At 73.4% G+C, this 57,671-nt stretch carries 46 protein-coding genes and 4 pseudogenes (2 of these 50 cut by a window edge); 26 read left to right on the forward strand and 24 right to left on the reverse strand.

Annotation, left to right across the window (positions count from 1 at the left end):
• The 4 genes from ABZ659_RS23700 to ABZ659_RS23715 form a co-directional block, all read left to right on the forward strand.
• On the forward strand, window positions 1-65 hold the final stretch of the coding sequence (locus ABZ659_RS23700) for a peptidase C39 family protein (protein WP_360223555.1). It extends 1,303 nt beyond the left edge of the window; only the last 65 of its 1,368 coding nucleotides appear in the window; its start codon lies beyond the left edge, outside the window; the stop codon is at window positions 63-65.
• Between the two features lie 64 nt (window positions 66-129).
• Entirely contained in the window at window positions 130-270 is a 141-nt protein-coding gene (locus ABZ659_RS23705; protein ID WP_360223557.1) for an SCO1431 family membrane protein, read from the forward strand.
• 75 nt (window positions 271-345) lie between these two features.
• A complete protein-coding gene (locus ABZ659_RS23710; RefSeq protein WP_360223559.1) occupies window positions 346-1,017 on the forward strand; it encodes a helix-turn-helix domain-containing protein in 672 nt (223 codons plus the stop codon).
• A 250-nt stretch (window positions 1,018-1,267) separates the two neighbouring features.
• The gene (locus tag ABZ659_RS23715; protein ID WP_360223561.1) at window positions 1,268-2,440 is read left to right on the forward strand and encodes an acyl-CoA dehydrogenase family protein; all 1,173 of its coding nucleotides are present in this window, start codon (window positions 1,268-1,270) and stop codon (window positions 2,438-2,440) included.
• Here ABZ659_RS23715 and ABZ659_RS23720 read toward each other — a convergent pair.
• Both ABZ659_RS23720 and ABZ659_RS23725 read right to left on the reverse strand, forming a co-directional pair.
• Complete coding sequence (locus tag ABZ659_RS23720; protein WP_360223563.1) at window positions 2,403-2,663, reverse strand: hypothetical protein; 261 nt, start codon at window positions 2,661-2,663, stop codon at window positions 2,403-2,405. The two genes, ABZ659_RS23715 and ABZ659_RS23720, sit on opposite strands and share 38 nt — an antisense overlap.
• A 229-nt stretch (window positions 2,664-2,892) precedes the next feature.
• Window positions 2,893-3,333 carry a hypothetical protein gene (locus ABZ659_RS23725; RefSeq protein ID WP_360223565.1) on the reverse strand — a complete coding sequence of 147 codons (441 nt, stop codon included), beginning with the start codon at window positions 3,331-3,333 and terminating at the stop codon, window positions 2,893-2,895.
• Between the two features lie 235 nt (window positions 3,334-3,568).
• On the opposite strand from ABZ659_RS23725, the gene ABZ659_RS23730 reads away from it, so the two are divergent.
• The 4 genes from ABZ659_RS23730 (at window position 3,569) to fxsA (ending at window position 7,692) form a co-directional block, all read left to right on the forward strand.
• Window positions 3,569-4,009, forward strand: coding sequence for an Lrp/AsnC family transcriptional regulator (locus ABZ659_RS23730; RefSeq protein ID WP_360223567.1), 441 nt, complete (start codon window positions 3,569-3,571; stop codon window positions 4,007-4,009).
• 67 nt (window positions 4,010-4,076) lie between these two features.
• Window positions 4,077-5,690, forward strand: a complete 1,614-nt coding sequence (locus tag ABZ659_RS23735) for an amidohydrolase (protein ID WP_360223569.1) — start codon at window positions 4,077-4,079, stop codon at window positions 5,688-5,690.
• A 557-nt stretch (window positions 5,691-6,247) separates the two neighbouring features.
• Window positions 6,248-7,033 (forward strand): polyprenol monophosphomannose synthase, encoded by a 786-nt coding sequence (locus ABZ659_RS23740; protein WP_360223571.1) that lies wholly within the window; start codon window positions 6,248-6,250, stop codon window positions 7,031-7,033.
• A gap of 86 nt (window positions 7,034-7,119) precedes the next feature.
• Window positions 7,120-7,692, forward strand: a complete 573-nt coding sequence (gene fxsA / locus ABZ659_RS23745; RefSeq protein ID WP_360223573.1) for an FxsA family membrane protein — start codon at window positions 7,120-7,122, stop codon at window positions 7,690-7,692.
• A gap of 145 nt (window positions 7,693-7,837) precedes the next feature.
• Here fxsA and ABZ659_RS23750 read toward each other — a convergent pair whose 3' ends face one another.
• The 4 genes from ABZ659_RS23750 to ABZ659_RS23765 all read right to left on the reverse strand — a co-directional run bounded on the left by ABZ659_RS23750 (window position 7,838) and on the right by ABZ659_RS23765 (window position 11,315).
• A complete protein-coding gene (locus tag ABZ659_RS23750) occupies window positions 7,838-8,212 on the reverse strand; it encodes an RNA polymerase-binding protein RbpA (RefSeq protein WP_003977404.1) in 375 nt (124 codons plus the stop codon).
• Between the two features lie 278 nt (window positions 8,213-8,490).
• Window positions 8,491-9,837 (reverse strand): MFS transporter, encoded by a 1,347-nt coding sequence (locus tag ABZ659_RS23755; protein WP_360223575.1) that lies wholly within the window; start codon window positions 9,835-9,837, stop codon window positions 8,491-8,493.
• A 51-nt stretch (window positions 9,838-9,888) separates the two neighbouring features.
• Window positions 9,889-10,656, reverse strand: a complete 768-nt coding sequence (locus ABZ659_RS23760) for a glycerophosphodiester phosphodiesterase (RefSeq protein WP_360223577.1) — start codon at window positions 10,654-10,656, stop codon at window positions 9,889-9,891.
• Window positions 10,653-11,315, reverse strand: coding sequence for a hypothetical protein (locus tag ABZ659_RS23765; protein WP_360223579.1), 663 nt, complete (start codon window positions 11,313-11,315; stop codon window positions 10,653-10,655). The genes ABZ659_RS23760 and ABZ659_RS23765 overlap by 4 nt, the downstream gene beginning before the upstream one ends.
• Window positions 11,316-11,414: 99 nt before the next feature.
• Here ABZ659_RS23765 and ABZ659_RS23770 point away from each other — a divergent pair, with 99 nt between their 5' ends.
• Entirely contained in the window at window positions 11,415-12,914 is a 1,500-nt protein-coding gene (locus ABZ659_RS23770) for a PLP-dependent aminotransferase family protein (RefSeq protein WP_360223581.1), read from the forward strand.
• An 18-nt stretch (window positions 12,915-12,932) separates the two neighbouring features.
• On the opposite strand, the gene ABZ659_RS23775 is transcribed toward ABZ659_RS23770, so the two are convergent.
• Entirely contained in the window at window positions 12,933-14,642 is a 1,710-nt protein-coding gene (locus ABZ659_RS23775; protein WP_360223583.1) for a hypothetical protein, read from the reverse strand.
• A gap of 62 nt (window positions 14,643-14,704) precedes the next feature.
• Complete coding sequence (locus tag ABZ659_RS23780; RefSeq protein WP_360223585.1) at window positions 14,705-14,899, reverse strand: hypothetical protein; 195 nt, start codon at window positions 14,897-14,899, stop codon at window positions 14,705-14,707.
• A gap of 328 nt (window positions 14,900-15,227) precedes the next feature.
• On the opposite strand from ABZ659_RS23780, the gene ABZ659_RS23785 reads away from it, so the two are divergent.
• The 4 genes from ABZ659_RS23785 (at window position 15,228) to ABZ659_RS23800 (ending at window position 19,832) form a co-directional block, all read left to right on the forward strand.
• On the forward strand, window positions 15,228-15,620 hold the full coding sequence (locus tag ABZ659_RS23785; RefSeq protein ID WP_360223587.1) for an ankyrin repeat domain-containing protein: 393 nt from the start codon (window positions 15,228-15,230) through the stop codon (window positions 15,618-15,620).
• Between the two features lie 324 nt (window positions 15,621-15,944).
• Window positions 15,945-17,363, forward strand: a complete 1,419-nt coding sequence (locus tag ABZ659_RS23790; RefSeq protein WP_360223589.1) for a HEAT repeat domain-containing protein — start codon at window positions 15,945-15,947, stop codon at window positions 17,361-17,363.
• A gap of 139 nt (window positions 17,364-17,502) precedes the next feature.
• Complete coding sequence (locus ABZ659_RS23795; protein WP_360223591.1) at window positions 17,503-18,633, forward strand: glycosyltransferase family 1 protein; 1,131 nt, start codon at window positions 17,503-17,505, stop codon at window positions 18,631-18,633.
• A gap of 17 nt (window positions 18,634-18,650) precedes the next feature.
• Complete coding sequence (locus ABZ659_RS23800) at window positions 18,651-19,832, forward strand: glycosyltransferase (protein WP_360223643.1); 1,182 nt, start codon at window positions 18,651-18,653, stop codon at window positions 19,830-19,832.
• Window positions 19,833-19,851: 19 nt separating this feature from the next.
• Here the strand turns inward: ABZ659_RS23800 and ABZ659_RS23805 are convergent, their stop codons facing one another.
• The 5 genes from ABZ659_RS23805 to ABZ659_RS23825 form a co-directional block, all read right to left on the reverse strand.
• The gene (locus tag ABZ659_RS23805) at window positions 19,852-20,721 is read right to left on the reverse strand and encodes a biotin-dependent carboxyltransferase family protein (protein ID WP_360223593.1); all 870 of its coding nucleotides are present in this window, start codon (window positions 20,719-20,721) and stop codon (window positions 19,852-19,854) included.
• Window positions 20,718-21,344 carry an allophanate hydrolase subunit 1 gene (locus tag ABZ659_RS23810; RefSeq protein WP_360223595.1) on the reverse strand — a complete coding sequence of 209 codons (627 nt, stop codon included), beginning with the start codon at window positions 21,342-21,344 and terminating at the stop codon, window positions 20,718-20,720. The genes ABZ659_RS23805 and ABZ659_RS23810 overlap by 4 nt, the downstream gene beginning before the upstream one ends.
• Window positions 21,341-22,099, reverse strand: coding sequence for a 5-oxoprolinase subunit PxpA (locus ABZ659_RS23815; RefSeq protein ID WP_360223597.1), 759 nt, complete (start codon window positions 22,097-22,099; stop codon window positions 21,341-21,343). Before ABZ659_RS23815 ends, ABZ659_RS23810 begins: the two co-directional genes overlap by 4 nt.
• A gap of 37 nt (window positions 22,100-22,136) precedes the next feature.
• On the reverse strand, window positions 22,137-22,961 hold the full coding sequence (locus tag ABZ659_RS23820; RefSeq protein ID WP_360223645.1) for a putative hydro-lyase: 825 nt from the start codon (window positions 22,959-22,961) through the stop codon (window positions 22,137-22,139).
• Between the two features lie 74 nt (window positions 22,962-23,035).
• Window positions 23,036-24,349 (reverse strand): MFS transporter, encoded by a 1,314-nt coding sequence (locus tag ABZ659_RS23825; protein WP_360223599.1) that lies wholly within the window; start codon window positions 24,347-24,349, stop codon window positions 23,036-23,038.
• Window positions 24,350-24,489: 140 nt separating this feature from the next.
• On the opposite strand from ABZ659_RS23825, the gene ABZ659_RS23830 reads away from it, so the two are divergent.
• The 4 genes from ABZ659_RS23830 (at window position 24,490) to ABZ659_RS23845 (ending at window position 32,602) form a co-directional block, all read left to right on the forward strand.
• Window positions 24,490-25,197, forward strand: a complete 708-nt coding sequence (locus ABZ659_RS23830) for a GntR family transcriptional regulator (RefSeq protein WP_360223601.1) — start codon at window positions 24,490-24,492, stop codon at window positions 25,195-25,197.
• 100 nt (window positions 25,198-25,297) lie between these two features.
• The gene (locus ABZ659_RS23835) at window positions 25,298-26,824 is read left to right on the forward strand and encodes a hypothetical protein (protein WP_360223602.1); all 1,527 of its coding nucleotides are present in this window, start codon (window positions 25,298-25,300) and stop codon (window positions 26,822-26,824) included.
• A gap of 196 nt (window positions 26,825-27,020) precedes the next feature.
• Window positions 27,021-27,899, forward strand: a complete 879-nt coding sequence (locus tag ABZ659_RS23840; protein WP_360223647.1) for a hypothetical protein — start codon at window positions 27,021-27,023, stop codon at window positions 27,897-27,899.
• A 47-nt stretch (window positions 27,900-27,946) separates the two neighbouring features.
• Window positions 27,947-32,602 carry a hypothetical protein gene (locus ABZ659_RS23845; RefSeq protein WP_360223604.1) on the forward strand — a complete coding sequence of 1,552 codons (4,656 nt, stop codon included), beginning with the start codon at window positions 27,947-27,949 and terminating at the stop codon, window positions 32,600-32,602.
• A gap of 2 nt (window positions 32,603-32,604) precedes the next feature.
• Here the strand turns inward: ABZ659_RS23845 and ABZ659_RS23850 are convergent, their stop codons facing one another.
• The 6 genes from ABZ659_RS23850 to ABZ659_RS23875 all read right to left on the reverse strand — a co-directional run bounded on the left by ABZ659_RS23850 (window position 32,605) and on the right by ABZ659_RS23875 (window position 40,721).
• On the reverse strand, window positions 32,605-34,065 hold the full coding sequence (locus ABZ659_RS23850; RefSeq protein WP_360223606.1) for an aldehyde dehydrogenase family protein: 1,461 nt from the start codon (window positions 34,063-34,065) through the stop codon (window positions 32,605-32,607).
• A gap of 43 nt (window positions 34,066-34,108) precedes the next feature.
• Window positions 34,109-35,059: an ABC transporter substrate-binding protein gene (locus ABZ659_RS23855; RefSeq protein ID WP_360223649.1), complete on the reverse strand. Its 951-nt coding sequence runs from the start codon at window positions 35,057-35,059 to the stop codon at window positions 34,109-34,111.
• A 55-nt stretch (window positions 35,060-35,114) separates the two neighbouring features.
• Window positions 35,115-37,151 (reverse strand): ABC transporter permease subunit, encoded by a 2,037-nt coding sequence (locus ABZ659_RS23860; RefSeq protein ID WP_360223608.1) that lies wholly within the window; start codon window positions 37,149-37,151, stop codon window positions 35,115-35,117.
• 2 nt (window positions 37,152-37,153) lie between these two features.
• Complete coding sequence (locus ABZ659_RS23865; protein ID WP_360223610.1) at window positions 37,154-38,248, reverse strand: glycine betaine/L-proline ABC transporter ATP-binding protein; 1,095 nt, start codon at window positions 38,246-38,248, stop codon at window positions 37,154-37,156.
• Window positions 38,248-39,951, reverse strand: a complete 1,704-nt coding sequence (locus ABZ659_RS23870; protein ID WP_360223612.1) for a GMC oxidoreductase — start codon at window positions 39,949-39,951, stop codon at window positions 38,248-38,250. Before ABZ659_RS23870 ends, ABZ659_RS23865 begins: the two co-directional genes overlap by 1 nt.
• Before the next feature lie 263 nt (window positions 39,952-40,214).
• Window positions 40,215-40,721 carry a hypothetical protein gene (locus tag ABZ659_RS23875; RefSeq protein WP_360223650.1) on the reverse strand — a complete coding sequence of 169 codons (507 nt, stop codon included), beginning with the start codon at window positions 40,719-40,721 and terminating at the stop codon, window positions 40,215-40,217.
• Between the two features lie 419 nt (window positions 40,722-41,140).
• Between ABZ659_RS23875 and ABZ659_RS23880 the strand changes: the two genes are divergently transcribed.
• Genes ABZ659_RS23880 through ABZ659_RS23900 form a run of 5 tightly spaced genes read left to right on the forward strand, consistent with a single transcriptional unit; the run spans window position 41,141 to window position 49,180 of the window.
• On the forward strand, window positions 41,141-44,074 hold the full coding sequence (locus ABZ659_RS23880; protein ID WP_360223614.1) for a nitrate- and nitrite sensing domain-containing protein: 2,934 nt from the start codon (window positions 41,141-41,143) through the stop codon (window positions 44,072-44,074).
• Window positions 44,071-44,508, forward strand: a complete 438-nt coding sequence (locus ABZ659_RS23885) for a roadblock/LC7 domain-containing protein (protein WP_360223616.1) — start codon at window positions 44,071-44,073, stop codon at window positions 44,506-44,508. The genes ABZ659_RS23880 and ABZ659_RS23885 overlap by 4 nt, the downstream gene beginning before the upstream one ends.
• A 9-nt stretch (window positions 44,509-44,517) precedes the next feature.
• Window positions 44,518-44,913, forward strand: a complete 396-nt coding sequence (locus ABZ659_RS23890; protein WP_360223618.1) for a DUF742 domain-containing protein — start codon at window positions 44,518-44,520, stop codon at window positions 44,911-44,913.
• A gap of 24 nt (window positions 44,914-44,937) precedes the next feature.
• Entirely contained in the window at window positions 44,938-48,594 is a 3,657-nt protein-coding gene (locus ABZ659_RS23895; RefSeq protein ID WP_360223620.1) for a hydantoinase B/oxoprolinase family protein, read from the forward strand.
• Window positions 48,575-49,180 (forward strand): ATP/GTP-binding protein, encoded by a 606-nt coding sequence (locus ABZ659_RS23900; protein WP_360223622.1) that lies wholly within the window; start codon window positions 48,575-48,577, stop codon window positions 49,178-49,180. Before ABZ659_RS23895 ends, ABZ659_RS23900 begins: the two co-directional genes overlap by 20 nt.
• Before the next feature lie 100 nt (window positions 49,181-49,280).
• On the opposite strand, the pseudogene ABZ659_RS23905 reads toward ABZ659_RS23900, so the two are convergent.
• From ABZ659_RS23905 to ABZ659_RS23920, 4 pseudogenes are all read right to left on the reverse strand, one after another.
• A pseudogene (locus tag ABZ659_RS23905) lies at window positions 49,281-49,448 on the reverse strand (glycerol kinase); the annotation flags it as partial.
• Window positions 49,442-49,606, reverse strand: a pseudogene (locus tag ABZ659_RS23910) (aquaporin family protein); the annotation flags it as partial. The pseudogenes ABZ659_RS23905 and ABZ659_RS23910, both read right to left, overlap by 7 nt.
• Window positions 49,607-49,979: 373 nt before the next feature.
• Window positions 49,980-50,431: pseudogene (locus tag ABZ659_RS23915) on the reverse strand (hypothetical protein).
• Window positions 50,421-50,851: pseudogene (locus tag ABZ659_RS23920) on the reverse strand (zinc ribbon domain-containing protein); the annotation flags it as partial. The pseudogenes ABZ659_RS23915 and ABZ659_RS23920, both read right to left, overlap by 11 nt.
• 141 nt (window positions 50,852-50,992) lie before the next feature.
• On the opposite strand from ABZ659_RS23920, the gene ABZ659_RS23925 reads away from it, so the two are divergent.
• Window positions 50,993-51,802, forward strand: coding sequence for a M15 family metallopeptidase (locus ABZ659_RS23925; protein ID WP_360223624.1), 810 nt, complete (start codon window positions 50,993-50,995; stop codon window positions 51,800-51,802).
• 47 nt (window positions 51,803-51,849) lie between these two features.
• Complete coding sequence (locus tag ABZ659_RS23930) at window positions 51,850-52,386, forward strand: NUDIX domain-containing protein (RefSeq protein ID WP_360223626.1); 537 nt, start codon at window positions 51,850-51,852, stop codon at window positions 52,384-52,386.
• 53 nt (window positions 52,387-52,439) lie between these two features.
• Here ABZ659_RS23930 and ABZ659_RS23935 read toward each other — a convergent pair whose 3' ends face one another.
• Entirely contained in the window at window positions 52,440-54,818 is a 2,379-nt protein-coding gene (locus ABZ659_RS23935; RefSeq protein ID WP_360223628.1) for a TIM-barrel domain-containing protein, read from the reverse strand.
• A gap of 213 nt (window positions 54,819-55,031) precedes the next feature.
• Between ABZ659_RS23935 and ABZ659_RS23940 the strand changes: the two genes are divergently transcribed.
• Window positions 55,032-56,999, forward strand: coding sequence for an acetoacetate--CoA ligase (locus tag ABZ659_RS23940; protein ID WP_360223629.1), 1,968 nt, complete (start codon window positions 55,032-55,034; stop codon window positions 56,997-56,999).
• 123 nt (window positions 57,000-57,122) lie between these two features.
• On the forward strand, window positions 57,123-57,671 hold the 5' portion of the coding sequence (locus ABZ659_RS23945; RefSeq protein ID WP_360223631.1) for a hypothetical protein. It continues 339 nt past the right edge of the window; only the first 549 of its 888 coding nucleotides appear in the window; it begins with the start codon at window positions 57,123-57,125; the stop codon falls past the right edge of the window.

Raw genomic sequence — 57,671 nt, forward strand, 5'->3', positions numbered from 1 at the left:
TCTACTTCCCGGCCCGGCCGACCCCGCGGCAGCGCGCCGCGCTGAGGGCGGTCGGCGTGTGCTGAGCCGCCGTCCCCTGTGACCAAGCTCTCCGCCGCACGGGCGTCCGGCGGTGGCAGGGTGGACGGCATGACCGCACACCCCGCCACCGCCGGACGCGTCCGCACCGGCGGACCCCGGGACCACGGCCCGAAGATCGTCGAGCACGCCCTCGGCTGGGTGCTGGTGATGGTCCTCGCCATGCTCGTGACCCAGCTCGGCCTGGTCTGACCCCGCCCTGCCCCCTCCGTCCGACCTGCCATACTGCGGTGGAGTCCCGCCCGCCCCCGCAGACCAGGGTCGAAAGTGAATACCAGTCGACAGAGCGCCACCGCCGACGACCGCCCCCGTCCGCGGGTGCGAGGCACCGAGCGCTCCCTGGCGCGGCGCGCCGAACTCCTCGCCATCGGGCGGCGGCTGTTCGCCGACAGGTCCTACGACGCCCTGTCCATGGACGACATCGCCCGCCAGGCCCAGGTCGCCAAGGGGCTGATCTACTACTACTTCCACTCCAAGCGCGGCTACTACCTCGCCATCGTCCAGGACTCCGTTGCCGACCTGGTCGACTTCGCGGCCCGCGAGGCCGCACTGCCCCAGCTGGACCGGGCGCACCGCACGGTCGAGAGCTACCTGCGCTACGCCGAGCGCCACCAGGCCGCCTACCGCACCATCGTCAGCGGCGGCGTCGGCTTCGACACCGAGGTGCAGGCCATCCGGGACGGGGTGCGCGAGGCGCTCGTCGGCACCATCGCCGAGGGCGCCTACGGCAGCCGGGAGGTGGCGCCGGTCGCGCGCATGGGGCTGCTCGGCTGGGTGTGCGGCGTGGAGGGCGCCACCCTCGACTGGATCGACCGGCCGGAGCTGTCCCGCGAGACCATGCGGGAACTGCTGGTACGGAGCCTCGGCGGCACCCTGCGGGCCATCGAGGAACTCGACCCCGCCTACCCCGCCCCCGCACCCGCGCGCCGGGACGTCTGAGCGGGCCGTCCGGGGGGCGGTGGAACGCGCGGCGTTCACCGCGGACAGCGGGTGGGTACGGGTAAGGAAGTGAGCGTTCGTTAACCGGTGACGGGAGGTCGTCGATCGGGCATACTCACAGCGCAGCCGCTGGTCAGCCGCTTCCGAGACCCGGGAGCGGGGCACCGGCGACCGCTGTGAGACCCGGCGGAGCCGCCACCACCCGAGACGTGCGTCCGCCGCTGTGCCCGAAAGGGAGGAGAGCGTTCCCATGCCCGACCGCGCCCCGCAACCGGTGGACCGTCAACTGCCCACGGACGAGGCCCGGGACCTGATCTCGCTCGTCCGCGACATCGCGCAGCGCGAGATCGCCCCGCAGGCGGCCGAGGAGGAGGACGCGGGCCGCTTCCCGCGCGAGGTCTTCTCCCTGCTCTCGCAGTCCGGCCTGCTCGGCCTGCCCTACGACTCCGAGTACGGTGGCGGTGACCAGCCGTACGAGGTCTATCTCCAGGTCCTGGAAGAACTCGCCGCGGCCCGGCTCACCGTCGGCCTCGGCGTCAGCGTGCACACCCTGGCCTCCTACGCGCTGGCCGCCTACGGCAGCAAGGAGCAGCAGGTCGAGCACCTGCCCGCGATGCTGGGCGGCGGTCTGCTCGGCGCCTACTGCCTGTCCGAGCCGTCCTCCGGCTCCGACGCGGCGTCGCTGCGCACCCGTGCCGTGCGGGACGGCGACGACTGGGTGATCAACGGCACCAAGGCGTGGATCACCCACGGCGGGGTCGCCGACTTCTACACCGTCATGGCGCGCACCGGCGATGAGGGCCCGCGCGGGATCACCGCGTTCCTGGTGCCCGGCGACGCCGCGGGGCTGGGCGCCGCCGCGCCGGAGAAGAAGATGGGCATGAAGGGCTCGCCCACCGCACAGGTCCACTTCGACGGCGTACGGGTCCCGGACAGCCGCCGGATCGGCGAGGAGGGCCAGGGCTTCGCGATCGCCCTCGCCGCGCTCGACTCCGGGCGGCTCGGCATCGCGGCCTGCGCGATCGGCGTGGCGCAGGCCGCGCTGGACGAGGCGGTGGCGTACGCGGCCGAGCGGCGCCAGTTCGGCAAGCCGATCGCGGACTTCCAGGGACTGCGCTTCATGCTGGCCGACATGGCGACCCAGATCGAGGCGGGCCGCGCGCTCTACCTGACGGCGGCGCGGCTGCGGGACGCCGGGCGGCCGTTCGCCCGGCAGGCGGCCATGGCGAAGCTGCACTGCACCGACACGGCGATGCGGGTCACCACCGACGCCGTGCAGGTCCTCGGCGGGTACGGCTACACCGCGGACTTCCCCGCCGAGCGCTATATGCGCGAGTCCAAGGTGCTCCAGATCGTCGAGGGCACCAACCAGATCCAGCGGATGGTCATCGCCCGCCATCTCGTGGGCCCGGAGACGCGCTGAACTGCCCCGGCCGCACCAGGGGCGCCGCCAGCCGCACCCACTCCGGGTCGTGGCGCCCCGGCAGGGTGCGGCCGTGGCCCGCCCAGGTCCGCAGCAGCTCCCGGTAGATGGGCGGGTCGGCCACCTGCGGCGCGGGCGTCTGCGGCGGCAGCGGAACCGATTCCGCAGGACGACGGAAGAACACCTGACGCCGCCGCCCGGTCACCGACTGAACACTGCTCATACCCACCCAACGCGCCCCCCGCCCCCAGGTCACCGGCGCACAGAATCGCCCGCGTGTTCCTGGGGCGCTCCGGCGCGTGGGTGACGGTCACGTTCCCGGTGTCGCGCCGGTGTGGCGTCGGGCGCGCCGGACCCGCGCCACGGCACGGTGCGGCCATGGCGCCGGGGTGACTGCGGGGAGGGAAGCGACGGCGCGGCCGGGGTGCGGCGGCGACCGGCTCGGAGGTGGGTCAGGCCGCGGTGTCGCGGCGCATGGCCGGGATGCGGAGGGGGCGTGAGCCCGGGCCGCCGACGTGGGAGAACGGTTGGGTGCGCCAGTCCAGTCCCTGCGGGAGCGTCAGCAGCAGGGCGGTGTCCTGCTCCTGGGGTGCCCCCGACTCGTCGGCGGGGCGGGCGTCGGAGGCCCGGCGGCCGGTGCCGGCGCAGACCGTGAGGCCGAACGGGTTCCACGGTGAGGCGCACAGCGCGTGCTCCGGCAGGACCTCCTCGTCCGCCAGCAGGGCGATGGGCTGCGCGCAGTCCGGGCAGATGACCCGGAACATCTCGAAGGTCTCGTACGCGTCGAGCTCGTCGGCGTCGAAGTCGTCGGGTTCGACGCCCTCCGGCGTGGGCTCGATGACGAGGTGCTGGCGCTTGGGCGCGGTACGACCAGGGCGCTTAAGACTCTGCATGGGATTCTCCCCCTCGGGCTGGGCCGTGAAGGCGCTGCGGCCTCGACCACAGCAAGCACTTCCCGTCCGGCATCCGGGGTAATCACGAGAACATTACGAGGCTCGTCAGAGCCATGTGGTCTTCGTCACATGCCGCGCGCAGGTGCCCGGCCCGGCGCATTTGTCCCCTGAGTGCGCCCCGGTCCGTTCTGCCGAGGTATCCGAGGAGATCAAGCGCACTGTAGGTTCTTGCGCCATGGAGGAGCTGGACCGTCAGATCGTGCAGCTGCTCGTCAAGGACGGGCGGATGAGCTACACAGACCTGGGCAAGGCCACGGGCCTGTCCACGTCGGCCGTGCACCAGCGGGTGCGTCGGCTGGAACAGCGTGGCGTCATCCGCGGCTACGCCGCGGTGGTCGACCCGGAAGCGGTCGGGTTGCCCATGACCGCGTTCATCTCGGTGAAACCGTTCGACCCCAGCGCCCCGGACGACATCGCGGAGCGGCTGGCGGGCGTGCCCGAGATCGAGGCCTGCCACAGCGTCGCGGGCGACGAGAACTACATCCTCAAGGTGCGGGTCGGCACACCGCACGAGCTGGAGGAACTGCTCGCGCGCCTGCGGTCGTTGGCGGGGGTGTCCACGCGGACGACGGTGGTGCTGTCCACGCCGTACGAGGCCCGGCCGCCGCGGATCTGACCGGCCGACGGCCGCGGGGGGCGCCCCCCGTGCCAGGCGCTTGCCGCCCGGGGTGAGACTGGTGCCCATGAGTGAGCGCACCGAGCCGGTCAAGACCGTCCTGCTTCGCCGTGGCGAGGTCCACAGCCCCGCCGCCCCCTTCGCCACCGCCATGGTCGTCGAGCGCGGGCAGGTCGCCTGGGTCGGCTCCGAGGGGGCCGCCGACGCGTTCGTGGACGGCGTCGCCGAGGTCGTCGACCTCGACGGCGCGCTCGTCACCCCCGCCTTCACCGACGCCCATGTGCACACCACCGCCACCGGCCTCGCGCTCACCGGCCTCGACCTGTCCGACGCGCCCACCCTGGAGGCCGCCCTCGCGCGGGTACGGGAGTTCGCCGCCGCCCGGCCCCACGACCGCGTCCTGCTCGGGCACGGCTGGGACGCCGCCCGCTGGCCCGGCGGCCGTCCGCCGACCCGCGCCGAACTCGACACGGCCTCCGGCGGACGCCCCCTCTACCTCAGCCGCATCGACGTCCACTCCGCGGTCGTCACCACCGCCCTGCTCGACCTCGTTCCCGGCGTATCCGGCGACGTCACCCGCGAGGACCGGCCGCTGACCGCCGACGACCACCACGCCGTACGCGCCGCCGCGCTCGCCGCCGTCACCCCGCGCCAGCGCACCGACGCCCAGCGCGCCGCCCTCGCCCGCGCCGCCGCCCTCGGCATCGGCACCGTCCACGAGTGCGCCGGGCCGGAGATCTCCGCCGAGGACGACTTCACCGGCCTGCTCCGGCTCGCCGCCGAGGAGGACGGCCCGCGCGTCGTCGGCTACTGGGCCGACCGGGACGTGGACCGCGCCCGGGAACTGGGCGCCGCCGGAGCCGCCGGGGACCTGTTCGTCGACGGCGCCCTCGGCTCCCACACCGCCTGCCTGCACCGGCCGTACGCCGACGCCGCCCACACCGGCACCGCCTACCTGGACGCCGACGCCGTTGCCGCCCACGTCACGGCATGCACCGAGGCGGGGATCCAGGCGGGCTTCCACGCCATCGGGGACGCCGCGGTCGGCGCGGTCGTCGAGGGCGTCCGCGCCGCCGCCGAGAAGGTCGGCCTGGCCCGCGTCCGCGCCGCCCGGCACCGGATCGAGCACGCCGAGATGCTCACCCCCGACACCGTCGCCGCCTTCGCCGAACTGGGTCTGACCGCCTCCGTCCAGCCCGCCTTCGACGCGCTGTGGGGCGGCGCGGAGGGCATGTACGCCCAGCGGCTGGGGGCGGAACGGGCGCGCACCCTTAACCCGTACGCCGCCCTGCTGCGCGCCGGGGTGCCGCTCGCCTTCGGCTCCGACAGCCCGGTCACCCCGCTCGACCCGTGGGGCACGGTCCGCGCCGCCGCCTTCCACCACACCCCGGAGCACCGGATCTCCGTACGGGCGGCGTTCACCGCGCACACCCGCGGCGGCTGGCGCGCGACCGGCCGCGACGACGCCGGTGTGCTGGTGCCCGGCGCGCCCGCGGACTACGCCGTGTGGCGCACCGGCGACCTCGTCGTGCAGGCCCCCGACGACCGGGTCGCCCGCTGGTCCACCGACCCCCGCTCCGGCACCCCGGGCCTGCCCGACCTGCGCCCCGGCTCCGACCTGCCCGTCTGTCTGCGCACCGTGGTCGGCGGCCGGACGGTGTTCGTACGGCCGGGCGAGTGATCTACGGGGGCGGCACCGCGTCCGCCCCCGCCCGCCGCCCCACCCACGACCTGCGCGTCCTCCCCGCCGGGCGGCGCGCGGCGCGAAGACCTGCGGACCCGGCGGCTGTTGACAGGCAGCGCCCGGGGGCCGGTAGGTTCGGCCGGGTCCACCATCGGACGCCCGACCGGGGAACCTCCGCGCACTCGACGCGGCGCCGCTGGGTCAGGGACGGGGTACCGCACCGGGGCCCCGTCACTGGGAGCCAGGCTCAGCGTCCGCGCCGACGAGGGAGCGTTCCGGCCGGCCGGCAAGGTGTGACCCGGGTGGGGCCCGCGCGCTCAGTAGACAACGGCTTCAGGTCGACCCGCAGCCAGCGGGTCCCAGGTCGGCCCGAAGGGCGCCGGGCCCCCATCCGCCGCACCGCCATCCCCCACCATCCGGGCGAAAGAGACCGAAAAACCGGATCCCTACCCCGAACCCGCGCGACGCACACCCGAATCCGAACGTCCCCTCACGTCAGCGCAGGCCGCGCCCATTAAGGTGGACCTCTGCGTACGGGACATGAAGGGGCAGTAGTGAACGACGGCGACGGGACCCCCACGACACAGGACCCAGAGAGGCGCTTCGGTCCGCTCGGTGAGGCTCTGGTGATCATTCCGACCTACAACGAGGCCGAGAACATCACCATGATCGTCAACCGGGTGCGCGAGGCCGTCCCCGACGCGCACGTCCTCGTCGCCGACGACAACAGCCCCGACGGCACCGGCAAGCTCGCCGACGAGCTGGCCGCCGCCGACAAGCAGGTCCAGGTGCTGCACCGCAAGGGCAAGGAAGGGCTCGGCGCCGCCTATCTCGCGGGCTTCCGCTGGGGCCTAGAACACGGCTTCGGCGTACTGGTCGAGATGGACGCCGACGGCTCCCACCAGCCGGAGGAACTGCCCCGGCTGCTGACCGCCCTCAAGAACGCCGACCTGGCCCTCGGCTCCCGCTGGGTGCCCGGCGGGCGGGTGGTCAACTGGCCCAAGAGCCGTGAGTTCATCTCCCGGGGCGGCAGCCTCTACTCACGCGTGCTGCTGGACGTACCGATCCGCGACGTCACCGGGGGCTACCGCGCCTTCCGCCGGGAGACCCTGGAGGGCCTCGGTCTGGAGGAGGTGGCCTCCCAGGGGTACTGCTTTCAGGTCGACCTCGCCCGCCGGGCGGTCAAGGCCGGTTACCACGTCGTCGAGGTGCCCATCACGTTCGTCGAGCGCGAACACGGGGACTCCAAGATGAGCCGCGACATCCTTGTCGAGGCGCTCTGGCGGGTCACCACCTGGGGCGTGGGGGAGCGGGTCAACCGGGTGCGGCGGCGCCGCTGACCGGTGCGCCGTCGCCGCTGACCGGTGCGCCGGCGCCGCTCCACCCGCTTATCCCGCGCTGAGCCGGGGCCAGGCACACTGGAAGCATGACGACTGGCGCTCCGACTCCCACCCGTCCCGCCCGGCCCCGGCGCTCCCGGCTGCGGACCGTCCTGCCGCTGGCCGTCGCGGCCTGGCTGGTGCTGGAGATCTGGCTGTTGACCGTGGTCGCGGGGGCGGCGGGCGGACTCACGGTGTTCCTGCTGCTGATCGCCGGGCTGGTGCTCGGCTCCGTGGTCATCAAGCGGGCGGGCCGACGCGCCTTCCAGAACCTGAACGAGGCGTTGCAGGGAGGCACACCCCCCTCACAGGGCGCCGGCGGCGGCAACGGCCTGATGATGCTGGGCGGCCTGCTGCTGATGATGCCGGGGCTGGTCTCGGACGCGCTGGGCCTGCTCCTGCTGGTGCCGCCGGTACAGAAGGCGCTGAGCCGGTACGCCGAGCGCACCTTCGAGCGCACGCTGCGCACCGCCCGACCCGGTTCCCTGGGGGGCGCCTTCCAGCAGGCCCGTATCTACCGCCCGGACGGCAAGGTCGTCCAGGGCGAGGTCATACGGGACGAGCGGGACGAGACGCGCGGCGACCGCCCCGAGGAGCCGCGCCCTCCGCTCAACCGGTGACCCCCTGACCGGGGGCGCGGGCCCGCGTGTGCGCCCCGGGTCGGTCGTCCGCCGTCGCCGCGCATGACCATGACCGCGGGCGCCGTACACGTATGTACGGCGCCCGCGGTCGGTCACGTGCCTTTGGTTGTGTCGCGGCCCTCGGCTACGCGCTCTTGCGGCTGTCCCTGGGGTGCACCGCAATGTTCATCGCACCGGAACGCAGTACGGCGAGACGCTCCTCAAGGACCTCTTCGAGTTCCTCGCGGGTGCGCCGCTCCATCAGCATGTCCCAGTGCGTACGCGCAGGCTTGGCCTTCTTCTCCTCCGGACCGTCGCCGTCTACGAGAAGTGCCTGGGCCCCGCAGACCTTGCACTCCCACTCCGGCGGGATCTCCGCCTCGACCGAGAAGGGCATCTCAAAGCGGTGCCCCTTCTCACATGCGTACTCCACGGCCTGGCGCGGGGCCAGGTCGATGCCGCGGTCCGTCTCGTAGCTGGTCACCACGAGGCGCGTGCCGCGAAGAGCTCGCTCACTCATGAATCGTGCCTCCCGGGCTTGTCGCCCACAGGACAGGTGTCGCTGTCGTCGTCATCCGGTCAACGTCCGGTCGGCGGTAAAGATTCCCGTTCCGAGTCCCGTTCCGGGTCATGCGTCGCCGTCGTAGCCGCAGCCTTGTCAACCAGTGCAGTACCCACCGGCGCCCGGTTTGTCACATCTGCTAGGAGATGTAACCCAGCGTTTCGGCATCTTTGACGCGCAGTAACGGTACGCCTGGCAGGCCAAACGCGTACACTACCGCCCTTTCGCTCCGAGTGCTAAATCCTGTCGGGGACCGGGTTGCCCGCGTCGTGGATCGCCTGCCGCACCGGCACCCGGGCGAGCAGCACGAAGCCCAGCACGAAGAAGGCCACCAGCGAGATGATCGCGTCCCGGTAGCTGCCGGTCAGCTGGTACGTCAGCCCGAACAGCAGCGGGCCGAGCCAGCTCATCCCGCGGTCGCTCAGCTCGTAGGCCGAGAAGTACTCGGCCTCCTTGCCGGGCGGCACCAGATGGGAGAAGAGGGAGCGGGACAGCGCCTGGCTGCCGCCGAGGACCAGCCCGATGCCCGCCGCCAGCGCGAAGAACCACACCGGCTCCCCCGCCGGGAGGAAGTACCCGGCGCCCAGGGTGAGGGTCCAGGCGGCCAGCGAGCCGAGGATCGTGCGCTGGGCACCGTAGCGGCGGGCCAGTCGGCCCAGCGCCAGCGCGCCCGCCACCGCCAGCACCTGCACCAGCAGCACGGCGACGATCAGCGTGGACTGTTCGAGGCCCAGCTCCTCGGAGCCGTAGACCGACGCCTGGGAGATCACCGTCTGGATGCCGTCGTTGTAGAGGAGGTACGCCAGCAGGAAGGCCAGGGTGAGCGGGTGGCGGCGCATGTCGCGCAGGGTCGCCGCGAGCTGCCCGCGGCGGGGCAGGGCGGCCTCCCGCGCGGGGGAGCGGCGGTCGCGCAGCCGCCGGAGCGGGATGATCGCGAAGGCGCCCCACCACAGACCGGCCGAGGACAGGCAGATGCGGACGGCCGTGGACTCCGAGACGCCGAAGGAGTCGTGGGCGAGGTAGAGCACCAGGTTGGCGACGAGCACCAGGGCGCCCGCCGCGTAGCCGAGGGCCCAGCCGCGCGAGGAGACCGCGTCGCGCTCCTCGGGCGGGGCGATCTGCGGGAGGTAGGAGTTGTAGAGCATCATCGCCACCGACTGCGCGGCGTTCGCCAGCACCAGCAGCGCGCCGCCGAGCAGATAGCGGTCGCCGTCCAGGAAGAACATGGCCGTCGTCGCCGCGGCGCCCAGGTACGCGGCGGCGGCCAGCAGCGGCTTCTTGCGGCCGGTGCGGTCGGCGGCGGCGCCGACCAGCGGCATCGCCAGCACGGCCACGATCACCGACAGGGACACCGCGTACGCGAAGAACGAACCCGCGCGGACCGGCACGCCCAGCGGGTGGACGAAGCCGTCGGCGTCCGCCGCCGACTTGGCGACCGAGGTCAGGTACGGCCCGAGGAACACGGTGAGCACGCTGGTCGAGTAGACCGAGCAGGCCCAGTCGTAGAAGTACCAGCCGCGCTGTTCGCGCCGTCGCTCGGCCGTCTCGTCGGCGGCCTGTGCCCGCACGGTGTCGGTCCCCACCCGTGCCCTCGCTTCCCCGTGCCGGTGCCGCCAGGAGGCGGCGGACCGGGGTCAGACCCAGACGCCCCGCTCCTCCATGACCTTGCGCAGTGTGTCGATGTGATCGGTCATGATGCCATCGACGCCCAGGTCGAGGAGACGGTGCATCCGCTCCGGCTCGTTGACCGTCCAGACGTGCACCTGGAGCCCGCGCGCGTGGGCGGCGCGCACGAACCGGTGGTCGACCACCCGGACGCCGGACTGCGCCTCGGGCACCTGCGCCGCCACCGCCGAGCGGCGCGGCGCCGCCGGGAGGCCCCAGGACCGCAGTCGCAGGTTCAGCACCCCGCGGGTGCCGTACGACGTCGCCAGGCGCGCTCCGGCCAGCCGCTGGGCGCGGGCCACCCGGGCCTCGGAGAACGAGCCGACGCAGATCCGGTCCCACGAGCCGGTGCGGGCGATCAGGTCGAGGAGCGGGCGCAGGGCGGGCTCCGCCTTCACGTCGACGTTCCAGCGGACCTCGGGGAACGTCTCCAGCAGCTCCTCGAAGAGCGGCACCGGCTCACGGCCCGCCACGCGCGCGTGCCGTACGTCCGCCCACCGCAGGTCGGCGATCCGGCCCGCCCCGTCGGTCACCCGGTCGAGGGTCGCGTCGTGGAAGGCGACCAGCCTGCCGTCCCGGGTCGCGTGTACGTCGGTCTCGAGGTAGCGGTAACCGGTCTCCACGGCACGCCGGAACTGGAGGGCGGTGTTCTCCAGGCCGTCCGCCGCGCCGCCCCGGTGGGCGAACGGGATGGGGCCGGGGTGGTCGAGGTAGGGGTGGCGTATCCGCGGGGTCACCGCCGCAGTATCGCGCGCCGCGGTGGCGCGGCGGCAACGACCGTGCTGCCGCCGGATGCCCCGGGGACGGCGAAGACGCGCAGGAAGAGCTGGGCGAGCGGGCCGATCGCCACCGCGTACAGCAGCGTCCCGACGCCGATGGTGCCGCCCAGCGCGAAACCGGTGACCACGACGGCCACCTCGACCGCCGTGCGCATCAGGCGGATCGAGCGGCCGGTGCGCCGGTGCAGGCCGGTCATCAGGCCGTCGCGCGGGCCGGGCCCGAAGCGGGCCGCGATGTAGAGGCCGGTCGCCACGCCGTTCAGCGCGATCCCGGCGAGCAGCAGCGGGACCCGGACGGAGAGGGCGTGCGCGTCGGGGACCAGGGCGAGCGTGCCGTCCATCGCGAGGCCGACGACGAAGACGTTGGAGACGGTGCCGAGTCCGGGGCGCTGCCGCAGCGGGACCCACAGCAGCAGGACCACCGCGCCGACGATGATCGACACCACGCCGATCGTCAGGCCGGTGCGCTCCGCGAGGCCCTGGTGGAGCACGTTCCAGGGCTCCAGACCGAGGCCCGAGCGGACCAGCAGCGCGGAGCTGGCGCCGTACAGCGCGAGTCCGGCGTAGAGCTGCGTCACGCGGCGCAGGACGTGTCGCTGCCTGGACGACGCTGGCATAAGGTGCCCCCTGGTGGTGAAGTGGACTGGCGGGTGCCACTCTGTGGCGGGGAAAGCAGGGGCATCCATGGCCAATTCGGGGAAGGTGGACTGATTCTCATGGCGCAGTGGACCTCGGCGGTGGGGGCGGCGCAGCTCGCTCGGCTGCTCATGTCCCAGCAGGACCGCCCGGCGGGCCCGCGGACGCGCCGTCCGCCCGCCTACCGCGCGCTCGCCGACGGCATCCGGCTGCTGGTGCTCGAAGGACGGGTCCCGGTGGCCGCCCGGCTGCCCGCCGAGCGGGAACTCGCCGTGTCGCTCTCCGTCAGCCGTACGACGGTCGCCGCCGCCTACGAGGCGCTGCGCGGCGAGGGGTTCCTGGAGTCCCGGCGCGGGGCGGGCAGCTGGACCGCCGTACCGGCCGGTAACCCCCTGCCCGCGCGGGGACTCGAACCGCTGCCGCCCGAGGCGCTCGGCTCGATGATCGACCTCGGCACGGCCGCGCTCCCCGCCCCCGAACCCTGGCTCACCCGAGCCGTGCGGGGCGCCCTGGAGGAGCTTCCTCCCTACGCGCACACGCACGGCGACTACCCGGCCGGGCTGCCCGCGCTGCGTGCCATGATCGCCGACCGGTACACCGCGCGCGGGATCCCCACCATGCCCGAGCAGATCATGGTGACGACCGGGGCGATGGGCGCCATGGACGCCATCTGTCACCTGTTCGCGGGGCGCGGTGAGCGGATCGCGGTGGAGTCGCCGTCGTACGCCAACATCCTCCAGCTGATGCGGGAGACGGGCGCCCGGCTGGTACCGGTCGCGATGGCCGAGGGGCTCGCCGGGTGGGACCTGGACCGCTGGCGGCAGGTGCTGCGGGAGGCCGCGCCGCGGCTCGCCTACGTCGTCGCCGACTTCCACAACCCCACCGGCGCGCTCGCCGACGAGGACCAGCGGCGGCGGCTGGTGGAGGCGGCCCGTTCGGCCGGGACCGTGCTGGTCGCCGACGAGACGATGACCGAGCTGTGGCTCGACGACGACGTGTCCATGCCCCGCCAGGTGTGCGGGTTCGACCCCGCAGGGTCCACGGTGATCACCGTCGGGTCGGCCAGCAAGGCGTTCTGGGCGGGGATGCGCATCGGCTGGGTGCGGGCCGCCCCGGACGTGATCCGCAGCCTGGTCGCCGCCCGCGCGTACGCCGACCTGGGGACACCGGTGCTTGAACAGCTCGCCGTGCACTGGCTGTTCGGCACCGGGGGGTGGGAGCAGGCGGTGGAGATCCGGCGTGCGCAGGCCCGCGACAACCGGGACGCGCTGGTCGCCGCGGTACGGCGGGAGCTGCCCGGCTGGGAGTTCGAGGTGCCCCGCGGCGGGCTCACGCTGTGGGTGCGCGCCGGGGGCCTCTCGGGGTCGCGGCTCGCCGAGGTGGGGGAGCGGGTGGGCGTACGGGTGCCGTCCGGGCCGCGGTTCGGGGTCGACGGCGCGTTCGAGGGGTATGTGCGGTTGCCGTTCACCGTGGGCGGCGCGGTGGCCGAGGAGGCCGCGGCGCGGCTGGCGGCGGCGGCGCGGCTGGTGGAGAACGGGGGACCGGCGGGCGGGGAGACGCCGCGGACGTTCGTGGCGTAGCCGCGGGGCCTCAGGGCCTCACGACGTCTCCGCCACCGCCGACGCCTTCGCGGGGACCGGGTCCGGCTGGTCGAGGGTGGGGACCGGGGTGCGCTGGGGAGCGGGCTCGGGGTCCGGCTCGGCGACGGGCTCGGCCGGGCTCTTCCCGTCCGTGAGGGGTTCCGGGTCCTTCGTGAGGTGCTTCGGGGGGACCTCGGCCTCGACCTCGCCGTCCGCGGGGGTCGTACGCGGCGGCAGCAGGTCGAGCACCGCCTGGCGGTGCGCGTCCGAGGTCGCGTCGTCGTACGGGTCCGGGGTCGCCGGGACCTGGAGCCGCAGCACCGGACCGGTGCCCAGCCGGGCGTAGCCGCGGCCGGGCGGGACCTGGGTGACCGGGGTGGTCTGCGGCCGGGCGCCGAGGTACTGCTCCAGCTGTACGGCGGTGGCGGGGCCGAGGACGACTCGCGCGCGCGTGTGCTGCCGTACCGGCTCGCTCAGCGCGTCCGCGTTGTCGAACTGCTCCGCGACGACCACCGTGACGCCCACCGCGCGGCCGTGCCGCAGGGGCACCTGGAGCAGGGACTGCGGGTCCTGGTGGCCCTCGGCGGCGGCGACGTGCGCGAGGGCGCTGGGGCGGTCCAGGAGGACCCACAGGGGGCGCCTGGTGTCCGCCGGGGGCGGGTCGCCCGCCTGGCGGGCGCGGTTGACGGCGACCAGTCGGCGCTCCGTCTCGTGCGCCACCCACTCCAGGCTGGTCAGCGCCCCGGCGAGCGCGCACTCGACGGCGAGGACGCCGTCCCGGCCGGTGAGGCACGCGTACTCGCCGGTACCGCCGCCCTCGACGATGACGACGTCGCCGTACTGGAGGGCCTGGAGCGCGACGGAGCGCAGCAGGGTGGAGGTGCCGCTGCCCGGCTGGCCCAGGGCCAGCAGGTGGGGCTCGGTCGAGCGCAGGCCGGTGCGCCACACGACCGGCGGCGTGTCGTGCCGTTCCTCGCCGTAGGTGAGGGGGAGCGTGCGCTGGACCTCGGTGGGGTCGGTGAAGCCGAGGACGGTCTCGCCGGGCGCGGTGACGAAGCGCTGGGCGGCGACGTCGGTGGGCAGGGGCGCGAGGACGGTCACCGTGAGCTGGTTGCCCTCCTCGTCCCAGTCGAAGTGGTACTCGCGGCCCCGGCCCGACTTCGCGGTGAGCAACTGCTCGACGCGCGCGCGGGACTCGGGCTCGCCGTCGGTGAAGTAGGCGGGGTAGTCGATGACCAGCCGGGTGACGCGGCCCGAGGCGTCGAAGTCGTACGACGTCAGGGCCTTCGCCCAGTCGCCGCCGTGGCTGTAGACCGGCTCGGGGTCCTCGGCGGCGGAGAAGTACGGCACCAGCGCCTCGTAGAGCGACTTGAGGCGCTGGACCTGGGTCTCGTCGGGCCCGTCCGGGTCCGGTGGGGTGCGGTCCCGGCCGTGCCACGCCGCCGCCGCCATCAGGGTGATGACGGCGAGCAGCGGGCCGTACGGCACGAGGGCCACCACCAGGATGACCGAGGCCACCAGGAACAGCAGGGGTCCACGCCTGTCCTTGGGGGTGTCGGCCCACTTGCGCCGCCCGGCCGAGGCCAGTCGGCGCAGCCCGCGCGTGAGGGTGATCAGCGGGTGCAGGACGTCGGTGGCGCTGTCGGCCGCCGTCCGGGCCAGCTCCCGGCTGCGGGCGAGCTGTGCGCTGCCGTTGCTCAGGATGCGGGGGAGGGGGCGCCGGGCCACTGCTGTCTCCTGGTGGTGCGTACGGGTGGGTGGGGAGTGGGGGTGGGGGACTGGAGGAGGTGTCAGAACTTGATGCCTCCCAGGAGGCTCGCGAGGCTCTCGCCGCCCGCCTTGATGCTGGGGGCGATCGCGGTACTCGCGAGGTAGAAGCCGAACAGCACCGAGATCACGCAGTGCGACGGCTTCAGTCCGTCCTTGCGGAAGAAGATGAACACGACGATGCCGAGCAGGACGACGCCTGAGATGGAGAGGATCATGAGGTCTCCTGGTGTGAGGGGACAGTCACCATGAGTACTTCCAGGCTCACAGCATGTATCCATACGACAAAAGGTGCAACTGAGTGAAATTCCCGAAATTTCCTTCAGTTGGCCGAGCCGACTCCGGCGCGTCTGACCAGCGCGGTCGCGTCCGACGGGGGCATTGGTGATCTTTGCCGCGGGCGCGGCCCGTCATGTGCGCGCGCAGCAAGTACCCTGGCGAATCACCCGTACGGACGCACCGCTCGCGGCCGTAGCACCCTGTAGGACCCGTAACGCCCGCAGTTCCCGCAGTCCCCGAAGCTCGCAGTGAGAGGCGGTCCCGCCGATGACCGAAGTCCCCGACCCCGAGGTCGTGGAGCTGGCCACCAGGATCTTCGATCTGGCCCGGCGAGGGCAGACCGAGGCGCTGGTGGCCTATGTCGACGCGGGCGTTCCGGCCCACCTCACCAACGACCGCGGCGACTCCCTCGTGATGCTCGCCGCCTACCACGGCCACGCGGCGGCGGTGCGCGCGCTGCTCACCCGGGGCGCCGGGGCCGACCACGTCAACGACCGGGGCCAGACCCCCCTCGCGGGGGCCGTCTTCAAGGGCGAGCCGGAAGTGATCAAAGCCCTTCTGGAGGGCGGCGCCGACCCCGCCGCGGGAACTCCGTCGGCCGTTGACACAGCCCGTATGTTCGGCAAGGCGGAACTGCTGGAATTGTTCGGCGCGCACTGATCCGAACGCTCTGACCTGCGCGGAAACCCCGCCAGGCGGGGTAAGGCACGGAAAACGGGGGAGGCGGGAGAGGGCCGCCGGAAATATCGGTCGCGGTACAGATAACCACCGAGTCATCATGACGTCGTGATTCACGGACGCGATGGCTGGGCAGGTGTTGCCGCACCGCGCGGACCGTGACGGGTCCGTTCGGGCCACTTGACGAGAGGCAGAGGAAGATGGTCTACAGCAAGCAAGAGACGGCGGGCGCCCCGACGTGTTGTCACGCGGCCAGGTAAGGCACGTTCCCCGGTTGCGTCGACGCTTGATGTGAGGCTGTTTCCCATGTTCGATCCGGTCATAGCGCCCAGCGGTACGCTGCTCGGCCTGCTCCAGCGGGGCCGCGGCGACGGCACACTGCACGCGCTCACCGCTCCCCGTACGGAAGCGCTCGCGGCACTGAACCAGTGTGTGCTGCGCGACCCCCGCAACGACTGGCAGGTGGAGAACCGCTCCCTCTACTACGCCCGTCTCCACCTCGACCTGGGCGGCGATCTGGACGCCGTCGAGGCGCACCTGTTCGACGCCGAGGACATCATCGACAGCGACGAGTCGCGCACCGGGCTCGCCCTCGCCGTCCTCGGCCACCTCGCCTCCTACGGTCGCCGGGACGCGCTCGACCTGCTGCGCCGGTACGCCGCCGAGGGCGCGAACTGGGCCTGGGCCCTGGACGAGCTGGCGCTGCGCGACGACGACGCCGGGCTGCGTGCCCTGGCGGTGCCCGTGCTCGCGCGGTTCCCGGCCGACGCCGAGGGCGAGGCCGAGCTGGCCGCCGCCGTCCGTGACGCGTTCGAACCCCGGCCCTGGCGGCTGTGGGCGGAGGACCCGCGCGAGGCGATCGCCTCACGCGTGCGTGCCGCCCACGAGACCGGCTGTTTCGACCGCTGGCAGCGGCAGATGCGGCCCTCAGGGCCCCGCCCCGGCTGGAGCGTGCAGGCGGTGTTCGAATGGGCCCAGCAGGGCCTCGAACGCGGTGCCGCGCTCTATGTGCCCGCCGCCCGATGTCTGAGCGCGGTCGCGGGCCCCGAGGACCGGGCCGAGATCGTGCGGGCCGCCAAGGACGGCTCCGACGGAGCCCGCTGCACCGCCCTGCGCTACCTCGCCGACGGCAACGACTCCGACGCCCTCGACCTGATCGACGCGGCCGTCGCCACCGGCACCGCGGTCGTCGTGGAGGCCGCCGTGGACGCCTTCGAACGGATGCGCAGTGTCGCCGCCGTCGACCGGGCCCGCGGCTGGGCCCAGCGGCCCGACGCGCTCGGTGCCGCCGCCGGACGGATGCTCGCCTGCCGCGGCACCGCCCGGGACAGCGACCTCGTCCTCGGCGCCCTGCGCGAGGCCGTCCGCACCGAAGGACCCGACGCGCCCACCCTGTGGACCCTCACCGACGGCGCCGGACGGCTCGGCATCGCCTGCGCCGCACCCGTGCTGCGCCATGTCTACCGCGAGACCGCCTCGTCCCACCTCCGCGGCCGGGCCGCCCGCGCGCTCGCCGCCACCGACCCCTCCTTCGCCACCGGGTTCGCCGTCGAATGCCTGTGGGACTGCGAGGAGACCACCCGCGAACTCGCCGCCCGGCACGCCGAGACCGGAGACGCCCGGGTCGTGGAGCGACTACGGCGACTGGCGGCGGATCCAGCCGAGGAGGCCGAGGTCCAGACCGCCGTACGCAGCCGGATCGGCCCCGACGCGCCCGCGGTGTGAACCCGGGGTGACTCGCGGGTCAGGTGCGCATGGACGCGCCCTGACCTGCGGATGTGCCGATCCCGCTGCTCATGGGACGTTCCTCGCCAGGAAAGGTCCACGTTGACGTGGCCACGTCTGGTCCGGCGACAACACCCGTATGCGTGTCGTCATCGTGACCGAATCCTTTCCCCCCGATGTGAACGGCGTGGCCCACTGCGCGCTCCAGACCGCCCGGCACCTCGTCGCCCGCGGTCACGCTCCCCTCGTCGTCGCACCGGCGCCCGCCCCGGGCAGCGGGGCCGACGCCGCCCTGGCGCCGTGCCCCGTGGTCCACGTCCCCTCCCTCCCGCTCCCCGGCTACCCCCAGGTCCGCGTCGCCCTCCCCAGCCGACGCCTGGCCGCCGCCCTCGTCGCCCACCGCGCGGACGTCGTCCACCTGGCCAGTCCCTTCATCCTCGGCGTCCGCGGCATGGCCGCCGCCGCCCGGCTCGGCATCCCCGCCGTCGCCGTCTACCAGACCGACCTGGCCGGATACGCCCGCACGTACGTGGGCGCCGGAGAGGCCGCGGCCTGGCGGCGGATCCGCTCCGTGCACTCCGCCGCCGACCGCACCCTGGCGCCCTCCAGCGCCTCCCTGGGCGACCTGGAGGCCCACGGGGTGCCCCGGGTACGGCTGTGGCCGCGCGGCGTGGACACCGACCGGTTCCACCCCGACCGCCGCGACCCCGCCCTGCGCCGCGCGCTCGCCCCCGACGGTGAGCTGATCGTCGGGTACGTCGGCCGCCTCGCCCCCGAGAAGCACGTCGACCTGCTCGCCGGGGCCTGCGCCCTGCCCGGCGTGCGCGTCGTCGTCGTGGGCGACGGGCCGAGCCGTCCGGGCCTTGAGGAGGCGCTGCCCGGCGCGGTCTTCCTCGGCCGCCGTGGCGGGGACGACCTCGCGCGGATCTTCGCCTCTCTCGACCTCTTCGTGCACACCGGTCCCTTCGAGACCTTCTGCCAGACCGTGCAGGAGGCCATGGCCAGCGGCGTGCCGGTCGTCGCGCCCGCCGCGGGCGGCCCGCTGGACCTGGTCGACCACGGACGCACCGGGCTGCTGGTCCCGCCCCGCGACGCCGACGCCGTACGGGACGCGGTGGCCGCGCTGGCCGCCGACCCCGCGCCGCGCGCCGCCTACGGCAGCGCCGCGCGCGCCACCGTCGAGGGGCGCACCTGGGCGGCGGTCGGTGACCGGCTGATCGAGCACTACGAGGATGTCCTCGCCGCGCGGACAGCGGTGATGGCGGCGTGAGGGGCGCTGACGGCGGCGTGAGCGGGCTGCGGATCGTACGGCTCGCCAACTTCGTCGCTCCCGCCTCCGGGGGCCTGCGCACCGCCCTGCGTGAGCTGGGCCGGGGCTTCCTGGCGGCGGGCCATGAGCCGGTGCTGGTGGTGCCGGGCGAGCGGTACACCGACCGCGACACCGAACAGGGGCGGGTCATCACCCTGCCCGGCCCCCTGCTGCCCGGCACCGGCGGCTACCGCGTCCTCACCGACAGGCGGCGCGTGGCCGCCCTCCTCGACGGACTCGCCCCCGACCGCCTCGAGGTCTCCGACCGTACGACGCTCAGGTGGACCGGCCGGTGGGCGCGGCGGGCCCGGGTGCCCGCGGTGATGGTCTCCCACGAGACCGCCGACGGCGTCCTGCGCACCTGGGGGCTGCCCGAGGGCGTGTCCCGGCGCGCCGCCGACGCCCTCAACACCCGCACCGCGCACGCCTACGCGCGCGTGGTGTGCACCACCGAGTTCGCCGAGCGGGAGTTCGTCCGCATCGGCGCCACGAATGTCGTGCGGGCCCCGCTCGGCGTCGACCTGGTGACCCGGCACCCCGCGCTGCGGGACCCGGCCGTGCGTGGGCTCCACGCCCGCGGGGACCAGCGGCTGCTGGTGATGTGCTCCCGGCTCTCCGTCGAGAAGCGGCCCGGCACCGCGCTCGACGCCCTGGAGGCGCTGCTGCGGCGCGGTGAGAGGGCGGTGCTGGTGGTCGCCGGGCGCGGGCCGCTGCGCGGGCGGCTGGAGCAGCGGGCGGCGGAACGGGACCTGCCGGTGACGTTCCTCGGGCACGTCGCCGACCGTGCGCTGCTCGGCGCGCTCCAGGCGTCGGCCGACGTGTGTCTGGCGCCGGGGCCCGCGGAGACCTTCGGTCTGGCCGCGCTGGAGGCCATGGCGTGCGGTACGCCCGTCGTGGCGAGCGCCTCCTCCGCGCTGCCCGAGGTGATCGGCGCCGCCGGGGCCACCGCGGCTGACCACGGGGAGTCCTTCGCGGACGCCGTCAGCCTGCTGCTCGCGCGGGGCGAGACCGAGCGGCGTGAGGCGGCACGCGCGCGAGCGGAGTGCTTCGGGTGGGACACGGCGGTGGGGGCGTTCCTCGCGGCGCACGACGCGGATGCCGACGCCGGGGGCGCGCACCGGGCGGAGCCACCCGCCGTCCCGCGCGGGGGCGCGGCATGAGCCCCGCGCGGTGACGGCTTCAACGGCGGCGTACGGGCAGGAAGCGGACCGGCGTGCCGGGGCGGGCCTGGGCCGCCGCGGGGAGGTCGGGGGCGCGGACCACGGCGATGACCGGGTAGCCGCCGGTGGTGGGGTGGTCGGCCAGGAAGACGACCGGACGGCCGTCCGGCGGGACCTGGACCGCGCCCAGCACCATTCCCTCACTGGGCAGTTCACCCGGCCGGAACCGCTCCAGGACGGGCCCGTCCGTGCGCAGCCCGATGCGGTTGCTCGCGGGCGAGACCCGGTACGCGCGCGTGGTGAACGTCCGCAGGGCCTCCGGCGTGAACCAGTCGTCGCGCGGGCCCGGCGTCACCCGTAGGAGGAGTTCCGCCGCCGGACCCGGCTGCGGGGCGACGTCCACACGTGCGTGCGGCCCCGCCGTCTGCCCCAGGGGGAGTACGGCGTCGCCCCTGAGGGGTGCGGGGCCGAGCCCGGAGAGCAGATCCGTGGAGCGGCTGCCGAGCACCGGCTCGACGGCGATGCCACCGGCGAAGGCGACATAGCTGCGGACGCCGGACACCGCCGTGCCGACGTCCAGGAGCGCCCCGGCGGGCACCCGCACCGGGGCGCCCCAGGCGACCGGGCGTCCGTCGACCGCCACCGGGCAGGGCGCGCCGCCGACCGCCACGGTGACCGTCGAACGGGGGCGTACGGCGCAGCCGTTGACGGTGGTCTCCAGGACGGCCGCCTCGCGCGGGTTGCCGACCAGCCGGTTGACGAGCGCCGCGGCGGGCCCGTCGAGCGCGCCGGAGCGTGGGACACCGAGGTGGGCGTGGCCGGGGCGGCCGAGGTCCTGCACGGTGGTCAGGGCACCGGGGCGGACGACGGCGAGGGCGTGGTCGGTCATACGGGCGCCCCCGCTCCCACCGGGACGAACCGCACGCGCGCGCCCGGCGTCAGCAGCGCGGCCGGTACGCGCGCGTGGTCCCACAGCACCGCGTCCGTGGTGCCGATCAACTGCCAGCCGCCCGGCGACGAACGCGGGTACACGCCCGTGTACGGCCCCGCCAGCGCCACCGCGCCCGCGGGGACGGCCGTGCGCGGTGTCGCTCGGCGCGGGACGTCGTAGCGGGGCGGCAGCCCGGTCAGATAGCCGAAGCCGGGCGCGAAACCGCAGAACGCGACCCGGAACTCGGTGGCGGCGTGCAGGAGGGCCACCTCCTCCTCGGTCACCCCCCAGTGCGCCGCGACGTCCGGCAGGTCCGGGCCGTCGTAGCGCACCGGCAGCTCGACCACCCGCCCCGCGCGCGAGGGCACGGACGGCACCTCGAAGGCGGTCAGTTCGGTGGCGAGCCGGGCCGGGTCGGGGACCCCGTCGAGCAGGACCGTGCGGGCCGCGGGCACGATCTCGCGCGCCGCCAGCGCGCCCTCCGAGCGGCGGCGCAGCAGCTCCGCGTGCAGCACCTGTGCCTCGTCCCCCGAGGACACCTCGACGAGCAGGGCGTCGGCACCGACGGGCAGGACCCTCATGCGAAGGACCCCACCCGGACGCCCGCCGCCTCCAGCCGCCCTCTGACGCGCCGGGCCAGCTCCACCGCGCCCGGGGTGTCGCCGTGCAGGCACAGGGAACGCGCGCGTACGTCGATCCGGACGCCGGAGTGCGAGAGGACCGTCCCCCCGCGGGCCAGGGTGACCGACCGCTCCACCACGGCCTCCGGGTCGGTGAGCACGGCGTCGTCCCACGCGCGCGGGACCAGCGTGCCCTCGTCGGTGTACGCGCGGTCCGCGAACGCCTCGGGGACGTCCGTGAGGCCCGCCTTGGCCGCCAGCTCCAGCAGCCGTGAGCCGGGCAGGCCGAGCACCGGCAGCGTGTCGTCCGCGAGGAGGACGCCGTCGACGACCGCGCGGGCCTGTTCCTCGTCGTGCACGACCCGGTTGTAGAGCGCGCCGTGCGGTTTGACGTAGGCCACGCGGGCGCCCGCCGCGCGCGCGAAGACCTCCAGGGCGCCGATCTGGTAGGCCACCTCGGCCGTCAGCTCGGCGGGCGGCACGTCCATCGCGCGCCGCCCGAACCCCGCGAGGTCCCGGTAGGAGACCTGCGCGCCGATCGTGACCCCGCGCTCGGCCGCCAGCTCGCACACCCGCCGCATGGTGGCCGCGTCCCCGGCGTGGAAGCCGCAGGCCACGTTGGCGCTGGTGACGACGGACAGCAGCTGTTCGTCGTCGGTGAGCCGCCAGCGGCCGAAGCCCTCTCCGAGGTCGGCGTTCAGATCGATCGAGGTCATGGATTCTCTCTTGGTAGATCGAGCTCGCGCGGTCCGGTCAGACCACGCGGTACTGGTCGTCGCGCGCGTCGGTGACGAACATCTGCCCCGGCGCGTGGGTGAGGGCGAACGGCGGCCGGGACGCCGCGAGCGCCGCCTGCGGGGTCACGCCGCAGGCCCAGAACACCGGGATGTCGTCCTGTTCGGCGGCCACCGGGTCGCCGTAGTCGGGGCGGGCGAGGTCGTCGATCCCGAGCGTCGCGGGGTCGCCGCAGTGCACCGGGCCGCCGTGCACCGCCGGGAGCAGGCTGCTCTCCCGGATCGCCGCCGCCAGCCGCCCCGGCGGCACCGGGCGCATCGACACCACCAGCGGGCCGCGCAGCCGCCCCGCGGGACGGCACTGACGGCCCGTCACGTACATCGGGACGTTGCGGCCCTGTTCGACGTGGCGGATCGGCACGTCCGCGGCGGCGAGCGCCCACTCGAAGGTGAAGCTGCACCCGAGCAGGAACGTCACCAGGTCGTCCCGCCAGTGTCCGAGCACGTCCGTGGGTTCGTCGACCAACTCCCCGTCCCGCCACACCCGGTAGCGCGGCAGATCGGTCCGCAGGTCGGCGCCGTCCGCGAGGACGGTCGTCCAGGAGCCCGCGTCGGTCACGTCGAGCACCGGGCACGGCTTGGGGTTGCGCTGGCAGAACAGCAGCATGTCGTACGCCCAGTCGGCGGGCACCGAGACCAGGTTGACCTGGGTGTGCCCGGCGGCGACCCCGGCGGTGGCTCCGGTCAGTCCGGCGCGGAAGCGGGCGCGGGCCTTCCTCGGGCGCCACGCGCGCGCGTGCTCGTCGGTCAGGGTGACGGGGCGGTCCTGGGCGGCCGGGGTCACGCGGTACTCCTCGGTGGCCTGGAGTGCGGGGCGTTCCCCGGTGGGCGGGGTCACGGTGCGGTTCTCGGTGCGGTTCACTCCAGTTCCTTCCCGCGGGTCTCCGGCAGGCCGAGCAGCGCCAGCGCGGCGAGACCGTACCCGACCGCGCCGAACACCAGCGCGCCGCCCACGCCCCAGCTGTCGGCCAGGAAGCCGACCGTGGTGGGGAAGACGGCGCCGATCGCCCGGCCGGTGTTGTAGGTGAAGCCCTGCCCGGTACCGCGCACCGCCGTCGGGTACAGCTCGCTCAGGAACGACCCGAACCCGCTGAAGATGGCCGACATGCAGAAGCCCAGCGGGAAACCCAGCACCAGCAGCAGGGTGTTGGCGCCGCTCGGGATGTTCGCGTACGCCAGGACGCACAGCCCCGACAGCAGGGCGAAGAGCCAGATGTTGCGGCGGCGGCCCAGCCGGTCGGTGAGGTAACCGCCCGTCAGGTAGCCGGCGAAGGCGCCCGAGATCAGGAACGTCAGATAGCCGCCGGTACCGACGACCGACAGGTCCCGCTCGGTCTTCAGATACGTCGGCACCCAGGTCGCCAGCGTGTAGTAGCCGCCCTGGACACCGGTGGAGAGCAGGACCGCGAAGACCGTGGTGCGCAGCAGACCGGGCTTGAAGACGGCCGTGAAGGACGCCCTGGCCCCGCCGTCGCGGACGCTTCTGACGCGTACGGCGGTGGCGCGCGGGGCGTCGTGCACCCGGCGCCGCATCCACACCACCAGCAGCGCGGGCAGCGCGCCGGTCCAGAACATCACCCGCCAGGCCAGGTCGTCGCCGACGAAGGAGAACACCAGCGTGTAGACGATCACGGCCGCCGCCCAGCCCACCGCCCAGGAACTCTGGACGGCGCCGAGGGTCCGCCCGCGGTGCCTGGCGCTCGCGTACTCGGCGACCAGGATCGCGCCGACCGCCCACTCGCCGCCGAAGCCGAGGCCCTGGAGCGCCCGGAAGACCAGCAGCGTCTCGTAGTTGGGCGCGAAGCCGCAGGCCACGGTGAAGACGGCGTACGTGATCACCGTGATCATCAGCGCCCTGACCCGGCCTACCCGGTCGGCGACCACGCCCGCGAGCGCGCCGCCCACGGCCGAGACGACCAGGGTGACGGTGGTGAACAGGCCGGTCTGCCCGCTGTCCAGGTCGAAGTAGGCGGCCAGCGCGACCATGCTCAGCGGCAGCGTGAAGTAGTCGTACGAGTCCAGTGCATATCCACCGAAGGCGCCCGCGAAGGCGCGTCGGCCGCGCGGTCCGAGGGCGCGCAGCCAGCCCAACGGGCCGTCTGCGTCGATCTGTTCGCGCCCATCTGGTCGGGGCTCGGTGGGCAGGGCCTGCGGCGGTGGGGTCGTGCTCATGGGCACCTCGCTGGGTGAGGAAGGAGGGTGCTGGGACTGAGCCGTGCCGTGCGGTTGGTTCGTAGCAACGTAGAGGATTGTTCAACGATCCCTCAATACCCATGTTGTTTCGTTCTTGTGTCTGCGGTTGAATTCCGGGCATGGCAGAGGGCAGGGCAGAACAGCTCACGGGACTGGCGGACGACCGTGCCCTCCTCGGGCGCACCAGCACCGCCGAGCGGGTGTCGGACATCCTGCGGACCCGCATCGCCGAGGGGTTCTTCCCGCCCGGGACCCGGCTGTCGGAGGACGCCATCGGCGGGGCGCTCGGCGTCTCCCGCAACACGCTCCGCGAGGCGTTCCGGCTGCTCACCCACGAGCGGCTGCTCGTCCACGAGCTGAACCGCGGCGTCTTCGTGCGGGTGCTGACCGTCGAGGACGTCGAGGACATCTACCGCACCCGCCGCCTCGTCGAGTGCGCCGTCGTCCGCGGGCTCGGCGAGCCGCCGTACACGCTCGACGGACTCACAACGGCCGTGCACCAGGGCCAGCTCGCGGCTGTCCGGAAAGAGTGGGGCGAGCTGGGCACCGCCAACATCCACTTCCACCGGGAACTCGTCGCCCTCGCGGGCAGCGCCCGCACCGACGAGCTGATGCGCAGCGTCTTCGCCGAACTCCGGCTCGCGTTCCACGTCGTGGAGGACCCTGGGCGGCTGCACGAGCCCTACCTCGTCCGGAACCGGCAGATCCTCCAGGCGCTCCAGGCGGGCGACAAGGCCGAGGCCGAGCGCCAGCTGGTCGTCTACCTGGACGACTCGCTCCGGCGCGTCGGGGAGGCGTACCGGCGCCGGATGGACGCGGACGACTGAGCCGGGCCCGTGCTCGCCAGGCGGCCAAGCCGCCCTGTGACGGTGGTCGCTTCTGCGGCCGTTTGGGCCGTTGTCAGACCGAGGACCTAGTCTGTGCACCGTGACTTCGCCTGCATCGACGGACAGCGTTCCGCCCCAGCTCAGCGCGGGGCCGCGGCCCGCGCCGGGCCCGGCCGCCGACGAAGGACTGGCGCGGCGGCTGCGCGCGCTCGCCTGCACCGCGCCGCTGCACGACCTCGACGCCCGCAAGGCCAACCTGGCGGGCGAGTACTCGGTGTACGGCATGGCGGAGGTCGCCCTCGCCGCGATCGACCTCGTCACCCTGAACATGGACTTCGACACCGGCGCCGACCACGACCAGGTCGTCGCCCGGCTCATCCCGCGCATCGCCGCGCAGGCCCCGCACCGCCCCGTCGCCGAGCACGAGCGGGTGGCCCGCTGGGTGCTGGAGAACCTGATCAACGTCGGCAGCGTCGACCGCGGCTTCCGCGCGGTGTACGGCACCTTCGCCCCGGACGGCTCCTACGTCCGCCGGGACTACGACTTCAAGCTGGTCGAGGAGGTCCCGGGCCCCGGCGGCAGCGTGTACCTGCGCACGACGGACGAGGCGGTCAACGTCCTCGTCGGCGCCCTCGACACCGACGTCACCAGCGCCCAGATCGCCGCCGAGGTCAAGCTGGAGGTGCTGATCAACCGGGGGCGCCTCGCCGACGCCCAGCTCGCCGCCGAGCAGGCCCGGTACCGCACCGTGCAGTACTCGGAGACCCTGCGCCGCGCCCTGGACGCCACCCGGCGCAACGTCCGCGCGGTGGACTGGCTCAGCGCCGTCCCCGACATGATCGCCGAGGCCCTGGACCACGTGGCCGACCGCTACCGCCACGAGAACGCGATCCTCACCAACATCCGCCGCGCCCGCGACGAGTCCGAGGAACCGGAGCACAAGCGTCGCGCGGCCGAGCTGGTCGACATCGTCAAGGACTGCATCCGCAGGCACACCCAGCTCCAGTCCCGGCTGCTGGAGGCCGGTCCGCTGTTCCGCGCCGAGCAGGACCGGCAGGCGTTCGCCACCCCGGCGGCCACCTCCGGCACCGACCTGTACGGCCAGCTGCTCGCCCCCGTCCTGCCGCTCCCGCTGGAGCGGGCGATCCGCGTCACCGACGCCTTCTTCGCCAGCGGCACGGGGCTGCGCACGCCGGTGTCCGTCCGGGTCGGCGACCTCGTCGACATCCTGCTGACGCCCCCGGTGGAGCGGGAGCACCTGGGCGCGGAGATGCCGGAGCCCGACCTGATCGCCACCCCCGACGACAGCCGCTTCAGCGAGGAGCAGCTCGCCGCGGCGACGGACCTGCTCGACCTGCCCGCCGACGCCCCGCGCCGCTTGTCCGGCCTGCTGGCCGAGGCCCGCCGTCGGGACCCCGAGCTGCCCTATCTGGTGGCCCTGCTCGCCGTGCACGCGGCCAGCCCGCCGGTCGGCACCGCCTACCGCCAGGGCGAGCGGAAGCTGCTGTTCGCCGTGGACGACGGCACCGAACTGGACGACCCGGAGTTCGGCGGCGCCGACCTCATCGTGGGCACCGCCCTGCTGGACGCCGCCGGGATGGCGGCCGACCGGACGGAGGCCGCGTGAACACGGACGCCAGCACAACGCCGTACCGACGTCGGCGGCACGCCGCGTACCAGCGTCAGCAGCACCTCCCGCACCAGCGCCAGCAGCACCCCTCGCACCAGCGACCGCGGCACCCCGCGCACCAGCGCCAGCGCAGCAAGGAGTCCCGACCGTGACCGAGCACGACGACCGCAGCGAGCAGGAGACCGCCGCGTCGGTGAGCGGTGCCGCGTCCGGGACCGCCGCCGCCCCGGGGGCGGGTGCCGTCACGCCCGCCGACGCCGCCGACGCGGCGCGGCTCGTCGCCTTCGGCCTCCAGCCCAAACTCCAGCCCGCCCGCGACCAGGAGTACACGGACCTGCTGCGCCGCTACCGCGAGGACCCGCCGTTCGCGCGGCTCGCGGACGCCGTGGCCACCGGGCTCGGCCTGGTCGTCCTGGAGGTGTCCCCGCGCGCGGGCATGGCCGTGACGGCCGCCGAGGACTCGGTGTTCGCCGTCCGCTTGGGCGACTACGCGCGTCGCACCTCCGCCGACTCCGCCGACCGGTTCCTGCACGGCCTCGCCCACCTCGCCGTCGCCGCGATGGCCTTCCCCCGCCCCGAGGACCTCGCCGACGACGGCTACATCGGCCGGGTCACCGTCAACGGCGTCGACACCTTCGTCCGGCAGGTCTGCCGCCGACTGGAGGAGCGGGCCGAGGAACAGGGCGAGAACACCGACCCGGAGACCGGGGCGCCCGGTCTGGAGGCCGCCTGGCGGATCTGGGTCAGACGCAGCGCCACCGGCGCCACCAAGGACGCGCGCCGTCTCGCGGGCTCCACCACCGGCATCGTCGCCAAGGCCACCGCCTTCCTCACCGACTCCGGCTTCCTGCAGCGCACCGGCGACGACCACGGCGGCACCTACCGCACGACGGCCCGCTACCAGCTCCAGGTCCGCGACATGGCGGGCGCCGCCGCCCTGGCCGAACTGCTCGAGCTGGGCGTGGTCCCGGTGACCGACGGCACCCCGACCCTGCTGCCCGCCGACGACACCGACGACCTGGACCTGGTCGCCGACGCCGGACTGCCGTTCCACGCCTCCCCCCAGCCCTGACCGCCCCGCCCTGACCCCCCCACGCAGAAGACTGACGAGAGTCCGCCATGTACGAGCTGTCCCGGGTCCGCCTCTACTCCATCGGACCCGCCGGTGCGCGGTACGCCGACACCGTGCTTGACCTGCGCGGGGTCGGTGAGCCCGTCCCCGACCCCGCCCCCACCCAGGCGGAGTTCTTCGAGGACGAGCCGGTCGGCCCGCCGCGCCGCCCGGCGCCCGCGGGCGTGCTCTTCCTGGAGAACGGCGGCGGCAAGTCCGTCCTGCTCAAGCTGATCTTCTCCGTGATGCTGCCCGGCCACCGCAACACCCTCGGCGGCGCCAGCTCCGGCGTGCTGCGCAAGTTCCTGCTCGCCGACGACTGCGGGCACGTGGCGCTGGAGTGGCAGCACGTGCTGACCGGCGAGTGCGTCGTCGTCGGCAAGGTCAGTGAGTGGCGGGGCCGCCAGGTCTCCAACGACCCGCGCAAGTTCGCCGAGGCGTGGTACTCCTTCCGGCCCGGACCGGGGCTGAGCCTGGACAACCTGCCCGTCGCCGAGTCCACCGCCGTACGCCCGCCCGTCGAGGGCCAGTCCGGCGCCCGGGGCCGCCGCCGCACCATGAAGGGCTTCCGGGACGCCCTCACCGAGTCCGGCAAGACCTACCCGCACCTGGAGGTGCACTGGGAGGAGATCCACGACCGCTGGATCGAGCACCTCGGCGACCTCGGCCTCGACCCCGAACTCTTCCGCTACCAGCGGGAGATGAACGCCGACGAGGGTGAGGCGGCCGGACTCTTCGCGGTGAAGAAGGACGCCGACTTCACGGACCTGCTGCTGCGCGCCGTCACCGACACCCGCGACACCGACGGGCTCGCCGACCTGGTCAGCGGCTTCGGCAACAAGTTGGGCCGCCGCGCCGAACTGATCGCCGAACGCGACTTCACCGCCGGGTCCGTGGACCTGCTCGGGCGGATCGTGGAGGCCGCCGAGGCCCGCGCACGCGCGCGTGACATCCACACCGGAGCCGAGCGCCGCACCCGCACGCTGTCCCGGCGGCTCTCGGTGCGCGGCAGCCAGGAGCGCGCCCGCGCCACCGACCTCGCCCAGCGGGTCACGGCCGCCGCCTACGCCGTCACCCACGCCGAGTCCGCGCGGGAGCGCAGCGCGCTGATCACCGCCGAACTCGCCTACCGGCACGCCTCGCTGGCCCTCGCCGCCACCGAGAAGGCCGCCGCGGCGCAGAAGCGCGAACTCGCCGACGCCCGCACCCTGCACGCCGCCTGGCAGGCCGCCGAGGCCGTCCTGCGGCACCGTGCCGCAGCCGACCGCGTCGCGCGCGTGTCCGCCGCCATCCAGGAGGCGGAGCGGGACGCCGCCCCCGCGCTCGCCGCCCGCACCAGGGCCGCCGTCGACCTCGTACGCGCCCTGCACGGCGCCGCGGAGAGCGCCGAGACCCTCGCCAACGAGGAGGAGGAGCGGTCCGCGGCGCTCCAGGAGGTCAGCGACACCGCCCACCGCGACGCCACCGCCGCCGCCACCGAGGCCCAGCGCGCCCGCAGCGAGGCCGGGCACCTGCGGCAGCGGCTCACGGAGGTCGAGCAGGAGACCGCCGAGGCCGTCCGCGCGGGCTGGCTCGACGACAGCGCGCCCGACGCCGACCCGGCCCGCGCCGCGCTCGCCGCCAGCGACGCCGAGAAGACCGCCGTCGCCGCCTGGGACACCGCCCGCGAGGCCGCCCGCCGCGCCACCGAACACGCCCGCGAGGCCGCCTCCGCCGAGACCCGCGCCGAACTGACCGCCGCCCGCGCGGCGGACGCGGCCCTCGCCGCCGAGCGCGCCTACGACGGCGAACGCCGCACCGCCGAGGCGCTCGCCGCCGAGACCCGCCTCACGGAACTGCTCGGCCTGCCGGGCACCGCGCACGCCGGGGTACCCGGGCCGCGCACCGAAGCCGACAGCCCCCGCGAGAGCGCCACCGCGACCGACCCCACCCTCACGAGCACCCCCCTCACCCCCGAGGAACTCGACCGCTTCGCCGACGAGTTGCGCGGCCTCCTCGACGACGCCGTCTCCTCCGCCGAACGCCAGCTGTTCGAGCTGCGCACCGCCGCCGCCGACGACTCCCGCATCCTCGGCGCGCTCGGCGACGGCGGACTGCTCCCGCCCGGCCCCGACGTCCTCGCCACCGTCGAGTACCTCGGCGAGCACGGCATCCCCGCCCTCCCCGGCTGGCGCTACCTCGCCCAGGCCGTCGACCCCGCCGACCACGCGCGTGTGCTCGCCGCCCGCCCGGAACTCGTCGACGGCGTGATCATCACCGACCCCGCCTCCCACGCCCGCGCCCGCGAGGCGCTCGGCGAGGCCGCGCTGCTGCCCCGGTCCGCCGTGGCCGTCGGTACGGCCGCCGCCCTCCTCGCCCCCACCCCGGCGCCCGGCCAGGACGGCGGTGACGTCTTCCTCGTACCGCCCAACCCGGCCATGCACGACGAGCACGCCGCCGACGCGGAGCGGCAGACGCTGCGCGCCCGCGCCACCGCGCGCGACGAGGAGATCCGGGCGCTCGCGGCCCGCCTCGGCAAGGACCGCGAGCTGTCCGCGCGGCTCGCCTCCTGGCGCACCGGCTGTCCGGCCGGGCACCTCGTCGAACTCGCTGCGGCCGCCCGTGAGGCCCGCGCCTTCGCGGAGGAGTCCGAGGCCGAACTCGCCGAGGCCCGCACCGTGCGCGCGGAGGCGGAGGAGGCCGCCACCGAGGCGTCCCACGTCCGCGACGAACGGCAGGAGGCCGCCCAGAAGGCGCGGCGCGCCGCCGACGCGCTCGCCGGGCTCGCCTTCCGGCTGCGGGAACGCGCCGGATGGCAGGCCCGCCTGCGGGAACTCGCCGACGAGGCCGCCGAGTCCGAGGACCGCGCCCAGACCTGCCTGGACCGCGCCCGCGCCGCCGACGAGGACCGCCGCGCCGCCCAGCGCGCCGCCGACGACACCCGGCGCACCGCACGGGCCCTGCGCGCCGAGCGCGCCGAGATCGCGGGCGCCCCCGACGACGTACCCGAGGACGGCGCGGACGGGCCGAAGGCGTCGCTGCCCGCCCTCCGGGAGGCGTACCGCGCGGCGTCGCAGGTGTACGAGAAGGTCGGCGTCGGCGCCGACCTGCGGGCCGAGCAGGCGCGCGCGGAGAGCGACGAGAGCGCCGCCCGCGCGGACCTCGACCGGCTCAGCAACAAGGTGCGCACCCGCGCGGAACAGCTCCTGACCTCCCCCGACGGCTCCGACGGGCCGTCCCGGCAGGCCGCCGCCGCCCGCGCCGAGGAACTGGTGCAGCTGCTGGAGACCCGGATGTCCACGGCGTCCGAGCAGCTCGGACGGCTGCGCGGCGAGGCCGAGCGGCACGCGCCGGAGGAGGGCGACGCGCACACCGACCTCCCCGAGGAACTGCTCCCGCGCGACGCCGAGCACGCCCAGGCCCTGCTGCGCACGGCCACCGCCGAACTCGCCGCCCGCAGCGAGGCGTTGTCGCAGGCCCGGGACGCCCACGCGGACCTGCTCGCCGCGCACCGCGCCGCCGAGGACGCCGCCGGTGGCTTCGACGAGATCGCCGCCCTCCTGCGCGACCTGCTGCGCGAGCACACCCCCGACGACGACCAGGACCAGCCCGAGCCCTACCCGGGCACCCTGGAGGACGCCCGGGGGGCCGCCGCCGAGACCCGCCGCTCCCTGCGCGGCTGCGCCGCCGACCTGTCCGCCGCCGAGGCCGCCGTCCGGGAGGCCAGCGACATCCTCGTCCGGCACGCCAACTCCACCCGCTACGAACAGGTCCGCACCCCGGCCCGGCAGCAGATCCGCGAACTGCCCGCCGCCGCGCTGCCCGAGCACGCCCAGAAGTGGGCCGACGCCTTCGCGCCCCGACTGCGCGTCCTCACCGACGAGCTGGCACAGCTGGAGCGCAACCGCGACTCGATTGTGGACCGGCTGCGCGGCCTCGTGGAGTCCGCGCTCGCCACGCTCCGCTCCGCGCAGCGGCTGTCCCGGCTGCCGGAAGGGCTGGGGGAGTGGTCCGGGCAGGAGTTCCTGCGCATCCGCTTCGAGGAACCCGACCAGGCCACCCTCACCGAACGCCTCGGCGAGGTCATCGACGACGCCACCCGCGCCGCGGTGAAGAAGAACTCCGACCTGCGCCGCGACGGCATGTCCCTGCTGCTGCGCGGTGTCGCCGCCGCCCTCCAGCCCAGGGGCGTCGCCGTGGAGATCCTCAAGCCCGACGCCGTGCTGCGCGCCGAGCGGGTGCCCGTCGGGCAGATGGGCGACGTGTTCTCCGGTGGCCAGCTGCTGACCGCGGCCATCGCCCTGTACTGCACGATGGCCGCGCTCCGCAGCAACGACCGGGGCCGCGACAAGCACCGCCACGCGGGCACCCTGTTCCTGGACAACCCCATCGGCCGCGCCAACGCCACCTACCTGCTGGAACTCCAGCGGGCGGTGTCCGACGCGCTCGGCGTCCAGCTCCTCTACACCACCGGCCTGTTCGACACCACGGCCCTCGCGGAGTTCCCGCTGGTCATCCGGTTGCGCAACGACGCCGACCTACGGGCGGGGCTGAAGTACATCAGCGTCGAGGAGCACCTGCGGCCGGGGCTGCCGCAGCCCGCCCCGGCCGGGGAGGGGGAGGCGGTGCACAGCGAGATCACCGCCACCCGGATGTTCAGGAGACCCGCTCCCCAGGGGAGCTGACGTCAGTCGAACCAGCCCTGCGGCGCGGGGCTGGTGTTGCGCCAGACGTGCTTGGTCTCCTGGTACTCCGCGAGCCCGGCCGGGCCCAGCTCCCGCCCCGTCCCGGACTGCTTGAAACCACCCCACTCCGCCTGCGGGACGTAGGGGTGGTAGTCGTTGATCCATACGGTGCCCAGCCGCAGCCGGGCCGCCATCCGCGCCGCCTTCGCCTCGTCGCGGGTCCAGACCGCGCCCGCGAGCCCGTAGACGGTGCCGTTGGCGAGCCGTACGGCCTCGTCCTCGTCGCGGAACCGCTCCACGGTGAGGACCGGCCCGAAGGACTCCTCCCGCACCACGGACATCGAGGCGTCACAGCCGTCGAGCACCGTCGGCAGGTAGTAGAACCCCTCGTCGAGCCCTTCCGGACGCGCGCCCCCGCAGCGCAGCACCGCACCCTCCGCGACGCCCCGCGCGACGTACGCCTCGACCTTGGCCAGGTGCGCGGCGGAGATCAGCGGCCCGGTCCGCGCCCGCTCGTCGAACGGTCCGCCGAGCCGGATCGTCCGCGCCCGCCGCACCACCTCGTCGACGAACCGCTCGTGCAGCGACTCCTCCACCAGCAGCCGCGCCCCGGCCGAACACACCTGCCCGGAGTGCAGGAACACCGCGGTCAGCGCCATGTCGACGGCCGTCTCGAAGTCGGCGTCGGCGAAGACGATGTTCGGGTTCTTGCCACCGAGTTCCAGGGCGACCTTCTTCACCGTCCCGGCCGCGGCGGCCATCAGCCGACGGCCGGTCTCCAGACCCCCGGTGAACGACACCAGGTCCACGTCGGGGTGCTCACCCAGCGGAGCGCCCACCTCCGGTCCGGCGCCGAGGACCAGGTTGCCCACGCCCGCGGGCAGCCCCGCCTCCACCAGCAGCCGCATCAGGTGGATCGCGGTGTGCGGGGTGAGCTCGCTCGGCTTCAGCACGAAGGTGTTGCCCGCGGCGAGCGCGGGGGCGACCTTCCAGGCGGTCTGGAGCAGGGGGTAGTTCCAGGGTGTGATCAGCGCGCACACCCCGACCGGCTCGTGGACCACGCGGCTGTCGGTGCCCGGGGTGCCGGTTTCGACGACCCGGCCGGTCTGGGTGGCGACCAGCCGTCCGAAGTAGCGGAAGCAGGCGGCGACGTCGTCGACGTCGTACTCGCTCTCCACCAGGCGCTTGCCGGTGTCGAGGGACTCGGCGCGGGCCAGCGCCGCCTTGTCGCGCTCCAGCAGCCCGGCCACCCGCAGCAGCAGGTCACCGCGGTCGGCGGCGGGCGTGCCCGGCCACGGCCCCTCGTCGAAGGCGCGCCGGGCGGCGGCGATCGCGTCGGCGGTGTCCGCGCCGCCCGCCTCGTCGACCACCGCCACCAGGGAGCCGTCGGCGGGACACCGGATCTCCCGGGTCCGCTTCTCCCGCGGGGCGGCCCAGTCGCCGCCGATGAACAGGTCCGGCATCACGTGCCTTTCTCAGGTACTCGGTCCGAGGAGCGGGCGCCCGCTACGGCAGCCAGGTCTTGACCACGTCGGGGTTGGCCTTGACCCACTTCTCCGCCGCCGCGTCGGCGCTCATCTTCTCGCCCGCGATCAGCGCGGCGACCTCGTTCTGCTGGTCCGCGGTCCACTTGAAGTTCTTCAGGAACGTCACCGCGTCCCCGCCGTCCTCGGCGAAGTCGGCGTTGAAGTACTTCTGCAGCGGCGTGTTGGCGTACCCGCAGCTGACCTTCTCCGGGTCGGCGTCGCAGCCCTCCTCGTACTCGGGCAGCTTCACCTCGACCAGTTCCATCTGGGCGTTGAGCCACTGCGGCGTCCACCAGTAGCCGATGAACGGCTTCTTGGCGGCGTAGTTCTCCTTCATCTGGGTGATCTGCGCGGCCTCGGAGCCCGCGTAGACCGTCTTGAAGTCCAGCTTCAGGTTCTTGATGATCGCGTCGTCGTTGGTCGTGTACGACGGCGAGCCCTCGAGGAGCTGGCCCTTGTCGCCGCTCTCCGCGGTCTTGAACAGGTCCTTGTACTTGTTGAGGTTCTTCCACTCGGTGATGTCCGGGTGCTCGTCGGCCAGGTACTTCGGTATGAACCAGCCGATGTGCCCGGTGACGCCGAGGTCGCCGCCCGCGACGACGGTCTTCTTCTTCTCGACGTACTGCTCGATCTTCTTCGGCGCGCCGCCCCAGTCCTCCAGGACGGCGTCGACCTTGCCGCTGTTCAGGCCGTCGATCGCCACCGACTCGTCGAGCTGCGTCAGCTTGACCTTGACGTCCAGCTCGTCCTCCAGCACGTACTTGGCGACCGCGGCGTTGGCCTCGGCGCCCACCCAGGACGGGACGGCGATGGTGACCTCGTCGGAGTCCCCGGAAGAGGACGTGTCCGCGGCGCCGCAGGCGCTCAGCGCGGTGAGGGCGAGGGCGGCGGTGACGGCGGACGCGGCGCGGCGGGTACGGGTTCTGTTCATCATGGGATGCGGTGTCTCTCGTTTCAGTGGGACAAATCTGGGGGGACGACCGGGTTCAGCGGGAGGGCTGCCGGTCGTCGGTACGGCGCTGGGTGGCCCGGTCCAGTACGAGACCGAGCAGGACGATGGCGACGCCCGCGGTCAGGCCGACGCCGAGTTCGCTCTTCTGGAGGCCGTAGACGACGTCGTAGCCGAGCGCGCCGGAGCCGACGAAGCCGCCGACGATGACCATGGCGAGGACCAGCACGACGCCCTGGTTGAGCGCCAGCATCAGCGCGGGCCTGGCGAGCGGCAGCTGGACCTGGCGGATCTGCTGCCAGGTCCCGGCGCCCATCGAGCGGGCCGCTTCCAGCGCCGCGGCGTCGACGGAGCGCAGCCCCTGCACGGTGATGCGGACGACGGCGGGCAGCGCGTACAGCACGGCCGCGGCGACGGCGGCGGCCCGGCCCACGTTGAACAGGGCGACCACCGGGATCAGGTAGACGAACTGCGGGAGCGTCTGCATGGTGTCGAGCACCGGCCGCAACAGGCGCTCCAGCAGCGGCATCCGGGCGGCGGCCACCCCGATCACGAACCCGGCCAGCAGGGTGAGCACGACACCGGCGATGGCCTGCGACAGCGTGTCCAGGGAGTGGTCCCATACGTCGATGACGCCGACCGCCGCCATCGCCAGGGCCGCCGTGCACATCGCGCCCCAGCCGCCCGCCAGCAGCGCGCAGCCCGCGGCGAGCAGCACCAGCAGCCACCACGGGGTGGCCGTCAGGCCGTCCCGCAGCGGGTTGAGGACGCCGGTGGTGAAGCCGTCCGCCCAGGTGCGGGTGCCGCCGAGTACGGGCACGCCCTCGGCGAGGTTCCTGGTGAACCAGGCGACGGCGTCGTTGACGGGCGCCGCGATGTCCACGGTCCAGTCGTCGGACCACTCGCCGGGCGTGGCGGCCTTGCCGACCGCGAGCAGCGCGGCGAACGCGCCCGCCACCACCGTCCAGGCCCGCCAGCCGTGCAGCCAGGCGACGCCGGTGGGCTGGCCGCCGCCGAGCCGGTCGCCCGCGGCGGCCGTGGTGCGGTCCAGCCAGATGGCGAGCAGCACGATCGGGATGCCCGCGGCCAGCGCCTGGCCGACGTCGACCGTGGACAGCGCCCGGAAGACCTCCTCACCGAGGCCGCCCGCGCCGATCACGGAGGCGATGGTGACCATGGAGAGCGCCATCATGATCGTCTGGTTGAGGCCGAGCAGGATCTCCTTGCGGGCCAGTGGCAGCCGCGCGGTCAGCAGCCGCTGCACCGGGGTCGCGCCCAGCGCCGCGGACGCCTCCATCACGGCCGGGTCGGCGCCGCGCAGCCCGAGCGAGGTGAGCCGCGCCATCGGCGGGGCCGCGTAGATGACGGTGGCGATCAGCGCGGAGGGCACCCCGATGTCGAAGACCAGCACCAGCGGCAGCAGGTAGGCGAAGGCGGGCATGATCTGCATGGTGTCGAGTACCGGGCGCAGCACCCGCTCGAAGCGGTCCGACAGCCCGGCGCCGAGGCCGAGCAGACCACCGGCGAGTGCGGAGACGAGCACGGCGACCGCCATGAGCGCGAGCGTCTCCATGGTGGCTTCCCACATGCCCAGCAGTCCGCACACCACGAAGGTGCCGAGCGCCGTGGCGGCCGTCCTCGCGCCGCGCCGCCCGAGGCCGCCGATCCGCCAGGCCAGCAGCACGGCGGCGGCGGTCACCGCGAACCAGCCGAGGTTCAGCAGGAAGTCGGTGACCCAGTCCACCGAATCCTCGGCCCAGTTGCTCAGATGCAGCAGGAAGTAGAGGAAGACGGGGCTGGTGTCCCGGTTGTCGAGGACCCAGTCGTAGGCGTCGTCGAGCGGGCCGCGTACGTCCACGGTGAGGTCGGAGGGCCAGGTTCCGCTGCCCCAGAGCACCGCCGCGAACGGCACCAGCACCACCGCTGCGGCGAGCAGCGCGGCGAGCCGCCGGGTGGACGGCCGGGCGACCGACAGACGGCGCGTCAGGAACGCGCGCAGGGCGACGTGCTCGGCGCCGCCCGGTGGGGAACCGGTCTTACCCGGCGCCTGCTTCTCGGGGGTGAGGGTGCTCATCGTCAGCTCACCGCCGCCTGCCGCGCGTCCGTGCCCGCCACCACGGCGAGCAGGTTCTCGTGGTCGACGACGCCCACGCAGTCGCCGTCCTCCACCACGCAGACCGCGCCGCCGGTGCGGGCGACGGCCTCGATGGCGGTGGTGACGACCGTGTCCGGGGCGAGGGCGCCGGGGTGCTCCGGGCCGTCGCAGCCCCCGGCGCGCATGGCGGTCCGCACGGTGATGACCTGTTCGCGCGGCACATCGCGGACGAAGTCGCGCACGTAGTCGTCGGCGGGCTGCGCGACGATCTCCTCGGGTGTGCCCAGCTGCACGATGGCGCCGTCGCGCATCAGCGCGATCCGGTCGCCCAGCTTCAGCGCCTCGTTGAGGTCGTGGGTGATGAAGACCATCGTCCGGCCCTCCTCGCGGTGCAGCCGGATGACCTCCTCCTGCATGTCGCGCCGGATCAGCGGGTCGAGCGCGCTGAACGGTTCGTCGAACAGCAGCACTTCGGGATCGACCGCCAGGGCCCGGGCGAGCCCGACACGCTGCTGCTGACCACCGGACAGCTGGTTCGGCCTGCGGTGCTCCATGCCGTCCAGACCGACCTTGGCGATGACCTTCATGGCCTGCGCCCGGCGCTCCAGCCTGCCGACGCCCTGGATCTCCAGGCCGTACGCCACGTTGTCGAGGACCGAGCGGTGCGGCAGCAGCCCGAAGTGCTGGAACACCATCGAGGCGCGGTGGCGGCGCAGTTCGCGCAGGCGCGCCTTGTCCATCGCCAGGACGTCCTCGCCGTCGATGTCCAGCGCCCCGGAGGTGGGTTCGATCAGCCGGGTCAGACAGCGCACCAGGGTGGACTTGCCGGAGCCGGAGAGGCCCATGACGACGAAGACCTCGCCCTTGCGCACGTCGAAGGAGACATCGCGGACGGCGACCGTGCAGCCCGTCCCACGGCGCAGCTCCTCGGCGGAGAGCGCGGCCAGTTCGGCGTTGCCGGGGATCCGCTCCGCCTTGGGGCCGAAGACCTTCCACAGGTTGCGCACGGAGAACACCGGCGGCGTGTCGCCGGGCGCGGTCTCCGGTGCCGGTTGCTTGGACAGGGTGGTGGACATCAGGCATCGACTCCCGGGTTCGTCGGCCGAGGGGGCAGGTCGGCTGGGGTGCGTGGCGCGGTGCGGGGACGCGGGGCGGCGGGGGTGTGGGCGTGCGGGTGGGTGCTGGCGTCGCCGTCTCCATGGGCGTGCGGGTGGGCGCTGGCGTCGCCGTCTGCGTGAGTGAGCAGGTCAGCGCACTTCTCGCCGACCATGAGGACCCCGATCATCGGGTTCACGGCGGGGATGGTGGGGAAGACGGAGGCGTCGGCGATCCGCACCCCGCGCAGCCCGTGCACCCGCAGGTCGGGGCCGACCACGGCGGCCGGGTCGTCGGCGGGGCCGATTCGGCAGGTGCCCGCCGGGTGGTAGACGGTGTGCGCGACCTTGCGGGCGTACTCGCTGAGTTCCGCGTCGCCGGTGACGTCCGGGCCGGGGCAGACCTCGCGCTTGAGCCAGCCTGCCAGCGGCTCCGCCCGCGCTATCTCACGGGCCAGGCGGATGCCGTCGACGAGGGTACGGCCGTCGTGGTCGTCCTCGTCGGTGAAGTACCGGAAGTCCAGCGCTGGTTTCACGTCCGGGTCGGCGCTGGTCAGATAGAGACGGCCGCGGCTGCGGGGCTTGGGGATGTTCGGGGTCATCGACACCCCGTACGGCGGCTTCTCGTAGCCGATCCGCTCCGGGTTGTCGGTGAACGGTATCTGGTAGAAGTGGAACATCAGGTCCGGGCCGGGCGATTCGGGGTCCCGGCGGACGAACAGACCGGCGTCGGAGTCCATCGCGGAGTTCTCCGGTATCGGTCCGTGCGTCTCCCAGACGATGACCGACTCGGGGTGGTCGAGCAGGTTCTCGCCGACGCCCGGCAGGTCGTGCGTGGTGGGGATGCCGAGCGCGGTCAGGTCGTCCTGGGGGCCGATGCCGGAGAGCAGCAGCAGACGCGGGGTGTCCACGGCACCCGCGCAGACGATGACCTCACGGGCGGCGGTGACGGTCCGCTCCGCGCCGTCGGCGGCGCGCACCCGGACGCCTGTCACGCGGTCCCCGTCCAGCTCCAGACGGTACGCCCAGGTCTCCAGCAGAAGCGTCAGGTTGGGCCGGTCGCCCATCACCGGGTGGAGGTACGCCACCGACGCCGACGACCGCTTGTTGTCCTCCGGGTGGTAGGCGAGGTCGAAGAAGCCGACGCCCTCGGTGAACGGCTTCCTGTTGAAGCCCTCCACCCGCGGCACCCCCGTGACCCGCTGCGCGGCGTCGACGAAGTCGCGGGCGATGGCGTTGCGGTCCTTCTCGTCCACCGGGACGATGTGGTTCAGCAGCCGGTCGTAGTACGGGTCCATCGCCGCCGCGTCCCAGCCCTCGGCGCCCGCCTCCACCCACTCCGCCCAGTCGGAGGGCAGCGGCTTGAAACTGATGAGGGTGTTGTGCGAGGAACAGCCGCCTAGGACCCGGGCGCGGCTGTGCCGGATGTGGCTGTTGCCGCGCGGTTGTTCGGTGGTCGGGTAGTCGTAGTCGAGTTCACCACCGAGCAGGCCCAGCCAGCGGCGCAGGGTCAGCACCTCGGGCCGGTCCACGTCGGACGGGCCGCCCTCGATGACGGCCACACTCACCCGTGGGTCCTCGGTGAGCCGCGCAGCGACGACGGACCCCGCCGTGCCGCCGCCGACCACCACGTAGTCGTACGTCTTCCGCTCACCCTGTTCGTCCTGTTCGTCCCGCTCGGACATGCCGCCTTCGCTCCTTGTCACGCGTGCCGGACACCTGCCCGGCCCACCCATGACCTGTCAGTTTGTTGACTAGACATGGACATGGGTCGGGGCGCCTGCCCGGTTGTCGTGAACCCAATCGAGAACCTACCCGGATGTGATGCGGGTCACATCAAATGGGTATGACGGAGCGCGAGATGGCGGCAGCGCCGACTCGGTGAAGGGCTCAGGGCGGAGAAGGGATGACTGGCGCGAACGGGACGTCGCTTGGGTGAGCCCTGGTATCAGGGGTGGGACAACTGCCCGGTGCCGCCCCGTCGGCGTATCCGGTCCGGGGAGTGCCCGGCGGCCTTCGCCTGCCGGCGCGCCCGGCGCCGCTCGCGTCGCAGGGCCCGTGCGGTACTGCTCGGCATCGACACCACGCCGTTGCGCTGGTTCCACACCTGACGGGTCACCCACACGTCCAGCACGCCCCAGGTCGCCACCACCGTGCTCGCCACGCTGCTGAGCACCATCGGGAACGCCAGCCACGACCCGGCCAGGGTGCACAGGAACGCCACGATCGCCTGCACCAGCGTCACCGCCACGATCAGCACCGCCCGCACGGCCGCCGTGCGCACCGGGTCGGGCAGCCTGCGACGCCGCGCGGGCTCCTCGATCCACAACGGCCGGTAGTACGACTGCTGCTCGCGTGCCGCCGGTATAGCGCGATCCGGCGCCTTGGAGCCCTGTCGCGTCGGCCTGCCCGCCGCGCCGTGCTCAGGTGCCTCGTACCGCTCCGCCGTGCCCATCACCGTGTCACTCCCCACCGCCAGCAGACCGCTTGCCGGAGTCCGAAGACCCGATTCCCCTTGGCTGCCCGGCTTGCGCTGTTTTACGCCGCCCGGATGCGGGACGCGGCTCCTGTGACCGATTCCGCCCCCATGTCTCTGTAGAGAAGGACGAACGACGTGCCGCAAAGATTCCCGGACACCGATAAATTCCGGCCAAATACCCCTGTGGGGCAACCGTGTTCGGCGGGTCGACCAGGGCCGCTTCGCAGGAGGCAATCTCCCGCAATGCCCGGACAACTGCCCATCTCGCGGCTCCCGAGCGGAAGTTCGGGCTCCGGAAGCGTCTTCGAGTTACCTCTGCGTCGGTAGTAGGCTCGCGCCGTTTGTTGACGCACATGCGTACCCCCTGCCGGTGGGGGGTCGAGCTGGGGGAGTCCATGCGCTTTCGCGGGAAGTCCATCCGCCGGAAGATCGTGGCGCTGCTTCTCGTGCCGTTGGTGTCCCTGACCGCGATCTGGGCCTTCGCCACGGTGCTGACGGGACGCGAGGCGGGTCGGCTGTTCACCGTGTCCTCCCTCATTGAGGAAGTCGGCTATCCGACCGAGGACACCGTCCGCGTCCTCCAGCAGGAACGCCGCCTGACCCTCGCCCAGCTGGCCGACCCCCGCGCCTCCGACGGCCTCGCCGCGCTCAAGCGCAGCCGTGCCGCCACCGACCGCGCCGTCGCCGCGATCCGGCGGCACGCCGCCGACCCGGACGTCCGCGACGCCCTCGACTCCGGCAGCGCCGAACGGCTGACCGCCGTCCTGGACGCCTTCGACGGCATCGACTCCCTGCGCCGCAGCGTCGAGGACGGCACGATCAACCGCTCCCAGGCGTTCGAGCAGTACAACCTGCTGGTCGACCCCTGTTACATCCTGCTCGCCAACCTGCACGCCATCGACGACGTGGAGCTGGACAAGCAGTACCGCGCCCTCGTCAACCTCGCCCGCGCCCGCGACCTCCTCTCCCGTGAGGACGCCCTCCTCGGCTCCGCCCTGATCGTCGGCCGGCTCTCCCGCGCCGAGGTCCGCGCGGTGTCCGACCTCGCCGCCCAGCGCACCCTGCTCTACGACACCAACCTGCCACTGCTGCCGGCCTCCGACCGCGAGCGCTACGAACGCTTCTGGGAGAACGCCGAGTCCGCCCCGCTGAGGGTGGCCGAGGAGTCCGCCGTCGCCGCTGGGCCGGGCGAGCTGAGCAGCGTCACCGCCAAGAGCTGGGACACCGCCGCGGGCAACGTCCTCGACGGACTGAGCACCCTCGACGACGAGGCGGGCGACCGCTATCAGGACCGGGTCAGCCCCATCGCCACCGGCGTCATCGTCCAGGCCGTCGTCGCAGGCGCCCTGGGACTGGTCGCGCTGCTCGTGGCGGTGCTCGTCTCCGTACGGATCGGCCGCGGACTCATCCGCGACCTGAGGCAGCTGCGGCTGGAGGCCCACGAGGCGTCCGGGGTCCGGCTGCCCAGCGTGATGCGGCGCCTCTCCGCGGGCGAACAGGTCGACGTGGAGACCGAGGTGCCACGCCTGGAGTACGACCGCAACGAGATCGGCGAGGTCGGCCAAGCCCTCAACACCCTCCAGCGCGCCGCCGTCGAGGCCGCCGTCAAACAGGCCGAACTGCGCTCCGGCGTCTCCGAGGTCTTCGTCAACCTCGCCCGCCGCAACCAGGTCCTCCTGCACAAGCAGCTCACCCTCCTCGACACCATGGAACGCCGGACCGAGGACCCCGAGGAACTCGCCGACCTGTTCCGCCTCGACCACCTCACCACCCGGATGCGGCGGCACGCCGAGGGCCTGGTGATCCTCTCCGGCGCCGCCCCGTCCCGGCAGTGGCGCAAACCCATCCAGCTCATGGACATCGTCCGCGCCGCCGTCGCCGAGGTCGAGGACTACGAACGCGTCGAGGTCCGCCGACTGCCCCGCACCGCGGTCACCGGTCCGGCCGTCGCGGACCTCACCCACCTGGTGGCGGAACTGCTGGAGAACGCCACGGTGTTCTCGCCGCCGCACACCGCGGTCCAGGTGCTGGGCGAGCGGGTCGCCAACGGCTTCACCCTGGAGATCCACGACCGGGGCCTCGGTATGACCGCCGACGCGCTGCTGGACGCCAACCTCCGGCTCGCCGAGACGCCGGAGTTCGAACTCTCCGACACCGACCGGCTCGGCCTGTTCGTCGTCAGCCGCCTCGCCCAGCGGCAGAACGTCCGGGTCTCGCTGCAGCCCTCCCCGTACGGCGGCACCACCGCCGTCGTCTTCGTCCCGGACACGCTGCTCACCGACGACGTGCCGGACACCAACGGCATCGGGTTCCGTCTCGACCGGCCGCGGCCGTCCCGGGAGGCCGAGCTGGAGGAGAGTCACCGGGCCTCCCTCTCCCCGGTGCCGGTACGGCTCCCGGGCCTGCCCCCCTCGCTGCTGGACGGGCCGATCGAGCTGGAGGCGCCGGTCGAACTGCACGCCCTCAACGACTTCCCGGACACGCTCGACGGTCTGGACGGTCTGGACGGTCTCGTCGGCGAGGACGCGGAACGCGGCGGACTGTTCCGCCCCCGCCGCGCCACCGCCCAGCCGGACGCCGCCCTCGCCGGGCGCCGGGGCGAGCGCCATCCGCCCCACGGCACCGGGGGGACCGACCCGGACGCCGGGGAGCCGGACGAACGCGACGACGACCGCCTCGCCGCGCCCGTCCCGCTGCCCCGCCGCGGGACGCCCAAGCTGGTCAGCTCCCACGGCCGCCCCGTGTCCGAGGCACGCGGCAGGCGCAGGGACGGCGACCCGGAGGCTCCGCAGGTCACCGGCCCGGGCCGCCCGGAACCCGATGGGCCCGCCCCGTTGCCCACACGCCGCCGCGGAGCGTCCCCCATGGGCCGACGCGGCACCGACCCGGCCGACCGCCCAGACCCGCGCCCACGACCGGCCGACCCCGCACCTGCCGACCCCGACCTGCCCGGACCCACCGCGTCCGCGGGCCACGGCCCCGGTGCCCCCGGGGAACCCCCGGCCGCCCCCGCACGCCCCCGCGACGCCGCACTCCCGGCCCGCGGCTCGGAGACCCCTGACCGGCGTCCCACGGCCGCGGGACCAGGGGACGGCGCGGGACCGCTGCCCCGCCGGGTACGGCAGGCCAACCTGGCGCCCCAGCTGAAGCAGGACCGGCCGCGCACCGAGAACCGGGCGGCACCCGAGGACCGGGACGCCGAAGAGGTACGCAGCCGCATGGCCTCGCTCCAGCGCGGCTGGCAGCGCGGCCGCCGGGAGAACGCCGCGGAGGACGAGACCGACAGCGGCACCGCACCACAACGAACGACAAAGGGGGACGGTCGATGACCGCACCGAAGGCGACCGGCGACACCGAGACCAACCGGACCGGCGAGCTGAACTGGCTCCTCGACGACCTGGTGGACCGCGTCGCGAGTATCCGCCAGGCCGTCGTGCTCTCCGGCGACGGCCTGGCGACCGGGGTCTCCAAGGACCTGACCCGGGAGGACGGCGAGCACCTGGCCGCCGTCGCCTCCGGCTTCCACAGCCTGGCCAAGGGCGTCGGCCGGCACTTCGACGCCGGTGGGGTCCGCCAGACGGTCGTCGAACTCGAGGACGCCTTCCTCTTCGTCACGGCCGCGGGCGACGGCAGCTGTCTCGCCGTCCTCTCCGACGCCGACTCCGACGTCGGCCAGATCGCCTACGAGATGACGCTCCTGGTGAAGCGGGTCGGCGCGCATCTCAACGCCGCACCGCGCACCGATCTGCCCGCGGGCGGGTAGTGGGATGACATGAGCGCAGACGGTCAGGCACGAAGCCACTGGTTCGACGACGACGCGGGGCCCGTCGTCCGCCCTTACGCCATGACACGTGGCCGCACCAGCCATGCGGCCCAGCACCGCCTCGACCTGATCGCGGTAGTCGTCACGGAACGCCACGCGGACGACCCGGAAGAGGACCCGACGCTGTCCCCGGAGCACATGGACATCGTCGGGCTCTGCCGGGAGACCCCGCAGTCCGTCGCCGAACTCGCCTCCGAGCTGGATCTGCCCATCGGCGTCGTCAGGGTCCTCATCGGGGACCTCGTCGACAGCGAGTTCGTCCATGTGACGCGCCCGGTGCCCCCGGCCGAACTGCCCGACGAGAGTATTCTGCGCGACGTGATCAACGGCCTCCGTGCGCTGTGAACAGCGCGGAAGCGGGGTGAGGACGTGACGACTGGCTGGCAGTTCTGGGTCGACCGCGGCGGCACCTTCACCGACGTCGTCGCGCGCCGCCCCGACGGCCGTCTGCTCACGCACAAGCTGCTGTCGGACGACCCCGCCCGCTACTCCGACGCGGCGGTCGCCGGGGTCCGTGCCCTGCTGGCGGACTCCGGCGACCCCGTCGGGTCCGTCGAGTCGGTGCGGATGGGCACCACCGTCGCCACCAACGCCCTCCTGGAGCGCAAGGGCGAGCGGACCCTGCTGGTCATCACAAGGGGGTTCCGCGACGCTCTGCGCATCGCCTACCAGAACCGGCCCCGCATCTTCGCCCGCCACATCCAGCTCCCCGAACTGCTGTACGAGCGGGTCGTCGAGGTGGACGAGCGCATCGCCGCCGACGGCACCGTACTGCGGACACCCGACCTCGACGCCCTCGCGGGCCCGCTGCGCCAGGCGTACGACGACGGCATCCGCGCCGTCGCCGTCGTCTGTATGCACAGCCACCTCCACCCCGCCCACGAACACGCCGTCGGAAAGCTGGCCGCCGACATCGGATTTCCGCAGATCTCGCTGTCCAGTGAGGTCAGCCCGCTGATGAAACTCGTCCCGCGCGGGGACACCGCTGTCGTCGACGCCTACCTCTCGCCCGTGCTGCGCCGCTACGTCCAGCACGTCGGCGACCGGCTCGAAGGCGTCCGGCTGATGTTCATGCAGTCCAACGGCGGGCTCGCCGAGGCCGGGCAGTTCCGCGGCAAGGACGCCATCCTGTCCGGGCCCGCGGGCGGCATCGTCGGCATGGCCCGGATGTCGCAGCTCGCCGGGTTCGACCGCGTCATCGGCTTCGACATGGGCGGCACCTCCACCGACGTCTCGCACTTCGCGGGCGCGTACGAACGGGTCTTCACCACCCAGATCGCCGGTGTCCGGCTGCGTGCCCCCATGCTGGACATCCACACCGTCGCCGCCGGCGGCGGCTCGGTGCTGCGCTTCGACGGCTCCCGCTACCGCGTAGGGCCGGACTCGGCGGGCGCGGACCCGGGCCCGGCCTGCTACCGCGGCGGCGGCCCGCTCGCCGTCACGGACGCCAACGTCATGCTGGGCCGGATCCAGCCCGCGCACTTCCCCCAGGTCTTCGGACCCGACGGCGACCAGCCCCTCGACGGGGACCTGGTCCGGGCCCGCTTCACCGCCCTGGCCCGCGAGATCAGGGACCGCACCGGCGACGACCGCACCCCCGAACAGGTCGCCGAGGGCTACCTGGACATCGCGGTCGCCAACATCGCCAACGCCGTCAAGCGGATCTCCGTACAGAAAGGCCACGACGTCACCCGCTACGCCCTGACCACCTTCGGCGGGGCGGGCGGCCAGCACGCGTGCAAGGTCGCCGACTCGCTCGGCATCCGCACCGTCCTGGTGCCGCCCATGGCCGGGGTGCTCTCCGCGCTCGGCATCGGCCTCGCCGACACCACCGCCATGCGCGAACAGTCCGTCGAGGCGCCCCTGGAACCCGCCGCCATGCCCGGCGTCGTCGAGACCGCCGACGACCTGGAGTCCGCCGCCCGCGCCGAACTCCGCGCCGAGGACGTGCCCGAGGACCGCGTCCAGGTCACCCGCCGCGCCCAGCTGCGCTACGACGGCACCGACACCACCCTCACCGTCGAACTGACCGACCCCGCCACGATGCGGCGCTCCTTCGAAGAACGTCACCACGCCACGTACTCCTTCACCCTGGACCGCCCGATCGTCGTCGAAGCCCTCTCCGTCGAAGCCACCGGCATCACCCCACCCCCCGATCTGTCCGCCCTCGCCCCGTACGAAGGCCGCTCCCGCACCCCGCGGACCGTCCGCCTCCACACCGGCGGCACCTGGCGCGACGTGCCCCTGCACCACCGCGCCGACCTGCCGCCCGGCGAGACGGTCAACGGGCCCGCGGTCATCACGGAGGCGAGCGCGACCACCGTCGTCGACGACGGCTGGCGGGCCGCCGCGACCGACCACGGGCATCTGCTCATGGAACGCGCGGCGATTACACAGAGTTCCGAACTCGACACGAAAGTCGACCCCGTTCTGCTTGAAGTCTTCAACAACCTGTTCATGTCCATCGCCGAACAGATGGGCGCCCGGCTGGAGTCCACGGCCCAGTCCGTCAACATCAAGGAGCGACTGGACTTCTCCTGCGCCCTCTTCGACCCGGACGGCAACCTGGTCGCCAACGCCCCGCACATCCCCGTCCACCTGGGCTCCATGGGCACCAGCGTCAAGGAGGTCATCCGCCGCCGCGGCCCGCGGATGCGCCTCGGCGACACCTACGCCGTCAACGACCCGTACCACGGCGGCACCCACCTGCCCGACGTCACCGTCATCACCCCGGTCTTCGACACCCGGTCCGCCTCGCACCCCGGGACCACGCAGGGTGACCGGATCCTGTTCTACGTCGCCTCCCGTGGCCACCACGCCGAGCTCGGCGGCATCGCGCCCGGTTCCATGCCCGCCGACAGCCGCAGCATCGACGAGGAGGGCGTCCTCTTCGACAACTGGCTGCTCGCCGAGGACGGCCACTTCCGCGAGCGGGAGACCCTCCGCCTGCTCACCGAGGCCCCGCATCCCTCCCGCAACCCCCGGACCAACCTCGCCGACCTGCGCGCCCAGATCGCCGCCAACCAGAAGGGCGTCGACGAAGTCACCCGGATGATCGGGGACTTCGGTCTCGACGTCGTCCAGGCGTACATGCGGCACGTGCAGGACAACGCCGAGGAGGCCGTGCGCCGGGTGATCGAAGCCCTCGACGACGGCGACTGCTCCTACGAGACCGACTCCGGCGCCGTCATCCGGGTACGCGTGCGCGTGGACCGCGAGAACCGCTCCGCCACCGTCGACTTCACCGGCACCTCACCCCAGCTGGACAGCAACTTCAACGCCCCCTACGCGGTGGTGAACGCGGCCGTCCTCTACGTCTTCCGTACCCTCGTCGCCGACGACATCCCGCTCAACGACGGCTGCCTGCGCCCCCTGCGCATCATCGTGCCGCCCGGTTCCCTGCTCGCCCCCGAGCCGCCCGCCGCCGTCGTCGCGGGCAACGTGGAGACCTCCCAGGCCATTACCGGGGCGCTCTACGCGGCGCTCGGCGTGCAGGCCGAGGGCTCCGGCACGATGAACAACGTCACCTTCGGCAACGCGCGCCACCAGTACTACGAGACCGTCGCCTCCGGCTCAGGCGCGGGCGACGGCTTCCCCGGCGCGAGCGTCGTACAGACCCATATGACCAACTCGCGGCTGACCGACCCCGAGGTCCTGGAGTGGCGGCTGCCCGTCCGGCTCGACGCGTTCGCGGTGCGGCACGGCAGCGGCGGCGCCGGACGCACCCGCGGCGGGGACGGCGCGGTGCGCCGCATCCGGTTCCTGGAGCCGATGACCGTCTCCACGCTCTCCCAGCACCGCCGGGTCCCGCCGTACGGCATGGACGGCGGCGCACCCGGTGCGCTGGGCGCCAACCGGGTGGAGCGCGCGGACGGCACGGTCACCGCACTCGGCGGCAGCGACACCACGGACGTCGGTCCCGACGACGTACTCGTCATCGAGACCCCCGGCGGCGGAGGCTACGGCCCGCCGCCCGACCACCCCCACCTGGCAGGAGAAGACATCGATGATCCTCGGGCGCACTGAGCGCGGCACACCCCCCTTAGAACCCGTCACGCTCAAGATCCTGGTGGCCGGAGGCTTCGGCGTGGGCAAGACCACTCTCGTCGGCGCGGTCAGCGAGATCAAACCGCTGCGGACCGAGGAGGCGCTCACCGAGGCGGGCCGCCCCGTCGACGACACCAGCGGTGTGGAGGCCAAGCACACCACCACCGTGGCCATGGACTTCGGCCGTATCACCCTGCGGGAGGACCTGACGCTGTACCTGTTCGGCACGCCCGGACAGGAGCGCTTCTGGTTCATGTGGGACGAACTGTCCGAGGGCGCGCTCGGTGCCGTCGTCCTCGCCGACACCCGCCGCCTGGAGGACTGCTTCGCCGCCGTCGACTACTTCGAGCGGCGTGCCATCCCCTTCCTCGTCGGCGTCAACTGCTTCGAAGGGGCCGCCCGGCACCCCGTCGACACCGTCCGTCAGGCCCTCGACCTCGACGACGGCGTACCGCTGCTGCTGTGCGACGCCCGTGACCGCGAGTCGGTCAAGGACGTGCTGATCGGGGTCGTCGAGCACGCGATGGCGCAGTCGGCGGGGCGCCGCCACGCCCTCGCCACGTAAGGCGGACGCGCGGGATGGCCCGTTACCCCCGCCGGCCGGGGCACGGGCCCGCCCCCTCAGACACCCTCGGCACCGCCCCGCACGCGCGCGTGCGGGGCGTCTAGTTGTCGCCGACCTCCAGCCAGCCGAAGCTCTTCTCCACCGCCCGGCGCCAGTTGCGGAACTCGCGGTCCCGTGCCGGCGCCGCGATCGCCGGGGTCCACTCGGCGTCCCGCTGCCAGTGCGCCTTCAGCTCGTCGAGGTCGTTCCAGACGCCGGTGGCGAGCCCGCCATCACCCCGAACCCCCAGCCGAACGCGATCACGATCCAGCCGGAGGCTCTGGCCTTGGCGTGCCTGAGAGTGACTGCGGCGCAGACTCCGGCGCCGAGGAGGATCAGGATCGCGGTGCCGATGATCTCGCCGACGACAATGTCTCCGTTGCTCATGGCTGCTCCTAGCGCCGGACCCGGGTGATCGACCCCGGTCCTGGACATGCGGGCTGGTATCCCGCCGTTCCCGTTGCTCCCGTGGCGAACTGGCCGAGGGCAGCGCGGTCCCGCGCCCAGCCTGGGCGTCCGTGACAGCGTGTCGTCGTGGCCGAATCGCCTTGCGGGGGAGTGAACCGGGTTGACGAGCCCATGCGGCGGAGTGCCGGAATCCGCCGAGAATGTACGGCGATGTCGGCTGACACCGGGAGGTGTTCACCGGCACCCAGGGGTCGTCAAGGTCGCTGACGCCGACGGTTGCCGGGACCGCGAGGCGATCACCCACCGTGCGCACAGTCCGCCGGGAAGCGCGCGCGACGAAGAGGCCCGGTGCTCAGCGCACCGCGATCACCGCCGAACCGTGCCCGAACAGTCCCTGGTTCCCCGCGAGGCCCGCGCGGGCCCCGTGACCTGCCGGTCACCCGCCGCATTCCGCAGCTGCCACGTCAGCTCGCAGATCTGCGCGATCGCCTGGGCGGGCACCGCCTCCCCGAAGGAGGCCAGCCCACCGCTGGCGTTCACCGGTATGCGCCCGCCCGGCGCGGTCGCCCCCGCTGGGGACCCGGGCGTCCTGCCAGCCCGGCGCCTTGGCGAACGCCGCCCCCGCCACAGACCCGAGGTAACCGCCGCGCACCGTCCCGGCACCCACGACCGAGCCGGTCTGCCGCCAGTCGAGACCGGCGTCGGCGAGTGCCGCGCGGGCCGCCGCCCCGTACTCCCGAAGCCGCGCCCCCGCTCGCCCCACGGGTGCACCCCCGCGCCCAGCATCGCCACCTCACCCGTCATCGTGTCCCCCCGTCGGCCGCCAGCGCCACGTCGTCCAGGTCGTCTCCCCGTCCTCGTGCAGCACGCCGGGGACGACCTCCACCTTCAAGCTCACCGCCGACTCCGCGACGGTGGTCCCGGGAGCCGCCTGTCCCAGCACCGCCAGCCGCTCGGACTCCATCCAGCTCCACATCGATCAACGCGCACGGCACCCAGGGAAGTTCCGGATCGGTCACTTACGGTGACGGAAGCCGGTACCGGCTGTCCGTGTTGTGCGACCAGCCCCGCCCGCGCCGCGACAGCGGCACTCCCACCAGGTCGCCGCCGGAGCACCCGGGGTTGCGGCAGTGCGTGTCCTCGCGCGGCATCGAAGACCGACCCGCACGCCGAGCAGCGGGTGCCGAGCGGCCGGAAGTCTTTCCCGTCCCCGGAGAACGACCCGGGCGACCACCGGAGTCCGTGTACCTGTCGACGCCCCTCCCCGAACGGTAACTGACGGCGCGTCAGCAATGAGCCATGGGTGATCAGGAAGCGGCAGGGCGTCTTCCCTCCCGCACCTGCCACCTGATAGATGGAGGGTGCATGACACGACTCACCATCGCGGCGCGAGGACTGGTCACCGCGCTCGCCGCCCTGCTCGCCGCGACCGCCACCTCCGCCCCCGCCCAGGCGAAGACCGAGCCCAAGGCGCCCGACGACTTCGTGGCGCTGCGCGCCGTGGACCGCACGATCATCGAGGAGATGCGCTACTTCACCCCGCACAACTTCGTCGGAGAGCGCGTCGACGGCTACCAGCAGTCCCTCTGCATCCTCACCCGCCCCGCCGCCCAAGCCCTCCACCAGGCCCAGAAACAACTCCTGCGCCAGGGCTACGCCCTCAAGGTGTACGACTGCTACCGGCCACAGCGCGCCGTCGACCACTTCGTCCGCTGGGCCGAGGACCTCGACGACCAGGCCATGAAGGACGAGTTCTACCCGGACGTCGACAAGACCCGGCTGTTCGCGGACGGCTACATCGCCGAGAAGTCCGGCCACAGCCGCGGCTCCACCGTCGACCTCACCCTCGTCCGGCTCCCGGCTCGCCCCACCAGGCCCTACGTCCCCGGCGAACCCCTCGTCCCCTGCTACGCGCCCCAGAGCGAGCGCTTCCCGGACAACTCCGTGGACATGGGCACGGGCTACGACTGCTTCGACACCCGCTCCCACACCCTCGACCCGCGCATCCAGGGCCAACAGCGCGCCCACCGGCTGCTCCTGAAGACCACCCTCGAAGACCTCGGTTTCGTGAACCTCGCCGAGGAGTGGTGGCACTTCACCTACCGCCCCGAGAGCTACCCGGCCATCTACTTCGACTTCCCCGTCTCCGCCAAGTCGCTCACCCACCGTCCCTGAACCGCCCGCCGAAGACGGCCTCTTGGTGATCGGATACAGTCCGCCGCGTGTCCGAAACCGAAACCTCCGCTGTCAACCCCGCGGCGAACTCCCACTGTTCGAGCTGCGGATCGCCCTACGGAGAGGGCGTCTCCGGCTGGCCCCGCACCTGCCCCGCCTGCGGCACCGTCGCCTACCGCAACCCGCTGCCGGTCGCGGTGGCCCTCCAGCCCGTGTACGACACCCAGGGCACCGCACTGGTCGTCATCACCCGCACCATCACCCCCGCGCGCGGGGGCACCGCACTGCCCGGCGGCTACATCGACGACCGCGAGGACTGGCGCCAGGCCGTCGTCCGCGAACTCAAGGAGGAGACCGGCATCGACGCCGCGAGCCGCGACGTACGGCTCGTCGACGCGATGAGTTCCCCCGACGGGCACCTGCTGCTCTTCGGACTCCTGCCGGAACGCCCCGCCGAGGGCCTGCCCCAGCCCGCGGCCACCGCGGAGACAGCGGGCTGGCACCTGCTGCGCAGGCCACAGGAGCTGGCCTTCCCACTGCACACCCTTGCCGCGCGGGCGTGGTTCGAGGGCCGCTACATCTGACCCCGGCCCGCTGCACCTGCCACCGGCCGCCGTATCCGCTCCCCGGGCCGCCGCTATGCCTGGTCTCCGGGGACCCCGAGTCCCCGTATTCGCACCGGGCGGCCCGGCTCCCCCAGCCCGTCGTCGCTCTCCCGGTGGACCACCACCTGATGGCCCTTCCAGCGGACGACGTACCGCTCGACATCCGGCTCCTCCCACCCGTCGCCCGCGTCCGGCACCACCAGCCCGCCCCCCGTGCGTCCCGGGGCGGGCGCCCACACCTCCAGCTCCACGTCACCGTCCGCCCCACGCACCGGTACGACGGCACCCGCGCGTGCGAGCACCGGCACCCGGGACAGCGGAGCGTCGACGACCACCCGCCCGGGCCCCTCGTACACCTGCTCCGTCACCGTGTCGTACCAGCGCCCACGCGGCAGCCGCACTGCCCGCCGGTCCGTCCCGGGCTCCAGCACCGGCGCCACCAGCAGACAGTCACCCAGCAGGAAGGCGTCCTCACAGTCACGCAGCGCGCGGTCCTCCGGCGCACCCCACCACAAGGGCCGCACATAAGGCGCCCCCGTACGCCGTGCCAGCTGGGCCAGTGTCACGAAGTACGGCAGCAGCCGTCGCCGTTCGAGGAGCGCCACGCGCGCGTGCTCCAGCGTCTCGACCCCGAACTCCCACGGCTCCCGCCGCCCCGCGCGCATACTCGCGTGCGTCCGGAACAGCGGCAGGTACGCGCCCAGCTGGAACCACCGCAGAAACAGCTCCGGCGACGGACAGCCGTCGAAACCCCCCACGTCCGGCCCGGAGTACGGCACCCCGCACAGCCCCAACCCGAGGACCAGCGAGAGGGACGCCCGCAGCCCCGGCCAGCCGGTGCCCACGTCACCCGACCAGCTCCCGCCATACCGCTGCATACCGACCCAACCGGACCGCGAGAAGACGAACGGCCGCTCGTCCGGCGCGAGTCGGCGCAGCCCTTCGTAGCCCGCCCTCGCCATGCACAACGCGTAGACGTTGTGCGCCTCACGGTGATCGCCGCCGCGCCCCTCCAGGGCGTGCCGTGACGACCGCGGCAGCGTCAACTCCCCGAAGGCGTTGAGCGACGTCGGCTCGTTCATGTCATGCCAGAAACCCGAGAACCCCTGCCCGAGCCGCTCCGCGTACAGACCACCCCACCACTCACGCACGCGCGCGTGCGTGAAGTCCGGATAGACCGCGTCCCCGGGCCACACGACCCCCCGCACCAGCCGCCCCGACGCGTCCCGCACGAAGGCGTCCTCGGCCACACCGCTGTCGTACACCGCGTTGCCCGGCGCCGCCTTGACCGCCGGATCGACGATCGACACCAGCCGTATGCCCTCCCGCAGCAACTCCTCGGCGAGCCGCGGCAGCTTCGGGAAACGGTCCTGGTCGACGGTGAACACCTGATGGGCGTCGTAGTGGTCGATGTCCAGATGGACCGCGTCCAGCGGCAGCCCGCGCTCCCGGTACCCCGCGACGATCCGCCGCACCTCCTCCTCGCCGCCGAAACCCCACCGCGCGTGGTGGTGGCCCAGCGCCCACGCGGGCGGCAGCGCGGGCGCCCCCGTCAGCGCGGACCAGGCGAGCAGCACGCGCGCGGGGGAGCCCACCACCACCCAGCAGCGCAGCGGACCGCCGTCCATCCGCAGCTCGCACGACCCGGCCCGGTCATGCCCGGACCCGGCGCCCTCCTCCCCCTCCCGCACGGTCACCGTGCCGTCCCAGGAACTGTCGTGGCACACCAGATGCGTCCCCGCGTCGGCCACCACCCACTGCACCGGCATCGTGACGTAGAGCGGATCGTCCCCGGGGCCGAAGACGCGCCCCGGATCGGTGTTCCACAGCCGGTACGTGCCATCCCGCAGCCGCGGCCCCGAGGCCCGCCCGCCCAGCCCGAAGAACCGCGCGTCCGCGGGCACCTCCGACCGCTGCATCCAGCGGGCCGGACCGCCACCGACCGGCTCCCACCAGCGCGGCGGCAGATCACGGCGCAGCAGCACCCCGCCCGGCGTGAGCACCTCGACCGCGCCGTACCGCGACACCACGACCGTCACCCGCTCGGCCACCACCCGCCAGCCACCGTCCGTGTCCGGCTCCAGCACCGCCCGCGGATCCGGATCCGGACACCGCCCGGCGAGCGCGTACGACGGCTCGGGCCCCGCGCCGTCCCACCCCCAGAAGACCGCCCCGCTCACGGTGACGATGATCCGCAGCTCCGCCCGGCCGAACCGTACGGTGCCGCCCCCCGGCTCGGGCACCACGTCCCGCACCGCACCGGGCACCCGCGCGCGCTCGGGGCCCCGCGGTGGCAGCCCGGAGGCGTCCGCGCGCCTGCCGCGCCACGCGGCCCGCGCCATCCGCAGCCCGCGAGTCACCCCCGCCGAACCGACTGCCCTCACCGAACGCACCAGGTCATGACCGTCCATGTTGATCACCCTGCCATTGAGGGAGCCGCCGGAGGGCGCCGTTCAACTGCCGTTCACCAGTGCTTCGGCCACATCTTCACGACACGGACTATGTGCGGTACACCCTGGTGCTGATGTCGATCACGTGGCATCGTCCGTGTCAGCCGCGTCACGCGCACATCCCCGCCCGTGCGCGAGCGACGCACACGACGCGCACAGTCCGGGAGCCGCCCCATGTCGACCGAGAACCTCCAGCCGCTCTGGCAGCCCGATCCGGAACGCATCGCCCAGGCCCAGATCACCAGGTTCCACGCCTGGGCCGCGGAGCACCACGGCGCCCCCACCGAGGATGGATACGCGGCCCTGCACCGCTGGTCCGTGGCCGAGCTGGACACCTTCTGGAAAGCCGTCACGGAATGGTTCGGCGTCCACTTCTCCACCCCCTACGCGCGCGTGCTGGGCGACCGCGCCATGCCCGGAGCCCAGTGGTTCCCCGGCGCCACCCTCAACTACGCCGAGCACGCCCTGCGCGCCGCCACGACCCGTCCGGACGAACCAGCCCTCCTCTGCGTCGACGAGAGCCATGAACCCCGCCCGGTGACCTGGTCCGAGCTGCGCCGCCAGGTCGGCTCCCTCGCCGCCGAACTGCGCGCCCTGGGCGTCCGCCCCGGCGACCGCGTGAGCGGCTACCTCCCGAACATCCCGCAGGCCGTGGTCGCCCTCCTCGCCACCGCCGCCGTCGGTGCCGTATGGACCTCCTGCGCACCCGACTTCGGCGCCCGCAGCGTCCTGGACCGCTTCCAGCAGGTCGAACCCGTCGTCCTCTTCACCGTCGACGGCTACCGCTACGGCGGCAAGGAACACGACCGCCGTGACACGGTCGCCGAACTCCGCCGCGAACTGCCCACGCTGCGCGCCGTCGTCCACATCCCCTTGCTCGGCGCCCCGGCCCCCGAAGGCGCTCTGGATTGGTCGGCACTGACCACTGCCGACACCGAACCCGAGTTCGAACAGGTTCCCTTCGACCACCCCCTGTGGGTGCTCTACTCCTCCGGTACGACCGGCCTCCCCAAGGCCATCGTCCAGTCCCAGGGCGGCATCCTCGTCGAGCACCTCAAACAGCTCGGCCTGCACTGCGACCTCGGCCCCGGCGACCGCTTCTTCTGGTACACGTCGACGGGCTGGATGATGTGGAACTTCCTCGTCTCCGGCCTGCTCACCGGCACCACGATCGTCCTCTACGACGGCAGCCCCGGCTACCCCGACACCGGCGCCCAGTGGCGCATCGCCGAACGCACCAAGGCCACGCTCTACGGCACCTCGGCCGCCTACGTCATGGCCTGCCGCAAGGCGGGCGTGCACCCCGCGCGGGACTACGACCTCTCCTCCGTCCAGTGCGTCGCCACCACCGGATCCCCGCTGCCGCCCGACGGCTTCCGCTGGCTGCACGACGAGGTCCGCGAGGACCTGTGGATCGCCTCCGTGAGCGGTGGCACGGACGTCTGCTCCTGCTTCGCCGGAGCCGTCCCCACCCTCCCTGTCCACACCGGCGAACTCCAGGCACCCGGCCTCGGCACCGACCTCCAGTCCTGGGACCCGAGCGGCCACCCCCTCATCGGCGAGGTCGGCGAACTCGTCGTCACCAACCCCATGCCGTCCATGCCGATCCGCTTCTGGAACGACCCCGACGGCAGCCGCTACCACGACAGCTACTTCGACACCTACCCCGGCGTCTGGCGGCACGGCGACTGGATCACCGTCACCTCCCGGGGCTCCGTCGTCATCCACGGCCGCTCCGACTCAACCCTCAACCGCCAAGGTGTCCGGATGGGCTCCGCGGACATCTACGAAGCCGTGGAACGGCTCCCCGAGATCAAGGAATCCCTGGTCATCGGCATTGAGCAGCCCGACGGCGGCTACTGGATGCCCCTGTTCGTGCAGCTTGCCCCCGGCGCGGTCCTCGACGAGGCGCTCCTGACCCGGATCAAGCAGACCATCCGCGAACAGCTCTCCCCACGCCACGTCCCCGACGAGATCATCGAGGTCCCCGGCGTCCCCCACACCCTCACCGGCAAGCGCATCGAAGTCCCGGTCAAACGCCTCCTCCAGGGCACGCCCCTGCACAAGGCCGTCAACCCCGGCTCCATCGACGACCTCGACCTTCTGCACTTCTACGAGGAACTGGCCCGCAAACGCGCCTGACAACCCCCTGACCTGCGGTTTCACTCACCGCCGTGACTGCCGCCGACCGGCCCGACCTCCCATTGTCAGTGGCGGCGGTTACGGTGAGTGAGTATTGATCGACCGCTCACAGGGGGAAAAGACATGGCGCACACCGACCAGCGGACCATGCGACGCGCACTGCGCGGCGAAATCGCCGGAACCATCGGCCTGCTCACCGACGAACACGACTTCCGCGCCATGCGGCGCTACCCGAGCTTCACCTTCGACGACCACACCACCTACCTCCGGCAGGTCGAAGCCGTCCTCAAAACCCGGGTGTCCCAGGGCAGCCACACGACGGTCGCCCTCTTCGACCCAGAGGAGTACGCCGACTTCTGCACGGAGAACGGCCTCGACCCGGACCTCCCGTCCAGCCGGACACGCTTCACCGCCGAACTCACCACCAAGGGCTCCGCCCTGCCCTACGAGGGCCAGCCCGTCACCGACCTGATCCCCGCCCTCGTCGACGAGGCCGTCCGACAGGCCACCTGGGAGTACGCGGCCACCCTCCTCGCCCACCTCGGGGCCTGCGCGTCCTGCGGCGAGGACCTCGGCCGCGCCGCCTTCGCCCGCGCTTCGGCCCTCCTCGTCCGCATCCTCGACACGGCCCCACCGGGCAGCCACCACCTCGTCTGCAGCGTCACCGGAACA

It is taken from the genome of Streptomyces sp. NPDC006997 (genome assembly GCF_040635175.1).
In the GTDB taxonomy this organism is placed as follows: domain Bacteria; phylum Actinomycetota; class Actinomycetes; order Streptomycetales; family Streptomycetaceae; genus Streptomyces.

Coding starts and splice junctions, on each gene's coding strand:
- ABZ659_RS23705 (WP_360223557.1), top strand. CDS start 130: ATGACCGCACACCCCGCCACCGCCGGACGCGTCCGCACCGGCGGACCC.
- ABZ659_RS23725 (WP_360223565.1), bottom strand. CDS start 3,333: ATGCAGAGTCTTAAGCGCCCTGGTCGTACCGCGCCCAAGCGCCAGCAC.
- ABZ659_RS23730 (WP_360223567.1), top strand. CDS start 3,569: ATGGAGGAGCTGGACCGTCAGATCGTGCAGCTGCTCGTCAAGGACGGG.
- ABZ659_RS23890 (WP_360223618.1), top strand. CDS start 44,518: ATGAGCGCAGACGGTCAGGCACGAAGCCACTGGTTCGACGACGACGCG.
- ABZ659_RS23825 (WP_360223599.1), bottom strand. CDS start 24,349: ATGAGCACGACCCCACCGCCGCAGGCCCTGCCCACCGAGCCCCGACCA.
- ABZ659_RS23850 (WP_360223606.1), bottom strand. CDS start 34,065: ATGCCGGACCTGTTCATCGGCGGCGACTGGGCCGCCCCGCGGGAGAAG.
- ABZ659_RS23870 (WP_360223612.1), bottom strand. CDS start 39,951: ATGTCCGAGCGGGACGAACAGGACGAACAGGGTGAGCGGAAGACGTAC.
- ABZ659_RS23900 (WP_360223622.1), top strand. CDS start 48,575: ATGATCCTCGGGCGCACTGAGCGCGGCACACCCCCCTTAGAACCCGTC.
- ABZ659_RS23885 (WP_360223616.1), top strand. CDS start 44,071: ATGACCGCACCGAAGGCGACCGGCGACACCGAGACCAACCGGACCGGC.
- ABZ659_RS23810 (WP_360223595.1), bottom strand. CDS start 21,344: ATGAGGGTCCTGCCCGTCGGTGCCGACGCCCTGCTCGTCGAGGTGTCC.
- ABZ659_RS23880 (WP_360223614.1), top strand. CDS start 41,141: ATGCGCTTTCGCGGGAAGTCCATCCGCCGGAAGATCGTGGCGCTGCTT.
- ABZ659_RS23855 (WP_360223649.1), bottom strand. CDS start 35,059: ATGAACAGAACCCGTACCCGCCGCGCCGCGTCCGCCGTCACCGCCGCC.
- ABZ659_RS23940 (WP_360223629.1), top strand. CDS start 55,032: ATGTCGACCGAGAACCTCCAGCCGCTCTGGCAGCCCGATCCGGAACGC.
- ABZ659_RS23935 (WP_360223628.1), bottom strand. CDS start 54,818: ATGGACGGTCATGACCTGGTGCGTTCGGTGAGGGCAGTCGGTTCGGCG.
- ABZ659_RS23875 (WP_360223650.1), bottom strand. CDS start 40,721: ATGGGCACGGCGGAGCGGTACGAGGCACCTGAGCACGGCGCGGCGGGC.
- ABZ659_RS23735 (WP_360223569.1), top strand. CDS start 4,077: ATGAGTGAGCGCACCGAGCCGGTCAAGACCGTCCTGCTTCGCCGTGGC.
- ABZ659_RS23795 (WP_360223591.1), top strand. CDS start 17,503: ATGCGTGTCGTCATCGTGACCGAATCCTTTCCCCCCGATGTGAACGGC.
- ABZ659_RS23830 (WP_360223601.1), top strand. CDS start 24,490: ATGGCAGAGGGCAGGGCAGAACAGCTCACGGGACTGGCGGACGACCGT.
- ABZ659_RS23780 (WP_360223585.1), bottom strand. CDS start 14,899: ATGATCCTCTCCATCTCAGGCGTCGTCCTGCTCGGCATCGTCGTGTTC.
- ABZ659_RS23785 (WP_360223587.1), top strand. CDS start 15,228: ATGACCGAAGTCCCCGACCCCGAGGTCGTGGAGCTGGCCACCAGGATC.
- ABZ659_RS23750 (WP_003977404.1), bottom strand. CDS start 8,212: ATGAGTGAGCGAGCTCTTCGCGGCACGCGCCTCGTGGTGACCAGCTAC.
- ABZ659_RS23815 (WP_360223597.1), bottom strand. CDS start 22,099: ATGACCTCGATCGATCTGAACGCCGACCTCGGAGAGGGCTTCGGCCGC.
- ABZ659_RS23770 (WP_360223581.1), top strand. CDS start 11,415: ATGGCGCAGTGGACCTCGGCGGTGGGGGCGGCGCAGCTCGCTCGGCTG.
- ABZ659_RS23925 (WP_360223624.1), top strand. CDS start 50,993: ATGACACGACTCACCATCGCGGCGCGAGGACTGGTCACCGCGCTCGCC.
- ABZ659_RS23805 (WP_360223593.1), bottom strand. CDS start 20,721: ATGACCGACCACGCCCTCGCCGTCGTCCGCCCCGGTGCCCTGACCACC.
- fxsA (WP_360223573.1), top strand. CDS start 7,120: ATGACGACTGGCGCTCCGACTCCCACCCGTCCCGCCCGGCCCCGGCGC.
- ABZ659_RS23790 (WP_360223589.1), top strand. CDS start 15,945: ATGTTCGATCCGGTCATAGCGCCCAGCGGTACGCTGCTCGGCCTGCTC.
- ABZ659_RS23765 (WP_360223579.1), bottom strand. CDS start 11,315: ATGCCAGCGTCGTCCAGGCAGCGACACGTCCTGCGCCGCGTGACGCAG.
- ABZ659_RS23860 (WP_360223608.1), bottom strand. CDS start 37,151: ATGAGCACCCTCACCCCCGAGAAGCAGGCGCCGGGTAAGACCGGTTCC.
- ABZ659_RS23865 (WP_360223610.1), bottom strand. CDS start 38,248: ATGTCCACCACCCTGTCCAAGCAACCGGCACCGGAGACCGCGCCCGGC.
- ABZ659_RS23715 (WP_360223561.1), top strand. CDS start 1,268: ATGCCCGACCGCGCCCCGCAACCGGTGGACCGTCAACTGCCCACGGAC.
- ABZ659_RS23720 (WP_360223563.1), bottom strand. CDS start 2,663: ATGAGCAGTGTTCAGTCGGTGACCGGGCGGCGGCGTCAGGTGTTCTTC.
- ABZ659_RS23845 (WP_360223604.1), top strand. CDS start 27,947: ATGTACGAGCTGTCCCGGGTCCGCCTCTACTCCATCGGACCCGCCGGT.